Below are 45840 nucleotides of genomic sequence, written 5' to 3'. Positions count from 1 at the left end.
GGTTAACAGCAACATGCGCAACGGATTTCATCGGGAATGTCAAATAATTCAGCGATTTCAGCGCATCACCGATTCAGTATCGCACCCATGATGGATTGGACGGCGCTCTGAAAAAACAAAAGCCCGGCAATGGGTTAAGCCGGGCTTCATTCGTCATGTAATACTTATGTGGTCACTCGGGGGTGCTGATCGGTTCCCCTAATCTGATCGGCTCGTGGTGGCGTCTCGTCGACTCGACGCGCTCGATAATTCCAAGAAGCAGATTGCGCCGCATCCTCATATCTGCCGTCGTTTCGCGCAACTCCTCGCGCACTGAATGATAGAGATCCAGCAGCAACGATGAATTTGCAGGGAAGCGTTTGCGGTATCCCTGAATCTTCTGTTCGGCGGCTGCTTCAAATTTTGCAATCGTCTCGGTAAGGTCTGCGATGCTCTCGCGCACAAAAGCCTCTGCCGTCGCGGGGTCGTTTAGGTCGGCTGGGTCCATCATCTTCTCCCTTGAAGCCGTTCGCGCTTCGCTGCTTTTACGGCCTTTCGCACTTCTCGCTTTATCCGTCGCCAGTTGCGACCATTGAAGCGCTGCCTTGCCTCATAAGAAATTTGCACGCCTCTGTAGAGTTGCCCCCAATCAACTCCTGGCAAGTCCATGCGGATCAGGTAGCGATGCGGCGCTTGCATGTCTAAAATAGCGTCATCCAAAATCGGGTTCTGCTTATTCAGGATTTCAGCGACAATACTTTCCGCCGCGCTCCCGGATGCGTCGATTAAGGATGGATAGGTTTGCGATTCCTTCACTTTATCGCCTCCCTTGAAGCTGTTCTTCTGCCTCTGGCAACTCTCGCAATTCGGGGTCGTCTATGGTCAATGTAACTCCGCACCGACACGTTATCCTGGTCGGTATTACCTTCGGCCTAGATGTGATCTTGTGCTCTGTGCCGCACCTATCGCAATAGTAGATAACTGGCATTTAGCGCCTCCCTTGAAGCTGGTCTTCTGCTGGCAGAGCCGGGAACGTAGTCGTGCGCCGATACTCGTGTGCGCTCTCGGTCTGGTTTCCGTGCTCATCAAAGTAGCGGATAAGTTCGCCGCGCAATTCTTCCGCCCTGCCTCTCGGTCGGCCGCCGAACGCGCAAACGATCAAGATCCAAAGCGACTGTAAGACGAGGGATCGAAAGAATTTTTCTTCGCTCATTGCTTCATCGCCTCCCTTGAAGCTGACAACATTAGTCTATCGCAGGGTACTCGTTTTCGGGTGCCCACACGTTGATTATTGCTTTGTTCGTTGGCGCGATGATCATGACATTGCGCACTGAAAGGGCGGCTTTGTCCTCATCTAGAACTATGTAGTCGTCTGGTCGGGGCAAAGCAGACAGTTCACCCTCCCATATCTTGCGTACTTCCGGCGTGCCGCGCACGTTGCCGTGAATTTCAACCTTCACTTTACCGTCTCCCCTGCAACTGATCGTTTTCCTTCTGCGCCGCTGCTCGGCGGGCGTCAATCCATGCCGCCAAGTCCTGAAGGTGAACGCCGCGCGCGGCCTTCTGGCTCGTCTCGATCCGCACAATCGGCAAATCGATCTCGCCAGCGGTCGCCTTATATGAAAGCTTCGCGGGCGTCAGGTGGCTGAAGTAGTCGCGGCAAACGTCGTCAAGCGGAATGACCGCCTTGCCTTCATATTGAGCCATCAAAAGGAATGCTGTGTTCATGGCATCACCAAAGGTCGATTTCATAGATGCGCTTTTCGACGGCTTGCATTTCGACGGGGGTCAGTTCGAACTTCTCCCCGTCGAGGTAGGCGGTAAGCTCGTCGATCTCGCCGCCCTCTGCCGGGTAGCAATTCTCTGCGGGGCCGTAGGTCTGGGCCGGGTAGTATGGCGTCAGAGAATATTCGACTTCGACCTCGATCTGCTCGCCGTCGCGCTCGATGGTGCAAGTGGTGCCGTACATTGTGCATTGCCTCCTGGTGTCAGTAGGGCCTGAGTTCAGCGGTCGGGATGCGCGGCAGCAATTTGAACGCGGCGGCGCGTGCTGAATCATGTTTGAGATTGAAAGCCGCTCGGGCTTCGGAAATCTGCCGGGCCGCGAGCACGGCGCGAATGTGGGCCATGAATGGTGCCCATTTCTTCGCGCTCGCCTTTAGGCGCTTGTGCGTTCGGCCTCGGCTCTTGCCCTGCGGATCGATCCAGTTCGAATAAAAAACGTGATCGAGTTGGTCGCGGCTGAACCAGATGTGATAGCGGCGGTTGGCTTTCACATCGCGCCAAGTAATGAAGACCTTGCCGCCGGTGGCGGATTTGACCTCGATGGTTGGGAATTTCTTTTTCATGTTGCGGCTCTGTGTTGCGATTTCCACAACACATAACATCAGAGCGCAATAGTCGTCAATGGGGGCAAATAAAAAGCCCGGCAATGGTTCGCCGGGCTCGGTCGTCAATCGGGTATCTCGTCGTCGTATTCGCGGCTGAGCGGGTCATAGCGGCGGGGTTGGGTCATTATCCCTTCTGCTTCCGGCGCTGGCTTCTTCTTGGTCGCGTCGAGTGCGTCGTCGATGATCCGCATAAGCTCTGCGTATTCAACGCCGCCGATATATTCGCCGATGTGCGCTCCTCGGTACAGCTTAAGTTTCCCCTTCGCGTACAGCAGGGCCGACGCCAGCTTCATTTCGAGTTCGGTCATTGCTGCCCATTTCGCTGATTCCAAAGCCCGACAACGCGTTCCGCCGTGCCATCATCCGTCGCGCAATTGCAGCCTCTACACATTACGAAGGAATTGCCTGGGCTTCCGGTCACAAGAACGGGGTCCGAATATAAAGGCTCACAGAACGGGCATGGCTTAAGTGGCTCGCTCATCGTGATGTCGCCTTCTTCGTCTTCGGAGCGGCGTTGTAGAGCGCAATCGCTTTTTGCCTGTCGTAGCCGTCATAGATATGCGCCTCGTCGACGACGACGACGCAACGGCCGATTGGCGCGATCAGGAACCGGGCGCTGCGCGACGTGTCGCTTGCAAGCTGATCAAGCTGCTTGCGCCAGTTTTCAATGTCGTCCTCGGTCAATTTCAACGTGGCGAATAGGTCTGTAGTCGGTGTGATGCTGGTCATTTTTAAATCAGGCTCCCTGCCATAAGTTTTTGATTTTCGGCCTCTGCCCGCTGGTCAAGCCAATGCTGGGCGCTGAACTTCGTCGGCTCGTCCAGGTCGCTTTCGTTGATGATCCATCGCAGATAGCTCGTCGGGACTGCCGGATCGTCGTAACGAAGTCCCTTGTGCTTCTTGCCGAACGTGATCCGCGATTTAAGCGGCGGCTCGTCGCTCCACGCGAACATTTGCGCGTAGCTAGGTGAAAGCAGCGCGAGTTGCACGAATACTGCGGCGGTCACGTAGCAGTCGGAAAGCGCGCGGTGCGGGGCGATGCTCTCCCGCGCCATGCCGAAGGGCTCGACAAGCCCGAAGTAATAGCGAAGGAACTGGTTGCTGTGGCTCGGCAGATCCGGAAGCACGCGAAGCGCAACCTTATAAGTGCAGATCCAACGCTGCGATCTAAGCCAAGGCTTTAAAAATGCGCGCTCGAAGTCCGCATTATGAGCGACGAAAACAAGCTCTGCGTCGTCGTGCTCGGTAAACGGAACTAGCGCCTGATCGATGGGCGGAGCGCCTATCAGATCCTTGTCGACGATGTGATGAGCAGCCGACGCCTCGGGAGGCATCGGCTTCGAGATAGCGGCGAACGTCGACAACGGGTTCCTTACGCAGAACAGGCCGTCGACTTTCTTCAGGTCGACGGATGCAATCTCGCAGATCTCATCTGCGCTTGGATCGGTCCCGGTCGTTTCGGTGTCGATGATGCGGACTGTCATCACGACACCTCCACATCAATATCGCGCACGTAAATCGGGATAACACCGAACAGAAACCATCCTTCGCGGGTCACGTAATAATGGTCAGATTTTCCGGTGATCCCATGCCGAGATTTCAATTTGCGGCTCATCTTCCAGATGCGCTTCGAGATCATGCCGCGACCTCCGAGTTGAGCTCGCGGTCGATTGCTCGGCGCGCGTCGCGCTCGGTCCGGCCGGTGAAGGCAATAGAAACGTCGTCGTTGATGTCGATGCGGCCTGGACCTGCGCCGTAATAGGCGCTGTCCGGATCTCCGATGTGCCTAACAATCTCATCGCGATACTTGGCGATGTACTCGTTCAGCGCTTCCCGCGTTTTGCGGGCCGTGTAGCCGACGATGCGGCTATTGCCGCCGATGACTAGCTGGACTTCGTAGCGAGTGCGGCGAAGCTCCATCTGCTCGAGAGTGCGGGGCAGAATGTCCATGATCAATGCTCCACTTCGTCATGGACCCGAACGATGTCGGCTCCGTCCCAGTCGAGAAGGCGCGGCGTCTCGCTCGTCACTTTTGCGGCTTTGATCTCGAAGACGTGGGCGGTTGCGCGCTCGCGCGCGTCGAGATCCCAAGCCTGTGCCCAAAGGTCCAACGCGGTTTGCTTGCTGGGCGCGATTGCGAACTGGTCGAAATTGTCCACGCTGATAGCGCAGGCGATGAAGTACAGACGCATTTGATGTGCTCTCCGTTGCGATGGCCGCAACATTCACACATCGATCCACACCGCGTCAATAGCCCGTTGCGATATTCGCAACGATGATGTACGTCTAGCGCATCAAGCGGGGCGGGTGTTGTGATCGAAAGAGCATCAAAAAAATCTTCACAGCACAAGATATTGCGGTCTGCCAGTAACCTTAATGGCCGCGACCCACAACATGATGTGTTTTGCGTTGCGATTGGCGGATGGGCCTCAATCGCATTGCCAACCGTTGACGGCCATGCTGTCGACCCGAGCACGGCTCGGCGCAATTCGGGCCGGGACTAATTATGGAAAAATACACGTTCGCAGATTGGCAGTCGGGCAAGTTGCCGCCGAAAGGCTGGGATTGCGCCGACGCGGTGGCTGATGGCTGGGGCAAGGTCGAGCTAGACACTTACATGCGCGAAACGGCCATGCCGGTCGACGAGTGGCGGGCGTGGCGCGCTGAGCAATTCCCTGGCGACTTTGAGAAGCCTGCCGCGCGGCCGTCGACCGTAACCCCTGCCGCGCCTCCTGCTCCTGCCGGGAAGTCTTCGCAAGATATCATCCAGCAGCTTAAGCAGACGCAGCAGGAGAAGCCGGAAGAAGCGACGGTTACGAATATCCATACGGGCGCGAGTTACCCTGCAAGCGAGTTCTGGGCCGATACGTTCGTGAAGACAGACAAGGGCGCAATAAAGCCCGGCGCTACGTTCAACTGGGCGCTGCTTCTCGAAAACCAAAAGGAAATGAAAGGCGTGCTCGGATATGACGAGTTCGCCGGGCGCGTCTCTATCGTTCGTCGGCCGCCGTGGGACAAGGAGCCGGGCGACTGGTCGACGCGTGGCGTCAACGATGTCGACATATCGCGCATCGTGGAATGGCTCGAACAACGGCAGATGACGCCGAAGTTCTCCAACGTCGTCCCGGTGATCGAGCGCGTCGCGCGCGGTCAGTCGTTCCATCCGGTGAAGGATTATCTCGCGGCGCTTCCTGCATGGGATGGCGTGCCGCGTTTAGACGGATGGCTCGAGACTTACGCTGGTGTCGAGGCAACGCCGCTGAATAGGGCGTTCGCGCGCAAGGTGCTTTGCGCCGCTGTTCGCCGCGTGCGCCTGCCGGGCTGCAAATTCGATCACGTCCTGGTGCTGAACGGGCCGGAAAATCTCGGCAAGTCCCGGCTGATCCGCGCGCTCAGTCCCGACGCGCGCTGGTTTGGTGATCAGCTTCGCATCGGATCGGACGCGAAGACGGTAATCGAACAGTCTTCCGGCAAGTGGCTGATCGAGATGGCTGAGATGATCGGCGCGGGCCGTCGCGAGGTCGAGACGATTAAGCACTTCGTGACAACGCAGTCGGATCGCGCGCGCAAGGCGTATGCGCGGACGGAAACGGAAGTGCAGCGGCAATTCATCCTGTTCGGCACGTCGAACGAGAAGCGGTTCCTGACCTCTCTGACGGGCAATCGGCGGTTCTGGGTCGTTGAGGCCGGTAAGGCCGATGTCGACGGCTTGTCCGCTGTTCGTGATCAGCTTTGGAGTGAAACGGTCGCCGCTGAGCCGGACGAAAACCTGTACCTTGAAGGCGAGCTTTACGAAGCGAACAACGCGGCCAATACAACGAAGACGGATTTCGGCGCGTGGGGCGATCTGCTCGACGGCGTTATTCCGGACGGGCAGATCAAGCTGCCGGTACGTGAGGCGTGGAAGCTGATCGGGCTTGATGAGGGCAGCTTGCATAAGATCAGCGACCTACAGCGGCGCTCGTTGCAGAAGGCGCTGGCCGGGCTTGGCTTTGATCCTGATGTTAAGAACCTGCGGCGGCGCGGGGCGCAGGTGAAAGCCTACGTTCGCGGCGAACCGAAATTTGCGAAGTGGTGGCCGCATGAGGCGGGCGATGATCCACCGCCAGCCGAGACGCTTACGACAGATTGGTGAGATGGAGCCCGCGAGAGCGGGCTTTTTCTTTGGTCGCTTTTCGTCGGCTGCTACCAGCTACGCCCTGCTACCAGCTAATTTTGAGCCGGTAGCAGAGCCGGTAGCAGCGGCAAGTTCCTGATTTTGCTGCTCTTTTCTCTCTTCTGCTACCAGCTACCAGCTATATAGGGTAAACATATGTGAAAAGTGGGATAGAGATAAGCATATACATCATACATGAGAATATAAATGTTGGCGAAAGTGAGCCGGTAGCAGCAAAGCCGACCGGAATAAGCCAATAAAATCAGAGTGTTGGACTGCTACCGGGTCAGAGTTGAAAGCCAGTAGCAGTCGGTAGCGGACTAAAATCAAAGAGCACTGCCGGTATTGTGGTGCGATGTGATGCGCCGTGCGTGCATGACGCCAACCATCGCCGCGTAAACATGGCGGCATGTCAGAGCTAACGGCAAAGCAAGCGCTGTTCGTGCGCGAATACCTGATCGACCTGAACGCAACTCAGGCCGCGATACGTGCTGGCTATTCTCCGAAGACTGCATCCCGCATCGCTCACGAGCTACTTGAAAAAACTCAAGTCCGTGAGGCAATCGACGCGGCCAAGATTGAACGCGCTGAGAAGACCGGCCTAAGCGCGGAACGCGTGTTGCTCGAAATTCAGCGCATGGCGTTCTATGACCCGGCTGACCTGATCGAGATCGCGCGTCCAATTGAAGATAGCGACTTGGACGGCATCGACTGCGGCGCGATTATCGAAGTCGACGGCAAGCGAATGGTTCTCGATGGCATCAGCGAGCCGCGAGACATCAAGAAGCTTCCCGAAGACGTGCGGCGCGCAATCGTTGGCTGGGGCTATGACCGCAACCAGAATTTCGTGCTGAAGCTCGCGGACAAGTCGAAAGCGCTCAATCAGCTTGCGCGGCATCTGAGCCTCTACAACGACAAATTGGAAGTGAACGGCGTCGATGCTCTCGCGGAGCGATTGGCGCGTGCAGCAAAGCGCGAGGGCAAATGATCACCTGGGAAGTGATGGATCGAACGGCGATGATCCTTGGCTATGTGATGATGCTCGGGCTGATCGTCCTGGTCGTCATGGTCGCGTATGTGCTCGTCGACGAGGCCAGCCGCGCATATCTCCAAGTGCGCCGCATCGAGCGCGTGTCGCTCGGCAAGGGCAAGCGCGTGAGTGCTAGGCTATTCTGGGGCCGGTGGCGCTCGGAATACATGGCGAGCTATACGCGGCTGATAATCCGGGGCGTCGCTCTTCCTCACGATCCGCGCAAGCCGATCCGGCGCGACTGGTGACGCAATGGCTAGTGCTCAGCGCAAGGTCGGCATCGGACACAACCAAGATCCGAACGACGAGATCATTGATTTAGCCGCTTCCTGCCAGTTCGATCCTGACCGCTGGTCTAAGGTCGCATGGGATTGGGGGCACGGCGATCTCGAAAAGCATCCTGGGCCGCGTGAGTGGCAGAGCGATATAAACCGCGTCATTCGCGATCACTTGGCCGATCCAGAGACGCGGTATCAGCCGCTACAGATCGCGGTCGCGTCTGGTCACGGCATCGGCAAATCTGCCGAAATGGGCATGCTCTCAAATTGGGCGATGTCCTGCTGGGCAAATGCCAAGGTCGTTATTACCGCCAACACCGAAACGCAGATGCGGACGAAGACAAGTCCGGAAGTCGGCGGCTGGTTCAAGCGCTCGATTACCGGACATTGGTTCGACATCAACTCGCAATCGATCAAGTCGAGAGATCCCGTCGCCACGGATAGCTGGCGCATGGACTTCGTGACGTGGAGCGAACACAACACGGAAGCGTTCGCCGGTCTGCACAATCAAGGCAAGATAATCCTGCTCCTGTTCGATGAGGCGAGCGGTATCGCGCCGAAGGTTTGGGAAGTCGCTGAAGGCGCGATGACGGACGAAGACACCGTGATCATCTGGGTCGCGTTCGGCAATCCGACGCAGAACAGCGGCCGGTTCCGTGAGTGCTTCAGGCGTTTCCGAGATTTCTGGGTCACGCGGAACATCGATAGCCGGACTGTCCCAGGCACAAACAAGAAGTTCTTCGAACGCCTCCTGAAGCAATACGGCGAGGATAGCGACGTTTTCAAATACCGCGTGCGAGGCCTCTTTCCGGAGCAGTCGGCTATGCAGTTCATTTCTACAGCGGATGCAGACGCCGCTCGCAATCGTCATTTGCGGCGTGAGCAATACAGTTTCGCCCCGGTCATTATTGGCGTCGATCCGGCATGGACGGGTGACGACAGCCTAGAGATCTACATGCGGCAGGGCTTGTATTCGAAGCATCTGCGCTCAATCCCGCGGAACGATAACGACATTCAAATGGCGAACCTGATCGCGAGCCTGGAAGATGAATATCAGGCCGACGCGGTGTTCATCGACGCGGGCTATGGCACAGGCATCAAGAGCGCTGGCGATGTCATGGGCCGCTCGTGGCGTCTGATTTGGTTCTCAGGCAAGGCTATCGATCCCGGCTATCTGAATAAGCGCGCCGAAATGTGGGGGCTCATGAAGCTCTGGCTGAAGCAGGGCGGCGCAATCGATCCGAAAGATACGGAGCTTTATGACGATATTGTCGGGCCGGAAACCGTTCCTCGCACGGATGGCAAGATCCAACTCGAAAGCAAGGAAGACATGAAAGAGCGCCTTCTGCCGTCGCCAAACAAGGGCGATGCGCTGGCGCTCACGTTTGCCGAGCCGGTCGCGAAGAAGGTTCGCTTGCAAGAGAAGACGACAGCCAACGGCGAAAGCTATCACTCGGTCACGACCGATTACGACCCTCTCGAGTGAAGGCGACAACCGTTCGCGTGATTTGGTGCGCTCCTAATCCGGAGTGCAGCAATGAGCGAACTAGAACGCCTCACAATCGCGAAGAATGCCGCCGCTAACGGGCGCGCGCTTTGCGTCCTTTTGTTTGCCGCCTGCATCGCGGTCTATCTGATCGAACATAACGCTCTCTATGTGAAGCTCGCCGTTCTGTCCGCGCTTCCTTTCGCCGTGTCCTACGTCGCTGAGGCGACGCAATCGCGCTTAGGCGCATTCGTTTCGCTGTTCATCAGCACGTTCTGCGTCGCCATCGTAACCCTCCATCTCTTAGCCGTTTAAACGAAAGGTGCCGCTATGTGCATTCTTCCGCAGTCTTCATCTACGCCAAAGCTCCAAGAGCCGACGCAATACGCTCAGCAGCGCTCTCCTGATGGCGATGCCGCTCGCTCGGCGTCGTCCAGACGGACGCTCGATCGGATGCGAGCCGGAACGCAGACGGTTCTTACGTCTGGCTCTGGCGTCACGTCGGTAGGCGATACCGGCAAAAAGACGTTGCTCGGGCAGTAACGCATGCGTTTCCGGCTGTTCGACAAGGCAAGCAATAAGCAGGTCCACGAGGGCGTAATGCCTCGTAACCCCGCGCCTCCGGTGATCATCTGGGGCGCGCGGGCCTTTCTTCTCTCAGGCGAGCGCACGGAAGCGAAAACTGACGGCGGCCACGTCGTCGGCAATTACGTGGAAGTCGACGCGTTTCAGATTGGTGGCTTCAGATGAGCGCGAACGCTCCGAGCAACGAGACGCAAATCGCCTATCACCGCAGGCGTTGCGAAGAACTGAAGCAGATCCGCCAGCCGTGGGAAAGCGACTGGCAAGAGCTTGCGAACAATGTCGATCCGACGCGGTATCGCGCGCAATTGCGTGCTGAACGCGCCGCTTCGCGCAAGAAGATTATCGACGGGACGGGAACGCTCGCCTATCGCACGCTGAAATCAGGCATGCATTCGGGCCTGACATCGCCAGCCCGGCCTTGGTTCAAGCTCGCGGCCGAAGATCCGGAACTGCGAGACTTTGCGCCGGTCAAGCAATACCTGTCTCTGACCGAGGAACGCATGCGCAAGGTGTTCTCGGCATCGAACCTCTATACCTCGTTCCATACAGGATACGGCGATCTAGGCCTGTTCGGTCAGTCGTGCGGCATCCTCGTCGAAGACGACGAAAAAGTAATTCGCATGATCCAGCTTTTGCATGGGACGTTCTGGATCGCGCGCGATGAAAAGGGCCGTGCGACGACGCTCTATCGCAATTTCCGCTGGTCGGTTCAGCGGATCGTCGGGCGCTTCGGGCTGAAGAACGTCAGCAATCGCATCCGCGAGAAGTATGATTCCGGCCGATACGATGAGACTTTCGTTATCTGGCAGGCAATCGAGCCGCGTCTAAACCGCAATCCGGACAGCGCGGCTAAGTGGGATATGCCTTATCTCTCGAACTATTGGGAGGAAGGCGGCGACGGCGACAAGCTTCTTGAAGAAAGCGGCTTCGAAGAAAACCCGATTATCGCGCCGCCGTGGGAACTATCGGGAGATGATCACTACGCGACGTCGCCGGGGCAAGATGCCATCGGTGACGTGAAGATGCTGCAAAAAGAGCAGTCGCGGAAGCTCGAAGGCATAGACAAGCAAGTCCGGCCGCCGATGACGGGACCGACGAGCATGCGAAACAACCCGGCTTCGCTTCTGCCGGGCTCGATTACCTACGTCGACGCCCAAAGCGCCAACGTCGGCTACCGCCCTGCAATGCAGGTTGATTTGCGCCTGGGCGAGCTTCGCGAGGACATCAACGAGACGCAGAGGCGCGTAGATCGCACGTTTTACGCTGATCTGTTCCTGATGCTGGCGAACATGGAAGGCATTCAGCCGCGCAATCAATTCGAGATCGCGGAGCGCAAGGAAGAAAAGCTGCTGGCGCTCGGGCCGGTGCTCGAAAACATTTACAACGGACAACTCGAGCCGATTATCGAGCGCTCCTATGCGATCATGAACAGGCGCGAAATGCTGCCGCCGCCGCCTCCTGATCTGCAAAAGAAAAACCTCGGCATCGAATATACGTCGATGCTGGCGCAAGCTCAGAAGGCCGTCGCGACTGGAAGCATCGAGCGCGGTGTTGCGTTCGTCGGTCAGTTGTCTGCTGTGAAGCCTGACGTTCTCGACAAGATCGACGCGGACGAAGCTGTAGACGTGTACTTCGATTATATCGGCGTGCCGCCGTCTATCGTTGTGCCTGACGATGAAGTTGCGAAGACCCGCCAAGCGCGCGCGCAGAAGCAGCAGGCGGCAGAAAGCGCGGCGATGGCGGCCACAATGGCACCCGCTGCAAAGCAGGGCGCGGAAGCCGCGTCGGTGCTCGCTGATGCTCAGAATAACGCTGGCGGCGGCGCGCTGCTGCAAAAGCTGGGGATTGGCTGATGCGCGAGGATTTAACAGAACAACTTTCGCCCGCGCAAATCATCGAACGCGCGGAGATGTCGAAGGCGTTTCGCGATGTCTTCGCGTTGGCCGGTGGCAAGCGCGTTCTGTTCTGGATGCTCGAACAGTGCGCGATCTACACGGACGCTTACACAGGCGAAAACAATTCGACGAATTACGCGCTCGGGCTGCAATCGGCCGGCCGAAAGCTGATCGCAAAGCTCGATGAGATCGACCCGCAGTTCTATCCCGAATTGCTGCTGGCGATGAAGGAAATTCGGGAAGCGGACAAGGCAGCGGCGAAGTCGCTTGCTGAGAAATTGGAGCCTGAAGACGATGCAGACATTGCTTAGAAGCGTATTCTTTCCCGCGTTTTTCTTCGCGCCTGATGATGAAGGCGCTGGCGGCAATACGCCTCCGAGCGATCCAGGCACGATCCTGTTCCCCAACGAGAAGCCTGCCGATCCGGCTGCGCCCGTTGATCCTGCGAAGCCTGCGGAAGCTACGCCTGCCGGTGATAAAGCGCCGACCGATTGGAAGGAATACGTCGCAGATCCGAGCAAGAGCGATGCGGAGAGCGCTGCGGCGAAGGCTGAGCACGACAAGACGAAACCGGCAGAAGACAAGGACAAAAAGAGCGCCGATCCGCTCGATCAGGTGCCTGAAGACGGCAAATATAACCTGACGATGCCGGACGGCGTAGAGGTCGACAAGGCATTGCTCGACAAGCTCAGTCCACGTCTCAAAGCCAAAGGCTACACGCACCGCGAAGCTCAAGAGCTAACGAACGATTACATCGAAACGCGGCGCGCAGAGATCGAGCAAGAGGCGAAGCAGTGGGGCGAAACGATCCAAGGCTGGGCCGATAGCGCGAAGGCTGACAAGGAAATCGGCGGCGACAAGTGGGACGCGACTGTCGCGTCAGCTACGCGCGCCGTCAACAAGCTCGGGACGCCAGCACTGAAGGAATATTTGAACGCCAGTGGAGGCGGCAACCATCCTGAGCTTATCCGTTTCATGTCGAAGGCCGGGGCGATGATCCGCGAGGATTCCCCGCCGAGTGGTGGCGCGGGCGGTTCCGGCAAACCTGCCGATCCTGCACACGTCCTGTTTCCTAGTGACGCTCCGAAAGGCTAAACATGGCTACTATTGGCAAATCTTTCCCTAACCTCATCGACGCCTTTAAGGGGTCCGCTGAGGGAACGGTTGCTGAAATTCTCAATCAGCAAAATTCTATCCTAGACGACGCAATCGCGACCGAGTGCAACATGCAGGCGCAGCATCGCCACATGATCCGCACAGGTTTGCCGACTGTCGGCTGGGGCCGTCTTTACAAAGGCGTTCCGCAGTCAAAGGCGACGATGCAGCAGGTCGACGATACGACCGGCTTCCTCGAAGCTGGCTCGCAAATCGATACGCGCTTGCTCAAGCTTGCGCCCGATCCTGCAAAGGCGCGTCTCGTCGATAGCGCTCCGTATCTCGAAGCCATGAATCAGGAAATGGCAACGGGTCTGTTCTATCACGACACGGCGACGACGCCTGACAAGTTCAAGGGTCTATCGGCTCGTTACTCCGTGCGCGGCGGTCCTGGCGCGGGCGAGCAGGTTATCCATGGCGGCGGCTCCGGAAGCGACAACACGTCGATCTGGTTCGTTACCTGGGGCGATCATGCAACCTCGTTGCTCTATCCCAAGGGCATGAAGGCGGGCATCTCGATTGAGGACAAGGGCGAGCAGCGCGTTACCGATAGCGCGGGCAATCCCTACTACGTCAAGGAGACGCTGTTTAACTGGCATATCGGCATGTTCGTGAAAGACTGGCGCTATAACGCCCGTATCGCGAACATCGACGTTTCCGAAATGCTGGCGGGCACTGTCGATCTGTGGGCGCTGCTCCGCAAGGGGTACTACCGCTTGCAGTCGCGCCGTCGCGACGCTCAGTCGAGCCGGATCGCGATCTACATGAACCGCGACGTTCTCGAAATCCTTGACGCTCAGTCGAGCGACCGCGCGCTTCTTGCTGCAAACGCGAACTATACGGGTCTGTCGCAGGCCGTTGTCGAAGGCAAGGAAGTCAAGACGTATCGCGGTATTCCGATCCGCGAGACGGACGCGCTTCTGAATACCGAGGCGCTTGTTCCGGCATACGCATAATCCGGCTGGCCCGCTGTAACAGGCGGGCCATCCATTAACGGGGGCCGGATAGGCCGAAACGAAAGGCTTTAAAATGATCTTCGACAATCAGTCTCTTTTGTCTGATGCGCAGGCAATTACGGCGTCGGCTGCATCTACGAATGTTATCGACCTGGGCGCTACGGGGCGCGTCTACGGCGCTGCCGTGAACCTCGCTCGCGACATCGGCAAGGGGTGCTCGATCCCGTTGCTTATCCAGGTGATCGAAGCGTTCACCGCTTCTGGCTCTGCGACTTTGCAGTTTTCTCTCGAAGTCGACGATAACGAAAGTTTCTCGTCTGCAAAGACTGTTTGGCAGAGCCGTGCAATCGGCAAGGCCGAACTTGTGCAGGGCTTCATCGTCGTTCCGGAATACATCACGCGCGGCACGGACGAGCGCTATGCGCGTCTGTACTACACAGTCGCGACGGGTCCGATGACGGCGGGCAAGGTAACGGCGGGCGTAACGATGGGGAACCAGTCCAATGGCTAAAGTCGTTGCAAAAGTACGTGGCTATTTCGGCGGCGAGATCAGAGAGCCGGGGTCGATCTTCGACGTTCCGGACGATCTGAAGAATCCGCCGAAGTGGACGCGTCCATATTCTTTCGGCGGCAAGGGCGACCACGATGGCGACGGCAAAACGGGCGGATCGAAACCGGCAGAAGTGACGGCCGATCAGTCCAAACCTGCCGGGCCTGTTGTCGTTCCTGCCGATTGGCGGGATGGGAAAGCCGCAGATCGCAAAGCGCTTGCGAAAGCGATCACTGGCGAGAACGTCGCCAACGCGACGGAAGCTGACCGCATTATCGCGGCCTATGTCGAGGCAAGCGAGAGCGAGCGCGGGCCGTTCGCTGATGCTCCTGCGCCGGTAACGGTGACGGGCAACGGCGTGGCCGAAGCTATCGGCGGCGTTCAGCCCGATTGGATCGCGCCGGGCTCTACCGGCGAGACTGGCGACGACATTTAAACGGAAGGGCGTTCGCGCCCTTCTTCTCTCATAAACCAAGCAGAGCAGGTGCCGCATGGCTTCGATCTTCAATGAGCAACGTGTGCTCGGCGTCAGGGTCGTAACCAGCGGCACCATTCTATTCAACAACCGGCCTGTGATTGGAATTGTCGAGGCCGACGCTGATGTTCTTTTCGTCGGCAATGAGCGCGTGCTTGGTGTCGACGTGCTCGATGCAGACGCCGCGCTCCACAATGACCAGCAAGTCTTAGGCGTCGTCGTGATCGATGACGGCAGCAAACTCTACAACAATTTGCCAGTTCTGCCGGTGGCGGTTCTAAGCGGGTCGTTGGTGGATCAGGAAGAAGAGGCAGGGGAATGAAACTCGTCAGCTTGGGGCAAAAGTACGACGAACCTTCCAGCAAGCCGGAAGGCTCTACGAGCGATGAATACTTTCCGTCGCTCTATTTCGATGAAAAGCAAATCGACGCAATGGGCATCGATACGGTGCGCGTCGGGACACTCATGACGATGACGGCAACCGTTCGCGTGTCAAGCATGAGCGAAAGCAAGGGCGGCCGCAGTATGTCCCTCGAAATCATCGAAGCGGGCATGGAGCCGAAAGCAAAGGACAAGGACGCCGCAAGCGTCCTGTTTCCGAACGAAGGAAATTAAACGCTCATGGCCTCGGTCGTTTCGATCTGCAATCTCGCCCTGTCGAATATCGGCAAGCAAAACATTCAGAGCCTAGACGAGCCGGGCGCTGAAGCGCGCGCTTGCAAGCAGTTCTACGAGCACGCGCGAGATACGCTTTTGCAGGTCTATCCCTGGCGGTTTGCGGGCAAAACGGAATCGCTCGCTGAATTGGCGAACGACAAGCCCGGCCGATGGGCGCACGCCTACAAGCGGCCCGTCGATTGCCTCAAGGTTCGATGGGTTCGGCCGGAATATTCGACTATCGATCCCGGCCCGAAGACGCTGCAAGAAGAACTTGCATATCCTCACGATGCCGAGGGCACGACGATCTATTGCGATCTGTCGCCCGCGTTTCTCCGGTACACTGTAAAGCTCGCTGATCCGACGCGCTTTTCTCCGTTGTTTATCGATGCGCTTAGCTGGCATCTCGCGACGCGAATTGCGATGCCGCTGACACGAGATCCGAAAATACGTGCCGACTGCTATCAGCTAGCGCAAGCGATGCAGGCGACGGCGGCAGAGGCCGACGCAAACGAGGTTCGCGAGACATCGGACCACGAAAGCGAGCTTGTCGCGGAGCGCGGATAAATGGCTGATCTTCGCGCCTATCAGCCGTCATTTACTGCCGGTGAGCTATCGCCCGCGCTCGGCGCGCGTGTCGATCTGGCTAAGTATTCGTCTGGCCTCCGATCAGCGGTCAATATCTTCGTGCATCCGCACGGCGGCGCGTCGAACCGGGCCGGTACTGAGTTCGTCACCGAGATCAAGAACAGCACCAAGTTCGCGCGAAAAATTCCGTTCGAGTTCAACACCGAACAGACTTACCGGCTTGAGTTTGGCGACAAGTGTTTCAGGGTCATTCGCGACGGCGGCGTGATCCTGAAATCTGGCGCTCCTTACGAAGTCGTCACGCCTTATGCGCATACCGACATCTGGGATCTGAATCATATTCAGGATGCTGACGTTATGTATCTCTGCCATCCGGATTATCCGGTGCAGAAGATCGCGCGGCTTGCAGACGACAATTGGACGATTACGCCGGTGACGTTCGCGCCGAAGATCACAGCGCCGACCGGCCTCGCCGTATCTGAGCACTTCCAACGCAAGAGCGGGAGCAACACGAACGCGTCGTTCCGAGTTACCGCTGTTAATGCGAGCGGCGCGGAAAGCGCGGGCTCGACGACGGTCAGTCGTATATTGCAAACGGAAAAGGAAGACGGGCGGCAGACTAAATTTACCTGGAACGCAGTCGCTGGCGCGGTTCTCTATCGGCTCTATCGAGTCAACGGAGATTACCAAGGGCTTCTGGTCGAAGTGACGACGACAGAGGCGACCATTGAACAGATGCAAATCAACGGCGTCGATCCGCAAATCCCGGCTGCGGCCGATAGCGGCGCGCCGTCTACTCCGACCGGCCTTGCAATTACAGTCGTTTACGGCAAGCCAATGAAGTATGTCATTTCGGCCGTAGACGGTGATACCGGCGAGGAAAGTCTGCCAAGCAGTCCGGTAACGGCGGTCAATGACCTATCATTGAACAACAATAAAAACGTGCTGACGTGGACCGCTCGCGCGGGTGCGTCGGCTTATATCATCTACAAGGAAAGCAACGGGATTTACGGCTACATCGGCCGATCAGAAACAACGCTTTTCACCGACAATAACATAGTCGCTGACATGGCCGATGGGCCGCAGACGGGCCGCAATCCGTTCGTAGGTGCTGGCAATTATCCGCGCGTTGCGACATTCATCGAGCAGCGGCTTGGCTTCTTCTCGACAAAGAAAGATCCGCAGGCGGGGTTCCTATCGCAGTCTGCGAATTACGAGAATTTCGGCTACTCGAGCCCGGCGAAGGCATCGGACGCGGTTACGTTCCGCATCCGCTCCCGGCAGGTCAACGAGATCCGCGGCGCGATTGCCCTGGGCGGCTTGATGCTTCTGACGTCGGGGGCTGAGTGGGTCGTAAGCGGCGGGTCTAACTCGGACGCGATCACGCCGTCTGCGATTAAAATTGATCCGCAGGGTTATCGCGGTTCGTCTCGCGTGCAGCCTGTCGTCGTCGGAAACACTGTGCTGTTCTCGCAGGCGACTGGCGGCGTCGTTCGAGATTTCAGTTACGACTTCGCGTCGAATGGATACGACGGCAAAGATCTGACAATCCTTGCCCGGCATCTGTTTGAAGATCAGACGATCAAAGCGTGGGGTTACGCGCAAGCTCCATATTCGATTGTCTGGGTCGTGTTGGAAAACGGCAAGCTTTGCTCGCTGACGTATCTAAAAGAACATGACGTTTGGGCATGGACGCGCCACGAAAGCGGCCCGAATGGAGCGGCGATTTTTGAGGACGTGACTGTCGCGCGTGAGGGGATCGAAGACGTTCCTTATTTCATCGTCAAGCGCACGATTGACGGCACGGAGAAGCGCTATATCGAGCGGCTTCATTCGCGCGCGTTCAAGAAGATCGAAGATGCTTTCTTCGTCGACTGCGGCCTGACATACGAAGGCGCGCCCGCGAAGATCATAACGGGCCTCGATCACTTGAAGGGGCAGGCTGTCGTCGCGCTGGCTGATGGCAACGTGGTGCGCAATCTCGTCGTCGGCAACGTGACGGGCGGCGTCGGCGTGGTGCTGCCGAATGCGGCGAAGAAAGTTCACGTCGGCCTTCCAATGGTCGCGACGCTCGAAACGCTTAACCTCGATCTTGGGCAGGTGCCTGGGCTTGGCACAGTGCAGGGTCGGCAGAAGTCTGTTTCTGAAGTCACGCTTCGCGTTGAGAAGACGCGCGGAATTTTCGTCGGGCCTTATGACGGTGATCGTAACAGCGAGCACTTAGTCGAATATAAGCAGCGATCAACCGAGGCGTGGGACGAAGCAATCGCGCTCTATACCGGCGACATCAAGATAACGCCGCCGTGGGATTGGAACGACAACGGGCGCGTGTTCGTCAAGCAATTCGATCCGCTTCCTATGACAATTCTCGCGATCATGCCTGACGTGACGGTCGGCAAATGAAGTCCCGGACGCAGATCGTTCGGGCGCGGCCAGAGCATATTCGCAGCATCGCGCGGCGGATGCGCGAGGCCGATAGGCTCGAGGTCGACGCGGCATCAGGAAAGACGCCGGGGCAAGCCCTGGCGTTCTCGCTTCGCAAGTCGTCGGTCGCCTGGACGTGGCTGATTGACGGCCGTCCAGAGGTGATGTTCGGCGTTGGCGATTTAAACATTCTTGCCGGGGTCGGCGCGCCCTGGTTGCTCGGGACCGATGTCGTTCTTTCTCATCAGATGGAGTTTCTTCGCCGGTCGCGTGAATGGAGAAACCAACTGTTAGAGAGATATTCGAAGCTGACGAATTTCGTCGATGTTCGCAACGAGGTGTCGGTTCGCTGGCTGCGGTGGCTGGGGTTTACGCTTTCTGAGCCGATCACATATCGCGGCCACGACTTTTATATTTTCGAATTGAGGTCGACCGATGTGCGACATAACGATGGCTCTTATGCTCGGCTCAACGCTCATGGGCGCGGCCGGTCAGGTTCAGCAGGCGCAAGCGACAGCGAAGGCCGAGCGCTTCAACGCGCAAGTGCAGAACATGAACGCGAAGATTGCCGATCAGCGGGCGAAAGACGCGATTGAGCGCGGGCAGATCGAAGAACAGAAAAAGCGCCAAGAGGTCGCACGGATACAGGGCGCTCAGACTGCGGCTATGGCCGCGAACGGCGTCGATCTGACATTCGGTTCTCCGCTCGATACGCTGGTCGATACGGCGGTGCTGGGCGAGCTTGACGCGCTGACGATCCGCACAAACTCCTATCGTGAAGCCTACGAGCACAAAGTCGACGCTTCGAATAAGCGAGCAGGCGCGCAACTAAGCAATATGAGCGCTAGCTCGGCATCGAGCGGCGGCTATCTGAGCGCTATGGGGACGATCTTGGGCGGCGGGGCGAAGGCTTACGGGCAATACAAGTCGTCAGTCGGCACGATTTCTTAAGGGGGCGTCGCGTGGTCAAGGTTCCGGAATATCAGCAGACCGTCTCTCTGCGGCCCAACTTCCAGCAGGGCATTGACGTGCGCGCGTCGGCGGATGACTTCGGCGCTGCCGCAGGGCGAGGCATGCAAGGGCTCGCGCAAGGCATGGGTCAGGCGGCCGATGCAATGGCGCAAATGCAAGCGCTCGATGACGCAAACCGCGCGAAAGACGCGGATAACGCCTATTCGAACTGGCTGCGCGAAAAAATGTACGGCGAAGGCGGATACATGACGCTCGAAGGCCGGAACGCTGTCGACGCGCGCGCCGCGTTCGAAAAGGAAGCCGACGAGAAGCGCAAGGAATTTGGCAAGCCTCTGACGGGCGGGGCGGCGCGGAGCTATTCGGACGCCTCGCAGTCCCGGTTGCAGTCGGTCCTTCAGCAGTCGGTTGTTCATAGTGCGCAAGCGCGCAAAAGCTGGTTCAACGAAACATCGACGGCGCGAATTGAGACGTTTGCCAATGACGCGTTGGAGAACGCCAACAATCCGGCGCTGATCAATAAAAACATCGCGGCCGGTATTCTCGAACTTCGAGAACAGGGCGCGATGCACGGCTGGGACGCCGCGACGATGAGCCTCAAAGAGAAGGACTTCGCGTCGGGTGTTCACAAGAACATCGCGACGCGGATTGCGCTTGCCGATCCGCTGGCCGCTAAAACGTACATCGACGATCATGCTGCGGCGCTGACTGCGGTCGACAAGGCCAATCTCGACAAGGCGCTCGAAGCTCCAATTCTTGCGGAGAAGGCAAGCCGCAACGTCGCGAGCATTGTCGCCGGTATCCCGTCGCAGACATACGACGAGGCTCCCGGTCCAACGCGCGAGCGCGCCGCGCGCATGGGCCTCGAAGATCCCGCGCCTAAGCCCGCTCAGAGCGATGCCGTACCGGCGCGCGTGCATGCCAATGAGATCGCGTCGAAGTTTATCGGCCTGAACGAGCGAACGGACGCGGGCGCGATCTCGAGCTTTATCAAACGCTCTGCCGGTCTAAACGTCGATCCGCGCGTGACGCCCTGGTGTGCGGCCTTCGTCAATGGCGTGCTCGGCGCGTCTGGTGTTGAGGGAACGGGCAAATTGAATGCGCGGTCATTCCTCAATTTCGGAATGCCGACTGACCAGCCTAAGCCGGGCGATATCGTCGTCATGTCGCGCGGAGATCCGAACGGATGGGAAGGACACGTCGGCTTTTTCCAAGGCTTCGACCGCAACGGCAAAGTCATGGTCCTGGGCGGCAATCAGGGCAATCGTGTAAGCGTGGCGTCGTTCGATCCCGGCAAAGTTCTCGGGTTCCGCACTGCCGGGACCGTGAACGAGCAGACGGCCGCGCTGCCGAACTATGGGCCGAAAGGCTTGGCGGACATCAACGCGCAATTGATGGCGATCAAAAATCCGAAGGAACGGAAGGAAACGCAAGAGGCTTTGAGCAGCTATTACACGCTGCAAAAGAAGCAGATCGATGCACAGCGCGAACAGGTGCAGTCTTGGGCCGAAGGCGAGCTTATGAAAAATCCGGGCTTGGAACTGTCCAAGATCCCTCTCGACTATCAGCAAGCGCTCGGGGCCTCGGGCATGACGACGCTTATGAGCTATCAGGAAAAGCTTCGCACGCACGGCGAGCCGAAGACGGACGACCGCACGCTTTACGATTTGCAAACGGAGTACGCCAGCGATCCGGAAGGCTTCGCGAATGTCGATCTGTTCCAGTACCGCGACAAGCTCTCCAATTCCGATTGGGAGAAGGTGCGGGGCTGGCGTCAAGATGCGCTATCGGACAAGCGGAAGGCGCGCGAAAACGGCACTAACCTGTCGGCTGCGTTCTCGCAGGCGCAAACGCAGCTTGAGGCTGTCGGCATTTCGACGTCTGGCAAGAAGGGCACGGAAAAAGAGAATGCGGCAAAGCAGGTCGTAAAGTTCCAGAACGCACTGGCCGACGAAATGGAGACGTTCAAGCGCACCAATAACAACCGGGCTCCGACGCAGATCGAAGTCCAGTCGATGATCAACAAGCTTCTCTTGCCTGTCGTGATCAAAACGCCCGGCATGCTGTGGGGAACCAACGAGAAGCCGGGCCTAGCGTTCCAGTTGGCTGACCGTCCAGACGATTCCACGGCCGAGATTGCTATCAAGTATGACGACATCCCGATTGATCTCAGGCGCGGGATTGCGGGCGATCTTGAACGCGAACTAGGCCGGAAACCGAGCAAGGCAGAGGTCGAGCAGCGTTACGAGGACTTCGTTCTTAGCCGCTGATCTGTCCCGCAACCATCGCCCGCTAGAACGGTGCGAGGCTTTTGCGCGGGATGATTTATGGACACGCTTGCAGACTACGAAACCTGGAAAGCTAAGCAGCAGCAGAGCAACGTGGGGGCCGCGAACGTCGTGCTCTCCACGACGGACGGCAAGCCTGACGAGGTTGCGGGACATATAAATCTCGCGAACGAGTTCGCAAAAATCAGCGGCTCGCCGGTTCCGCCGCTGGCTATGGTGCAAGAGTTTAGCAGCGTTTTCCAAGCGGAAATCGCACGGCAGAAAAACTCGACGATCCTCTCGAGTTCGCCGCGTCTGACCCAATGGCTGCGCAACCCTGAGAATGCCGCCGTTGCGAAAGACGATCTTTCAAATCTGTCGTGGTGGGAAACGCCGTTCGTAGCTGCGAAGAATGCCATATCGCGCGGCGTCGACCGCGTGCCGATGGCTTACAATCAGCTAATGGCGAACGCCGCGACGGAGCGCTATCAGGATCAGCAGCAGTCGTTTGGCGACATCCTGGCGAGTGAGACTGACGTTCGCGATAAGAACGGCAATCTGATTTACAAACGCGTTCCAGATCCAATCGACTTGTTCAAGGCCGGTTCTCGCTACGCCACGTCGCGGTTTTCCGAATTTGCCGCTGGGCCTGACGCGGCGAAGAATACCGCCGCCTATTATCAGCAGCAAGTCGGGCTGATCAATAAGCGCATTGCTGAGATCCCGATGTCGCCTGCCGGTGCGCGTGGGCGCGAGATCTGGACGGAAGTCAAGCCGTCCGGCGACGTGTGGGCAGATTTCGGCTCCTACATGCAGGCGATTGCCAAAGACCCTAAAGCATTTGCAGCGTTTGCCGCTGAGACGGCGGCCGAAAGTCTTCCCTCCCTCGCTGCGGCAACGGCCGTCACGATTGGAACGGGAAACCCTATTGCCGGTGCCGTCACTTTGGGCGCGACTTCGGCTGCGACGGAAATGGGAACTGCGCCGGCCGATTTGTTCAAGGAACATGGCCTTGATATTTCGAAGCCTGAAGACGCGCTTGCGGCGATCTCAAACCCAGAACTGATGAAAGCGGCCGTCGACCGTGGCAACGTGCGAGGCGTAATTGTCGGCATGATGGACGGCCTGTCGGGTGGCGTAGCTGGCAAGACGCTGGCGGAAAGTCCTGTGGGCAACATGGTCCTGCAATCGCTGACGCAGGCGGTAATGGGTGCCTCTGGCGAAGCTGGCGGGCAATACTTCTCCGGTCAGCAGATGAGCCTAGGCGATATCCTGATGGAAGGTATTGCAGAATTTGCAACAGCTCCCATCGAAGTCGTCGGCGTCGGCCGCGAAAAGTTTCTCGATGCACAGGCCAAGGCCAAATCAGCCGAGGCGCGCAAGGCGCTGTTCGAGCAGCTTTCCGGACAAGCGCAATCGTCGGCGCTGCGCAATCGCTTGCCTGAGAAGTTCCGCCAGTTTGTTGCTGAAGCGACGAAAGACGGGCCGGTCGAGAACGTATTCATTCCGGCGAAAAAGTTCACCGAATACTTCCAGTCGATGAACCTTGACCCGTTCGATCTCGTCGACAGTTTGGAAGGCGTCACGCGCGAAGACCTACAGGCGGCGCTTGACGGCGGCCAAGATCTGCAAATCCCGACTGCAACGTATGCGGCGCAAATTGCCGGTTCAGAGCATGACGCGTTCCTGATCGACAACATGCGGTTCGATCCGAACGAAAAGACGTTTGGGGAGGCGGCAGAGTTCAACGCAAAGGTCAGCGATGCGCTCGAAGAAGCATGGCAGCTTGCTGAAGATCTCCGCTTGAGGAACGAGGAACTTCGGTCGTTCGAGCAAGAGATATACGATACGATGGTGTCGCGGCTTCGCTTGGCCGGGCGGTCGACCGATGTCGCCACGACTGAAGCAATGCTTTATCCCGCGTTTTACCGCGTGATGGCGCTGCGCTCGGGGCTGACGACAGAAGAATTTATGCAGCAGTATCCGCTGCCGCAAATCAAAGGTTCCATTCCGGAAGGAATGCAGTTTCGCAATGTTGACGCGCTGACGCGAACGCTGGCCGAAGCGCGCGCGGCAAGGACGCTCAGCGACAAGCGGCAGACGTTGCTCGAGTTCATTTCCGATTACGGCGGCATCAATGACGCGGGTGGCGAACTTGCGGCGCGCGATGCCACGGTCGTTAATCGCGGCAAGGGCAAAAAGTCGTTGCGGCTTGCGCGCAAGGGCTTCGTCGCCGGTCAGTCGTCAATGCTCGGGTCTGGCGACGGAAAGCGGTTCGGGGCCGACGACGTAGCGCTCGCTGCGATAGAGCGCGGCTACATGGCCGACAATCCGGCAGTACAGGAATATCTGCGCGCGGTCGAAGAAGGTCGACAGACGCCGGATATTACGGCGGCGCTGTGGGATGCTATCGACGCGGAATTGTCCGGAAGCGCTCAGTATTCAGCGCATGATGCGATTGACCCCGCGATTGAACGCGCAAGGGATCTGAGCGGCATCGAAGAGCATCTTGCAGAAGTCGGCGTGTCGCTAGACGACGATGATGCGACGATCCGCAAAGCCTTGGAGAAGGCCGGTGCGTCGTCGTTCAATCAGTTTGCCGGGATCAGCGCGAAGACGGTCGAACTTGAGGCATTGAGCAAGGCCGTTCTCATGCGCGCCGCTGGGGCGACGCGAGATGAGATCTATGACGAAACCGGGTTCTTCGTCGGGCCTGACGGTCAGTGGCGGTTCGAAATAAGCGACGCTGACGCTACAATCAAACAAAACGCGCTGACTAAAACAAAGTCCGGCTGGCGATTCGACGGCACGCTTGGCGAGCTTCTCGATCATTCGAAGCTGTTCGATGCCTATACGATTTTCAAAGGCATTCCCGTAAAATTCAAAATCAACCCGAACGCGGAAGCGGGGGGGCTATGGGACGGGAACAGCATTGAGGTCCAGGGTAAGACCCTCGTCCACGCGCGTTCTATTCTGCTGCATGAGATTGCGCACGTGATCCAAGATCAGGAAGGATTTGCGCACGGCGGCAATCTCGAAATGGGCGAACTGTATGAAGGCGTGACGGTCGAAGAAATAAAGCGCGAGATCAGTCAATACGTCGCTGAGTGGGAAGCCATAGCGAAAAAGCTTGACGGCTCTCCGAGCGCGGAAGAGCGCGTTAAGCTCGAAGCTCGAATTGATCAATTGGAGCCAAAAATCCGCGCCGCGCATGCGGATCTGATCTATGCGGCTAAGTACGAATATTATAGGCGCATCGCTGGCGAGGCCGAAGCGCGCAACATTCAGACGCGTGATCGCATGCAGCGCGCCGATGATATGCGCCAACGCTATGCGGCAGAAGCACTTGGCAAGCCGCCTGAGAAGGGCACTATCCCGCCGCCTTGGAATACGGCCGACGTTCCCGACAACAAGGTTATTGTCGTTCGCTCAACCCAGCACGGCGGGGCATTTAAAGCGCTGCAAGTTACGCCAGATCAGGCGCGCCGCATCGATATGTCTGTGGAGCTTCCATCTGATCCGCTATTCTCTGAGGCCGTTGCAAACACGGCAGGCGCGTCAATCACCGATGACGGCTTGCTGATCGATTTGGTTCGCTACCAGAAGCCGGAACAGATCGGAGCAACGTCCGTCCGAACGGGCGTCTTCTATCTCCCTGTCGGCTCAAAGAATGCGAAGTATTATCGCGGCAAGGGTTCGGTTGGCGGTGCTTACGGCGGGCCGGTAGAGACGCGCGGTGAAACGATCCTAAAGCGCCCGCTGTTTGTGAAGGGCGCGACGGGCGGCAAGGCTCCCGAGGCTGCATGGAATGCGCTCAAGGGCAAGGGCGCGATGAAGGAACTTGACCGCGCCGTTATGGCCGTCGTCACGTCGAAGCATATGCTTCGCGAGCCTGGGCTGTTCGAGGAAAATGTTTCGAACTTCCTTGAAGAACATGGCGCAGATCCAACGCTGGCTTATGAGATCATCGCGAACAGTAAGCAGGGCAATCAGCTTCGATACGCCCTGCAAGAGAACGTGATTGCTCATGCAGTACGCGAGGCTGGCTATGACAGCGTTGTCGGCTATAGCAAGGGCAAGGCCGGTGCGTCGGTGTCCGAAGTCTTCGACGTGCGAGAGATCGACTATCCGACGCCGGGCGAGACTGCCACGCTGCACCCGAAATTCGAGGGCCGCTCATACAATCAGGGCGCTCGCGGCTCGATCCAATTCCCTTCTGCCGGTGTCAGCAGTGGCGAGTCGATCATTCGCCTGTTCGAGACGGCGAACCTGTCGACCGTCGTCCATGAAAGCGGCCATTTCTTCTTGACCGTGTTGGAGGATCTTGCGGCGCGCGGTGAGCCGCACGCGGCTGCGGAGATCAAGGCCGTGCGTGAGTGGTGGCGCGAGAACGCCGACGCTGTGGCGAAAGACGCAACGCGGTCGACCGATGGCGTTACAGTGACCGTAGAAGACGTGACGGCATGGCTGGACAACGGTACGACCGGCGACGCGGTAAAGGATCGCGCGCTTGTCGTCGGCGGCCAAGAGCAGTTTGCGCGCGGGTTTGAAGCCTATCTGATGGAGGGCCGCGCGCCGAATGAGGAATTGCGCTCTGCCTTCGAGAAGTTCCGGGCTTGGCTCGTGTCGATTTATCAGCGGTTGGCGGGACTGAACGTCAAGCCTTCGGATCAGATCCGGGGCGTATTCGATCGGATGATTGCGACGGATGAGGAAATCGCCAAGGCGCAAGGGAACATAGGCGGCTCGACGCCTGTCTTCGCGACGGCTGAGCAGCTTGGGCTTACGGCGGCCGAGTACGCCAATCTGATGAAGCTACGCCAGCAGGCCGAGGATAGCGCCAAAGCTCGCCTGCTACGCGAAATTATGGAGCCGATTAAACGGCAAAAAGAGGAATGGTTCAAAAAGGAGCGCGAGAAGGTCAAGGCGCAAGTTACCAAGGAGGTCAACGCTTACCCGTATTTCCGCGCGATTGAATGGATGGGCAATAAGCGCTGGCTTGGCGACGGCCAGGATCAAGACCTGCCAGACATGAGGCTGTCGAAAGAAATCCTTGTCGCTCGTTACGGCTCGGGCGTTCTCAAAACTTTGCCACGCGGCAAGCAAACGATCTACACGGTCGACGGCGGCATTGATCCCGACGAAGCGGCTGGATGGTTTGGCTTCGATAGCGGCGATGAAATGATTCAGGCGATGGAGCGCGCGCCAAAACGCACGGAGGCAATCGAGGCCGAGACGGATCGCATTATGCGTGATCGTCACGGCGACGTGCTGAACGACGGCTCGCTCGAAGCGGAAGCGGTGGACGCGGTTCACGTCGACAAGCGCGGCCAATGGATCGCAGCAGAACTTAAAGCTGTTTCCGAGGTCGCGGAACGCGAGCCCGCATTGACTGCGAAAGAAGCGCGAGCATCCGCGCGCCTGACGATTGCCCGCATGCGCGTGCGAGACGCGACGGCTTCGGGCCGTTTCCTTGCGGCTGAACGCGCGGCGGCTGAAGAAGCCGAACGTCTCGCCGCACAACTGGCGCGAAACAGCATTTGGCTCAAGAACGCGAACCGGCGTATCGAGGCGAAGGCGCGCGCGGTGGCGAAGGGCGAGGCGTCGCCCGACGCTCTGGCGAAGGCAATCGAGGATCGTAACGCCAAGCTCGAAAGCCGCGACCAAACCGTCCAGCGCACAGAGCGCCGGTTCGGTGCGGACGGCGGCCAGTTCATTGCGACGACGCCGGTAGAGACGCATACGGCCGGTTACAACGAGCTCGTCGCGAACCTGATCGACGCAAAGCGGCGGCAGTTGATCAATCACGCGCTCTACACGGAATCGCGCAAGGTAGCCGAAGAAGTCGAGAAGGCTGAAAACTACGTCAAGCGTTTGAACAGCAAGTCGACGCGCGAGCGTATCGCTGGCGCTGGTCGGCGCGAAAACGCGACTATCGATTACCTGGGCGCTATCGACGAAATTCTCGAACGGTACGACTTCCGCAAGATCAGCGGCGCGGCCGAACAGCGGCGCGGCACTCTCAATGCTTTCATTGAGGCGATGAAGGCGGCGGGGCGTGAGAACGAAATTTCTATTCCCGAAAGCGTGCTCTCTGACGCGGCGCGCAAGCCTTACAAAACTCTGCCGGTCGAACAGCTTCGCGGCGTGATCGATAGCCTGAAAAACCTCGAGCACGTAGCGACGCGATGGGACAAGCTGATCGATGCGCAGAATGAACGCGCGCTCGATGAGGTCGTGACTGAGATTGCGGAAGCCTTCGAGGCAAACGTAAAGAAGCGTCCGCCTGGGCGCGTCAAGACGAAGGCCGAAGCTATTCGCCACGGTGCCCGGCAGTTCCTTGACCTAGTGCTAAACGCGACGACGCTCCTGCGGGAAATCGACGGGTTCAAGGATGCCGGGACTGCGTACCGCAATATCAAGGCACCAATCGACGCCGCGATGAGCCGTCTAATCGTGCGCAAGGAAAAGGCGGCGACGGCGCTCGAAGGGCTTTACTCGGTCTATTCGAAGGCCGAACGGCGGGAAATGGCCGTGCGTCGACACATGCCTGAAATCGGGTTTGCGCTCTCGAAGTGGGAACGGATCGCTGTCGCGCTCAATACCGGCAACGAAGGCAACATGCAGCGGCTTACCGATCCGAAGGTGCGCGGATCGTTTACAGAGGCGCAAGTCGCTGCGATCCTGGCGACGCTCGACGAGCGCGATGCTGACTTCGTGCAATCGGTGTGGGATTACGTTGGGTCGTTCTGGAATGACATAGCGGCACGCGAGAGGCGGACGACGGGCGTAGAGCCGAAACGGGTGGAAGGCTCGCCGGTCACAATCGGCGGCAAGACGCTCGCGGGCGGCTATTATCCGATCAAATACGACCCGCGTCTTTCGTCGCTGGCTCGGGATGATCAGACGCAAGAAATTGCGCAGTCATTGCAGGCTGGCCGCTTCGGCAAAGCGCAGACGCGCAACGGGCATTTGAAGGAACGCGCGCAGTCGTCGGGGCGCGACGTTGAGCTTGATATGTCCGTGCTTCATAGGCACGTCAATCAAGTGATCTACGATCTGGAATTGAGCGAGCCGGTCGCCAATTCCTGGCGCATTCTGCAAGATGGCCGCATCCGTGACGCGTTCACAGAGACGGGCAAACAGGCAGACTTCGATGCTCTTGAGCTTTGGCTCAAGGACGTTGCGGAGGGCGAGTTACGGTCTGGTGATTTTGTCGGCCGCGCGGCGCGTTCTCTGAAGTCGAACTTTACGGCGGCAAAGCTCGCATTCAACCTCGTGACCGTCGCGTCTCAGATTTCGGGCCTGTCGCAGACAATGGTCGTGCTCGGCAAGCGCGACTTCGTGCGCGGGCTCCAAGCATCACTGCGGCCGGGCGCTATCGCTGACATCACGGCAAAGTCGGCGTTCATGAGCACGCGCGCCACGACGTTCAATAAGGACATCAACGATTTCTACAACGATCCGAAGATGGGGCCGGTCGCGTCGCGGTGGGGCGATATTAAATCGGAATGGATCGGGCCGCTGTCGTTCTGGCTGATGACTAAAGTTCAGTGGTACACGGTCGACATTCCGTCCTGGCTTGCCGGGTATCAGCAGGGGTTGCGCCGCTTCGGTAACGATGAGGCGAAAGCAATCGCTCATGCGGACGACGTTGTGAAAAGGGCGCAAGCTTCTGGCCTGTTCTCTGACCGCTCGGCTATCGAGCGCGGCTCTGTCACTCGCACGGCGCGGCAGAATGATGTCGTGCGGCTGTTTACGGCGCTCGGCTCCTATATGTTCGCCAAGTTCAACGTCGCCTACGAGCGGACCGGCAAGGCATCGCGGACGCTACAGCAGGAAGGCGTAAGCGCCAGATCGGCCGTCGAGGTAATGTCATGGACGGTCGACATGGTTTTCCTGTTCACGCTTGAGGCCGTCATAATGGCCGCGATCCGTGGTCAGCTTCCTGGCGGCGATGACGGCGAAGACGATAAAAAGGACGGCTGGGCGAAGTTCCTCGCGAAGCAAACCGGCCTGAGCGTCATGGGCACGATACCGTTCGTTCGCGATGGCGCGAGCGCCTTGCAGGGCTTCGATGGTGGCGGCGCATATGGCGGCATCATTGGCGATGCGGGCAAGGGGGCAATCGGTCTGTTCAATGTTCTGACCGCGCCGCTCTCGGAAGATGGACTTGCCGGGATCAAGCCGAAAGACATCAAAGGCATCATCAACGCGACGGGCTTGGCGACGGGGCTCCCGGCAACGCAGGTCAATCGCGGGGTCGATGCTCTGATGCGCAGCAACGAAGGCGAAGACGTTTCGCCTCTCGAATATATCCTCGGCCGCAGAGGGAAATAACCATCTGTGCATATGGTGGCCTCAAACAGCGGGGCCACCATACAATGACCGTTTCAAGCGACACTAATAAATCCGGGCCGTACTTCGGGAACGGCGTCACGAAGCTGCACGATTTTGATTTCAAGATCTTCGACGAAGCGCACATTAAGGTGATACGCACCGAGGGCGGCGTTGAAACGGTGCTGACGCTCGGGACAGACTACACGGTCAGCGGTGTGGGAGACGATGAAGGCGGTAAGGTCGAGACGACTGTCGCGCCGACGAGCGGCCAATCGATCACGATCATTCTCGATGTCCCATTCGTTCAGGACATAGATCTTGAAAACCAAGGGGCCTATTACGCTGAAACGGTCGAGCGCGGTCTTGATCTCGCCGTCAAGCGCGATCAGCAGCTTGCCGAGCAAATCTCTCGCTCTGTCAAAATTCCAGTGTCGGCAGATCCAAGCGAGCTTGACGCATTGGTCGGGGATATTTTGCGGCTCTCTGGCAGCGCGGACAATATCGACGCGGTTGCCGGGGCCATCGGCAACATGCAGGCCGTTGTCGACAATATGGACGACATTATCGCCGCTCCGGGCGAGGCGGCGGCTGCGGCTTCTAGCGCCGCATCTGCGGCGAGCAGCAAGGATGATGCCGCTGCGGGAAGGGCAGGCGCGGAAGCCGCGAAGTCCGGCGCGGAAGGTGCGAGAGACGACGCGCGTGCGGCAGCAGTCGAAGCGCAAGCCGTTGTTGCGCGAGCAGAGGCCGTCTACGACGCTCCCGCCGTGTTTCGCGCCTCTGACTATCTCAGCGCTTCTGACTTGGATTACGCACAAAAATATAACTACCAAAGCCAGAACGAGACAGCCGTTACCGCCGCTCTCCGCACGATGATTGACGACGCGATCACATGGATGCAGGGCGGCAACTTCCGCGTGGCCGTTGTCGATTTCGGCAACGCTTCGTATGCGGTCAACGACGAGCTTATTAGTCCTACATCATATGCGAAGATCTGGGCACAGACAGGGCTCGGCCAGCAGAAGATGCTTGTTTTTAGGGGCGGCGGCGGCGCTTACGGCGCGCACATTCACTGCCGGAACTTTGTTTCGTCTACTATCACGCGCTCGGCTGGCCCGTTGAGTGGCGTCGTTGGTCCGCGTGCACTTCTTCCTATACATTTGCCGTATGGTTGGCGAATGCTCACGAAGTTTTCAAACCTCACGTTTTTCGGTGAACGTAAGTTCACTGATCCTATCGGCCTCTACGGGTGGAACCTCCTGGAAGCCGATATGGAAGGAATCGACTTCGATAGCTTTTTCAACGCAGGCATCTGGGTTGAAGGTTGCTTTAACTCTCGTTGGAACGATGTGACGGTTCAGTCTTGCGGCGCGCAACAAACGCAAGGCAACATTATCAACGGTTCGAAGTCCGGCTATCATTCCAGAACGGCGACATTCACGGTTACCGATAACGGAAACGGCACAGCCACACTCACGGCTAGCGAGAGTTTTTGGCTTGCGGAACACGCGACCAACCAAGAATACTTTGTTGTCAACAATGCCCGAACGCTCGCAAGCAATAACAATCCGCAACCGAGTCTGTTCAAGATCACTTCTGTTACGTCTGCGACGGTCGCCATTGGTACGCCAGTGACGGCCGGAACTATTCGCGCGGGTTCTGGTAATCCGGGTTCGTTCTTGATCCTTCGCGGCACTATCGCTGCTAACAGCGCTTCGCTCGCGCTGAACTATCCTTTGTCTACAGACATCGGAGTTGGCGATTATCTTGGGGTCTATAAGGGCGGATCGAAGACCTTTACGTCTAACGATCTTCTTGTGTCGCGCATCACTGCCGTAAGTACGGACCGGCTGACTATCACGCTCAGTCATCAAGCGCGCCTCTCGGCAACGAATGTTCCTATTATCGTACGCCCTGCGATGTTTCTGGGACAGACTGAAGACTTGCTAACAGTCTCCGGACAAGGCGCAAACTGCAATGACCTCAGTCTTGTAAACTGTCGTGTAGAAAACTCTCACGGCTATTCGGACAGCGTTACCGGCGCAGTTCAGCTTGTCGGACAGAATTGGAGCAATACTGTCAACTTTATCGGCTCTAAGATTCACGGCGCCGGTCCGACATCTCCTAACTTCGGACAGTCAGGCTTCGTTATGCTTCTCGATAACTGTAGCTCTGCCACCTTCAATGCGTGCACCACTGTCTTTGGCTACGACGTCGTTGGCAATGGCGCTATTGCTATCACTGGCGAGTTCAACCGAATAGACTTTATCGGCTGCGTCTATGGTTCGTGGCAGATGCCCGCTGAAGCATGTACCTTCTTCATTGACCCGAAGACGAACACAGTCGGCAGTACGCAGATTAACGTAGTCGGTGGCCGCTTCGACGCTGCAAATCTCAATCGCTACCCAGGCACGGGCCAAGCGGTCTATCGCTACGGAGCGAATGGCGTTGACGGTATGATCACAATGGCCGGTCGTATCGCTGCCTACCAGACAGCCGACATGGATTATGCGTCGCCGCCGCAAGCAAGGGTTAGTAGGGCGACAGGTGTTCCACTTCGGCTAATCAACGATACGAACACTGCCTCAAGACAGGGCTTGCGGCTTGAAGGCGTTAGGCCGCAAGCGAACGCGACCAACTTCGATACTGTCTATCAGTCGTTCTACTTGACGGATACCGCAGGCGCGCAACGAGAGTTCGCACGTATTCGCGGCGTCGCCTCAAGTGTCAGCAGTTCGACTCCGCAGGGTCAGCTTGCGTTAGCTCTATCTGTAGGCGGGACCGTCACCGACAAGATTTTCCTTTCTGACGTTGCGCTGTTCCCTAGTTCGTCAGGCGGCGCGGCGCTAGGTATTTCGACGCTCCCGTTCTCGTCACTGTACCTGCTCACGAGTTTGCTGGTTAACAACGTCAAGGTTGTTGGCGCTAGAGACACAGGCTGGTCAGCGTGGACGGGAACGGGATCGAAGGCATCGAAGGACGTTAGCACTGCCACAACGGCAGAATGTGCGGCGGCTATTAAGGCGATCATTGACGCGTTGACGACGCACGGCCTTATCGGGACTTAAGGCGGCCGCTCGGGGTGGGATTGGTTGGCCGCTTAGTATGAGCGGTCAACTTTATCCGGGTTATATCCCGCATCAAATGAAGGCGGGATAACATGGCAGCGAAACGCGCAACGTCAGCGGACAACATGAGAGCCGAATTGGATAAGATTCATGGGCGCGTTAACAAGCTCAATGATCGTGTTGTCGTCCTTGAAACGCAACGACCGCACGTCGAAGCGGCGCTTGATCGCATCGAGAAGTCAGTCGAGCGCCTTAACGGCCATGCCGTCAAAGCTATGTGGATCATTCTTGCACTGTTCATAACGGCGCTCTGGCGCGTCGCAACTACGACCGGGGTTCCTGGCGGTTAGCGCGGCAACCCTTGCCGGGATAGTCCAGTGTCCGGAGGTGCCCATGACCAATATTATTCTTCGGATCGGGCTGCGATACGTCGCGGCTTTTCTCATGGCGCGAGGTCTGCTGTCGCCAGACATCGGAACAACTCTCGCGGCTGATGACGACGTTATTCAAATGATCGAAGTTGCTCTTGGAAGCTTGGTCGGCGTCGCGGCCGAAGTGTGGCTTTATGCTGAACGAAAATTCGGGTGGGAACGATGACTTGGCTTCTATCACTGCTGACGGGCGGGCTCGTCGAAAAGCTGGTTGCGCCGCTTGAGCGTGCCTATCAGGCGAAGATTGCAGCGCAGACGAACAAGGACAAGCTGGCCGCAGATCAGGCCGTCAAATTTTTCGAGGGGCAAATCTCGCTTGCGACGATTGCCGCTCAAAGCGATAAATGGTGGTCGACGCGCGAATTGATCGGCAAGTGCGCGCTGCTCTACGTGGCGAAAATCGTGGTGTGGGACACGGTGCTAGCCTTGGGCTCGACGCCTGATCCTGGCCCGCAAGTGAGCGGCATCGTTATGATGGTGATTGGCTTCTACTTCGGCAGCAAGGCGGCAACTGACATCGCCGCTCGTCTGCTGGGTGCCGTCGTCTCGAAGCGCTAGCTTGCGCTCTCGAAAACTACTCCGCATGGGGCGCACATGATCTGCAAAGATCCCTTGCCCCATGCGTTTGCCTCGCATTTTGGGCAGGTGAATTTTACGCGCTTGCCAGACAAAGGCGGAGCGGCTTCCTCGGTTTCGCCAGCATCCTCGCCGCTTTCGCCGTCCTCATTTCTGCGGGGAACGCGTGGTGTCATTATCGGAAAGCGTGCCGTGCAGTCGTACCAGCAGAGCTTAAATCCTCCGTCTATGAGTGCTTGCGCCTCGGCCTCGAACTGTCCGCCGACAATACGATAATGGTCCATGCTTTGGCCAACGGCTTTCCCGCCGGGCGCTCCGGTCGTTGATGGCATTAGCCCAACGGCCTGCATCTTCTGCGACCATTCCTTATTGTGGTAGCTAGTTCGCGATGGCGTGCCAAAATGCTGTTGCCACAAATGGCACATTTCATGGACGAGAACTTCAAGCGCCTCGATGTCGTCTTTGCGGACGAAGAAAATCGGGCTCATCGCGATCTCGTCTGTCTTACGATCTTCCTCTGCGCGGTGAATGAACCGCCCTGGCGAGTAATACCCCATGACCCGAGGTCCCTTGCGCTGTAGAGTTATGAGGCAGGGAGGAAGCTCGCCTCCGAACAGCGTCGTGTTGAAGTGATCGTAAGCGGCTTGTAGGTCGCTGTACGTTTCTTGCGTAGGCGTGCGCTGTTCGGATGGCATGTCGTTCTCGTTTGTAATGTACATTACAGTTTGTGCGGCCGTGCCGCGCTTAAGAGGCTTGCTGCTCGCGTATTAGCATCACGCAGGCCGCGAGATAGTTGATCGATCCCAGCAGTTCGAAGACCGCAGCGTTGCGATGGCCTCGCGCAACCATGCCCATTGCTTCCTGGGCTTTCTTCGCGGCTTGCCCGGCAGCAAAGCCGGGGCCGTACATGCGCCCAAGCTCCATGATCGGCTGGCGGTCAAATGGGCGGCCGTTGGCGTGGCGCTCCTTGCCTTTGCCGCGCGACGCCTGCGCGTGTGCATCCGCGAGCACGCGGACTAGACTGTCATATGTCGCGTCGTCGTTCTGGGCCGGTGCCTGCGTTTCTACGCTCTGGATCGGTTCCTGCGTTTCGACGTAGCTGATGCTGCCGGGCCTCGTGGGAGCATCGACCCATTTCCCAACGCGAGCGTAAGGCTCCCGAACGAAGCGCTGCTCGCGAACGAGGTCGTGCGGCGGCTCTGTGGGAGTGTCCGGATTGACCCACTCTCGAACGAGGTCGCACGGGCTCGGGTGTGGCCCAACACCCGCGCGGCCGTCGAAAAAGTAGGCACGCTCTTCTCCATCCTTCCAGAACCACGTCGCGTCTTTGTTCCGCTGCATCGGGCCGACGCAATTGCCTTCCCGATTGAGATACCATTTGCCTGCTTCGATACGCATTTTCGTTTCCTCCTGCGATGATTGCGCTGATGCCGGGCGGCGTTAGATGTCGTCGCCCGGGTAGTCCGCTCTGGTTTCGAGGATTTCGCCCGTCTCAAGGTCGAAGCCGGTTTGCTCTGCGGGCTCGCGCTCGGGATCGAGTTCAAGCGGCTGCTGGACGGGCTGAACGGCTCTAAGTGCCGCCGCTGCGCCGCCGCGCGTCTTCGGGCCTGCCGGTGCCTTCGTCGTCGTCGGCGGCGTCGTCTCGACGGCTTCGCCATCGATAGTCACGGCGTCGTCGGGACGTTCGGCCGCTTGGTGCAATTTCTCATTGCTCGACGGCAGATATTTCGAGAGGCGGCGGAATACGGTCTTGCGCGCCATTTCTTCCCAATCCGTACCCCAAGGCGTCGACTTGATCTTACCGGCCTGAAAGGCTTTCCAACCATCAGAGCGGTCGCGAATGCGATTGATCGCTGCGACTGACATAACCTCGTGAACGATGCCGCCTTCCTTCAATTCGGCCATCGCATAGACGACGCGCGGCTCGCCGCGTTCGGCGTCGTGGTCGATCTCGTGCGTGATCGGCTCGAGCAGGTTCGTCGGCCGGTGCCTGAAGACATCGCCCTGCCGCACAACTTCGACAACGATCCCTTTAAGCTCGCCGCTCTGATACGCGAGCTTGAGCAAGCCGCGTATCATCGGGCGGTACTGAGCTTCGCCGTTGTAGTCGATGACAAGCGCGGCCTCGCGCCCGTCCAGAATAAGCCCGTCTGCTGCGGCCTTTGTGCAGGCTGCAAGCAACGACTGTGGGTTCCTCACGCGGTCGATGTTGCGCGTGAGTGCGATTGCTGTCTGGGCCGTTCGCACGAAGCGGTCGGCCGTAATATGGCCCGGCAACGCCTTGCTAAATTCCGGGGCCATTTTCACGAGGGCATTGCGAAGTGTAGCTTGACGCTGGTCAGCGGTTGCAAGCGCGGTTGAATTGCTCATTGTCGATCTCCACGAGGACGTTGATTGCTCGGTCTTTGAGACGGGCGGGCGCGTCGGCCGCGACCTTTTCGAGAAATTTTTTTGCTATGGTTAGGTCCGATTTTCCGGACCGGCGAAAGAAGTGTGCGGCCTCCCAATAAAGCCGCGTCTGGACGGAGAGCTTCACGCTGAAAGCTCCGTATCGAGTGCTGACGGGGCTTCAGTCAGGCGGTAGGCCCAACGCTTGAAATCAAGCTCTTGGACGCCTTGGCCGTAGGCGGGCCATGAGTTCGAGCGCTGGCACACAGCGTAAGTTTCGAGCGAGCGGCGAATGATGGCGCGGCCTTCCTCGACGATTGCCGGGGGTAGCTCGTAGATCCCGAACGCGTAGGGGCTCGTTTTCTCCCATGCGAGAAACACAAATCCGTCGACGTTCTGCCCGAGCGCACGCCAGCCGTCTGAATAGAATGCTTCCTGCGCGTGGTAGCCGTAGTTGGTGACGCTCTTAGCGAACGCGTCGGGGTGTGCGCTGACGGTCGATTTAACGTCGACCATGACGCTGAGGTCGGGGCGGTAAAGATCCGGGCGGCAACGGCAGAGCAGGCCGGTTTCCTCGTCGACCCAATAGCCAGACGTTTCGATGGTCGCGTTTTCGTTGGTGACGATGCCGCTGACGAATGCGTCAGCATGCACGGCGTCGCGAATAGCGAGAGCGCTGTCGTAATCGCCAGATGTCAGCAGCAGCTTTCCGTCGATGCCGCAGACTTCGGCAAGGTCTTTCCACTTGTTGCCGCGACGGTCTTCGGGACCGCGCACGACTTTCTTCTCGAACAGGTTCGGCTCAAGAATGGCAAGGTGACAAGCTTCGCCAATGTCGAAAGCCGTCGATTCCTTGCGCTCTCCGAACTTGAAATGAGCCGGTGACTTGGTGTGTATCGTCCAAAGGCCGGACTTGGAAATGCCTGGGCCTGAATGATACGCCTCGTTGGGGATGCCCGCATAAATGCCGGGCTTAATGTCGTCCTTGACTTTTTGGGCTGATGCCATGCGATGCGCCTTTCGTTGCGGTGCGTTGCGATAAGAGCAACACTACGGGCAACAGAGCGCACGCGTCAAGGCGGCCGATGCGATTTTAAAAATAAATCACATCGCCCGTTGACGGAAACACATCGTTAATGCTTTTATCGCAACGATTAGCCGGTGCAGCGGCTTTGCGGTGGGCCGCTTGAGAAGTCCCAATAAACCCGCGAATCCCTCTAGGAACTGCACGCTTTTTAATTTGCTCGGCAGCGGGGCGCGCCAGCAAGAGAAGGCCGGTAACTCAGTTGCGGGAGTTACCGGCCTTCCGTGTTTTATGGAATGATCGTCAGAATTGGCGTCGCTGTTTGCAGGTCAAATTCCTTGACCTTGCCGTCAATCGTGACGACGCGCGCCTCGCCGGTCTTCCTGGCGCGCTCGATCTTGGCGAGGATTTGATCGCCCGCGAAGTTCCGGCAGATAGACAACGCACCTATCGAAGTAGGCTCAACGTCATCGGTGTGGCTGAACAATACAAGCGCATCATCCATGACGGTCAACGGTCCAGTCAGCGCACGAATCTGCGCAGCGAGAACACGCGGGACCGCATCAATCGCAGACTGCGCTCGCTCGATCACTGAATGCGGCAACGGTCGCGGCTCCGGTAGGCGCTCGATTTGGCCGTGCTCATTGATCGTTGCGACGAGCAGTATCGGCGTGAACTCGCCGTCGATGGTTACGCCCGCATGTTTCAAAACTTCGCTGACTGGTGCGCCGATAAATTGAGCGATGGCGGCGGCTTCATCCCTCTGCATTCGTCTTTGACCTGTCAGCATGCGCGACACGGCGGATGGGTCCATGCCATGCTCGCGAGCGAACGCCCTATAAGACGTTCCCTTCTGAGCGAACCGTGTGCGAAACCACTCGCTGTCGACGTGCGCTGTATCTGACATCGGCCTATACGCGACTCCCTATGATGCGCCTTCATGTTGCATTTATCGCAACAACTTGCAAGTGGCATATACCCCCCTTTAATAAATGCGGCGCGTTGCGCTCGATGCTTGACGATGCGAGAAGCGCAACGTATGTTGCGAATATCGCACTACTTTGAATGGTCAAGCTCGTGAAACACCCCCTAGAAAACTCAACGCCGTGGCGACGCGTTTTTCATAAATTTGGCTTGTCGCAGTCGGCATTTGCCAGAGAGATTGACAGGCATAGATCCAAGGTTAGTCGCGCCCTTAAGGACGAAGAAGGACTAATTAACGGTCGTGACCAGAAACATCTGCTTGCGGTTGCCAAAAAGCTAAAGGTCGTACTGACATCGCGCGATCTGACGCCGGGGGGCAAATGACCTCCGCGCCGCGTCTGACTCTACAACAGCAGGCCGAGTTCGTTGAGGCCCTTGTGATGCGTTGTCATCCCTACAATGGAGGCAACGCGGGTCCGGCATTGCTATCGCTCGAACTCGTCGACGTCGAAATTATGCGCGAGCTTGCGGCACGGCTCAAGCGCATGGCTCCGCATGAACCTGACATCAAGCGCATGGTGGTCGGCCGATGATCACGCTGCGCCCTGATCAGGATGACGTTCGCGCGAAGCTCCGCGTTGCACTGCGCGAGAACGCGTCGGTGCTGACCTATGCGCCGACTGGCTTCGGTAAGACCGTTCTCGCGGGCGCATTGATCAAGAGCATTTTCGAGGCGAAGAAGCGCGTAATCTTCTGCGTCCATCGCGTCGACCTGATCACGCAAACAGCGAAGACGTTCTATAAATTCGGCATCCCGTTTTCTTACATCGCTGCCGGGCATCATCTAAATCCTCATCATCGCGTCTTCATCGCCTCTATCGCGACACTGAAAAATCGCCTCGGGAAAATTCCCGCTGGTTACGTCATGGTCGATGAAGCCCACCTGAGCATGGCAAGCGGATGGGCGAAAGTCGCGCTGCACTACAAGGCCGAAGGCGCGAAGCTTATCGGCCTGACGGGATCTCCGGAGCGCTTAGACGGCAAGCCGCTGGGCGACGTGTGGGATACGATGGTCATGGGGCCGTCTGTCCGGTGGCTGATCGAGAACGGCCACCTGTCGCGTTACCGTGCGTTCTCTCCTGCCGGGCTCGATCTGAGCGGCTTACGCACGCGAGGCGGCGAATACGTCTCGTCGGATCTCGATAGCCTCATGTCAGGCAAGGGCGTTCTCGCAAACGCCGTGAAGCATTGGAAAAGCAAGGCGCTCGGCAAGCGCACTATTGCATTCTCGCCGTCCATCGAAAGCGCCGAACGTCTGGCCGCTGAGTTTCGCGCCGCTGGTGTGATGGCCGTTGCGCTCGATGGCGAGACGCCGCAAGCGGATCGACGCGCCGCGTTCATCGGCTTCGCTGACCGGCAGATAGACATCATCGTCAATTGCCAACTCTTCTGCGAGGGCTTCGACCTCGCGGCGCAAGTCGACCGGCCGGTGACGATTGAATGCGTGCTTGATAACTCGCCAACGCAATCGCTCGCGCGGCATTTGCAGAAGCACGGTCGCGGACTTCGCCAGGATGGGACCGGCGTCCCTCATATCCTGATCGATATGGTCGGCGGCTTTGCCAAGCCGAACCTGGGCCTGCCCGACGAAGAACGCGAATGGTCGCTCGAAGGGCGCAAGCAGAAGAAGCGCGAAGCTGAATTGCTCGTCTGCCCGTCATGCTTCGCCGCGCATCAGCCTGCCGCGAAGTGTCCGGAGTGCGGCCACGTCTACGAGAAGAAGCGTGCCACGGTCGGCCCGCGTGAGATCGAAGAAGTCGACGGCGAATTGCAAGAGGTCGACGTTGAAGCGATCCGCCGCGAACGCAAGCGCGAACAGGCGGAAGCGAAGACGCTAGACGCTCTGGTCGCGCTCGCAACTGCGCGCGGATACAAGCGGCCGGAAGCATGGGCCGCTCACATTTACACGGCGCGACAAGCTAAGGGGGGCAGGGTCGGCGTATGAAAATACCAAACCAGATCTTGAAGGAAGAAGCGCGGCGCTTGTTGGATTACCGCGACGGCATGCTGTACTGGCAGCATTCTGCATCTGGACAGAGAAACGGCGGGCGCGCGATCACTTGGCGCAAGTCGCAAGAGGGTCGCAAGAAACCTTTCGTGCGTCTCGGCGGCAGTTTTTTCTCCGCTCACTATCTCGTCTGGAACTGGCACCACGGTATCACGCGGAATATGATCCGGTTTGCTGACGGAAATTCGGATAATTTTAGGATTGAAAATCTGGTCGAGGCGCGCGCGGAAATTCTTGCGACCCTCTTGCGACCTGTAAAACATTCCTGCCCATGCTGCGAACAAAGCGTTCCGCAGCCGACTGTCGACATCATCGCGCACGCTGCAGGTTTGTCGCCGCTGCAAGAGTCAATCTTGCGCGCGGTATGGTCTGGGAAGGGCCGCGCGGTGCAGCCCGAAACAATCTTTAACGAGATGTACGCGGACGATCCGGACGGCGGTCCGAGCGCGTCAAAAATGTATGCGGCTTTCAAGGTGGCGCTCTGCCATCTGAGGGAGAAGTTAGTTGGAACTGGCGTATCGATTGAAAATGTAGGCTATCGCCAAGGCTATCGCTTGGTGATGAACGAAACAGGGGGACTAAATGGCGGGTTATCTCAACAAGGTGCAGATCATCGGGAACGTGGGGCAAGACCCTGACTTTCGCGATGTGAGCACAAGCCAGCGCGTTGCGAATTTTTCAATCGCAACCACGGAAAGCTGGAAGGATAAGGCAACCGGCGAGAAAAAAGAGCGGACGGAATGGCATCGCGTCACGGTCTGGAACGACGCTCTCGTGAAGGTCATCGAGAAGTACGTCAAGAAGGGCAGCAGGATTTACGTCGAGGGCGCGCTGCAAACGCGCAAGTGGAAGGATAAGCAGGATATCGAGCGCTCTACGACGGAAGTCGTTTTGTCCGGCTTCAACGGCAGCCTGATCCTGCTGGGCGATAACGGCGGCGGGCGCGGCATGTCCGATCCGAACCAAAACGCCAGCAGGCCGCAAGCTCCGCAAGATCCGGCTCAGGTCGGCATCGACGACGAAATTCCGTTCTGAGGTGGCGCATATGATTCTGTCCGCTCAAACAATCAGGGCGCTGCGTCCTGTCGAGCCGTTCGTCGAGCGTAGCGTCGTGCGTGGTCGTAGCTACGGCTTGTCTGTCGCTGGCTACGATATTCGTATCTGCGAAACCCTGTACCTTGCGCCGGGTGCCTTCTCGCTCGCTTCGAGCATTGAGCACTTTGACATGCCGGCCGATGTGCTTGCGCTGGTCAAAGATAAAAGTTCTTGGGCGCGGAAAGGGCTTTCCGTTTTCAATACGGTGATCGAGCCGGGTTGGAAGGGATACTTGACGCTCGAACTTAAGAACCAAGGGGATCAGGTTTTGCGCATCGATAGCGGCGACCCTATCGCGCAAATTCTGTTCTATCGCTTGGACGCTCCGAGCGAAGCGCCTTACTCTGGCAAGTACCAGAACCAAGAAGCCGGGCCGCAAGGCGCGCGGCTTGAAGGCGAGGCATGACGTGACAGAAGGCGATCTTATGCGCCGACTGCAAGCCCGCGCGTCGCAACTCGGCGCGCGGCTTTTCCGTCAGCAGGTCGGCATGGCTTGGATTGGCCGCGTCGAGCAGGGCTATCCCGGTCGGCTCGTTACGCTCGGCTCGGGTGACGTTGTGATACGCAAGGCGCGGCCCTTCCGTGCTGGCGTCGAAGGAATGTCGGACCTCGGCGGGTGGGTGCCGGTCGTTATCACTCCCGATATGGTCGGGTCGACGGTCGCCGTTTACGCGCAAGTCGAAGTGAAGACGGACAAGGGCCGGGCGTCTCCTGAGCAAGTCGCGTGGATCGATGCTGTATCGAAGGCGGGCGGGCGAGCAGGCATCGCCCGCAACGATGAAGACTTGGCGGGAATATTGGCATGATCTCAGACACCGATCTGATCCGGCGCGAAGTCTCGCTTGCGGAAACAGCGGAGCGCTTCGGCGTTCCGCTGGTGAAGGACGGCGACGAGTGGGTTGCGCCGTGCCCGTTCCACGAAGAGGATACGCCTTCGTTTACGATCTTCCACGGACGGGATCGCGTGCAGCGGATGCACTGCTTCGGCTGTGGCGCGAAGGGCGACGTTCTCGATTTTGTCCGGCAGATTAAACGGGTCGATCTCCCTGGCGCGATCAGCATTCTGAAGGGCGAGGCGGCGGGGCCGAACATCGCGCCGCGTCACGTCGAAGTGCGAGACGTGTATGCCGGTATCGTGCCCGTCGATCCGGTCGACGAGATCGAGCCGGGCAAGCGAGTGACGCTCTACAATCCAAAGCGCGCTGGCACTGAGCGCGAAGTCGGGTCGTTCGTGCCGTCGATGATATTCCCGTATCGTCGCGAAGACGGTTCGCTATTCGGCTACGTGTTGCGCCATGATCTGCCGGACGGCAAAAAAGAAACGCCGATGGTAATGTGGGTTCGCTTGCCGAACGGACGCGAAGGGTGGTGCCGCTTTCCGTTCCCAAAGCCGCGCCCACTGTACGGGCTCGAAGCGATGGGCGACGGGCAAGTGATCGTTGCGGAGGGCGAGAAGTGCCGCGATGCTCTGGTGAAGGCGACGGGCCGCGCTGTCGTGTCGTGGGCTGGCGGCACAGAGGGCGCAAAGCATACGGATTGGACGCCGCTAAAGGGTCGTAGCGTTATCGTTTGGCCTGATTCTGATGCGCCGGGCCGGGGCACAGGGGACGGCATCGCAAGCTTATTGCTTGAGCAGGGCTGCAATGTCCGCGTTATGGGCCGCAAAAAATAAACGAGCCGCAGCATGGATCATTCCGCGCTGCGGCCCACTTACCGGTTTGCCTTGATTACATAGGCCATCAATGACACCCCCCTTTGAGGCGAAGCCTATGCCGCTCTGCACGGACGATCAAAACCATGTTTCACCTATCCACCCTGGCCGGATAGGTTGAGAGAAGCCGCCTCAAGGGTGTTCTCTGTCTCAACTATCGCGGGGCAATGGTTGTCGCGGTTTCATCATGGAGAACCGCACAATGACAATCCGTCTCGATCTGCCAAGCATGCGCGCGCTATTTCCGAAAGCTCCGGAAGCGGTGCTTAAGGATTTCATCGACAAGCAGGATTCGATACTTGGTCCGGCTGGCATCAACCACACGCGCAACCGGCTGAAGTTTTTCTTCGCGAACATCGAGCACGAGGTCGACGGGTTCACGATCAAGAACCTGACGGAGAATATCAATTACACGGCGGCGCGCATGGCCGCAGTTTGGCCGAACCGTTTCGAGAACGCGGACGCTGTGCGTGCGAAGTACGGCACTAAAAGCGGCTGGCAGAAGCGCGCCTTCGACGACATCTATGGCAACCGGATGGGCAACCGTCCCGGCTCCGACGATGGCTCTCGCTTCATCGGGCGCGGTGGGCCGCAGATCACTGGGCGCGACGGTTACGCGAAAGTCGGCGCACTGGCTAAGCTGCCGCTTGAAGACAAGCCCGAGATTGCCGCGAAGTACGACAATCAGGCGGCAGTGTCGGCGGCGTTCTGGACGTGGAAGAAGATGAACGCCAAAGCCGATACCGGCGACTTCATCGGCTGCGTGCGGCTATGGAACGGCGGCACAAACGGGCTTGCTGATCGACGCGCGCGCATGGCCGGTAACGAGGCCATCATTAATCGCCTGCCGGGCTCGCCGCCAACGTCGACACCCGGCAAGGACGTGATCGACGCGGCGACGGAGAAGGAACGCAGAGCAATCGCCGCTGGCGGCGGTGGTTGCGTCGTGGGCGGGGCCGCTGAGGGCGTGAAGCAAACCGGCGTCGCCTCAGAAAGCAGCCTGCCGAAGTTCGTCACTTATCCGCTCATTGCGACCGGCGTCTGCATCGTTCTCGTCGCTGCGGTGCTGATCATCAAGAAGCGCAAGGACATTTTCAAGAACTGGTACTGACGGCGAGCGGGCTGGAAACGACATCGAGCCATTTCCAGCCCGCATATTTATCTCCCGCCTGCCGCATGTGAGTGTAGCGCTGAAGCGTTTGCCATGAGCGGTGCCCTGATACGGCGGCGGCGCGCGGAATAGACGTTCCGATCTCGAACAGTCTGGACACTCCGTCGTGCCGTAGGTCGTGAAAGTGCAAGTCTTCGATCCCCAACAATTGGCACGTGCGGGTGAAGTTCGCGCTGATCGATCTGGCTGAGTAGGGAAAAATCCGCTCTCCCTTTTTCGGCATGGCTTGAATGATGCGCAGCGCGGGCTCAGGAAGATCGCACCAAACATTATTTCCGATCTTCTCGCCCGGGTTTTTCATGTCTCGCACCATGACGCGCGAGCCCGGCACGTCCAAATCCTCCCAACGGATGCGGGTCAATTCCTCCTGCCGCCGCGTCGAGAACAGCGCGAACGCGCACACGTAGTGCATAGGGCATGAACGCGGGCGGCGACGGTGGCGCTCCTGGTAATGCGTCAGCAGCGTCTCGAGTTCGTCGAGCGTCGGGCGGCGGTCGCGTTCTTGTGACTTGCCGGTGTATCCGAGCCGCTTGCCTACGGTGAAGGCGTCCTTCATCGCCTGGGCGTCTAAACGGTATCCCCAAGCCGGGCCTGCTATCGCGAAGACTGCCGCCAAGTGGCTGAGATAGTTCGCGACGGTTTGAGGCTTCCTGCCTTTCGCGAGTTCCTTCGATAGCGCGACAATATCTGACGACTGGATCAGGTGGCATTCCTTCGCGGCGATGCTGTAGGACTTGATTGCCTTAAGAACCTGGGCCTTCGTGCGGCCGATCTCCTTGGCGCTGTCGGTCGTGTATTTGTCGATGGCATCCGCCAGCGTGACCTTTGACGCGTTCGCGCGCTCGATCTCGCCGGGACGCGCAAGCTCGCCTTCGCGCTTCTCAATCCAGGCAACAGCGGCGGCGCGTCGCTCGAATGTCTTGCTCTCCCGGTGTATGACGGTCCCGGCACGCTTCAGAATGATCTTCGCCATGAACGCAGTCGTGCCATTACTGCGGGGGCGAACTAGGATGGTTCCCATTGCGGTATTACAAAGCTCCCTCGGTATTACCTTGTAATATTACCGGATTAGAAACGGGGTGCAATGATGTGAAAACAGCATCAAAGAGCACGGTTAACAGCAACATGCGCAACGGATTTCATCGGGAATGTCAAATAATTCAGCGATTTCAGCGCATCACCGATTCAGTATCGCACCCATGATGGA

General features: G+C 58.3%; 52 protein-coding genes. 32 read left to right on the top strand and 20 right to left on the bottom strand.

Going from position 1 to position 45840, the window contains the following annotated elements; genetic code table 11:
• Positions 1 to 172 precede the first annotated feature (172 nt).
• The 13 genes from G359_RS00260 to G359_RS00210 all read right to left on the bottom strand — a co-directional run bounded on the left by G359_RS00260 (position 173) and on the right by G359_RS00210 (position 4561).
• Positions 173 to 487 carry a hypothetical protein gene (locus G359_RS00260; RefSeq protein ID WP_045834490.1) on the bottom strand — a complete coding sequence of 105 codons (315 nt, stop codon included), beginning with the start codon at positions 485 to 487 and terminating at the stop codon, positions 173 to 175.
• Entirely contained in the window at positions 487 to 795 is a 309-nt protein-coding gene (locus G359_RS20265) for a phage major capsid protein (RefSeq protein WP_156150629.1), read from the bottom strand. The genes G359_RS00260 and G359_RS20265 overlap by 1 nt, the downstream gene beginning before the upstream one ends.
• 428 nt (positions 796 to 1223) lie before the next feature.
• Entirely contained in the window at positions 1224 to 1439 is a 216-nt protein-coding gene (locus tag G359_RS00250) for a hypothetical protein (protein WP_045834488.1), read from the bottom strand.
• A gap of 1 nt (position 1440) precedes the next feature.
• Entirely contained in the window at positions 1441 to 1731 is a 291-nt protein-coding gene (locus G359_RS00245) for a pyocin activator PrtN family protein (protein WP_245279877.1), read from the bottom strand.
• Entirely contained in the window at positions 1712 to 1948 is a 237-nt protein-coding gene (locus G359_RS00240) for a hypothetical protein (RefSeq protein ID WP_045834486.1), read from the bottom strand. Before G359_RS00240 ends, G359_RS00245 begins: the two co-directional genes overlap by 20 nt.
• 19 nt (positions 1949 to 1967) lie before the next feature.
• Positions 1968 to 2327, bottom strand: a complete 360-nt coding sequence (locus tag G359_RS00235; protein ID WP_156150628.1) for a hypothetical protein — start codon at positions 2325 to 2327, stop codon at positions 1968 to 1970.
• A gap of 104 nt (positions 2328 to 2431) precedes the next feature.
• A complete protein-coding gene (locus G359_RS00230; RefSeq protein ID WP_045834484.1) occupies positions 2432 to 2677 on the bottom strand; it encodes a hypothetical protein in 246 nt (81 codons plus the stop codon).
• Positions 2674 to 2850: a Lar family restriction alleviation protein gene (locus G359_RS21070; protein WP_371198981.1), complete on the bottom strand. Its 177-nt coding sequence runs from the start codon at positions 2848 to 2850 to the stop codon at positions 2674 to 2676. Before G359_RS21070 ends, G359_RS00230 begins: the two co-directional genes overlap by 4 nt.
• On the bottom strand, positions 2847 to 3098 hold the full coding sequence (locus G359_RS00225; protein ID WP_045834483.1) for a hypothetical protein: 252 nt from the start codon (positions 3096 to 3098) through the stop codon (positions 2847 to 2849). The genes G359_RS21070 and G359_RS00225 overlap by 4 nt, the downstream gene beginning before the upstream one ends.
• 2 nt (positions 3099 to 3100) lie before the next feature.
• A complete protein-coding gene (locus tag G359_RS00220) occupies positions 3101 to 3853 on the bottom strand; it encodes an exonuclease domain-containing protein (RefSeq protein ID WP_045834482.1) in 753 nt (250 codons plus the stop codon).
• Positions 3853 to 4008: a hypothetical protein gene (locus G359_RS20260; RefSeq protein WP_156150627.1), complete on the bottom strand. Its 156-nt coding sequence runs from the start codon at positions 4006 to 4008 to the stop codon at positions 3853 to 3855. Before G359_RS20260 ends, G359_RS00220 begins: the two co-directional genes overlap by 1 nt.
• Entirely contained in the window at positions 4005 to 4319 is a 315-nt protein-coding gene (locus G359_RS00215) for a hypothetical protein (RefSeq protein WP_045834481.1), read from the bottom strand. Before G359_RS00215 ends, G359_RS20260 begins: the two co-directional genes overlap by 4 nt.
• Before the next feature lie 2 nt (positions 4320 to 4321).
• Entirely contained in the window at positions 4322 to 4561 is a 240-nt protein-coding gene (locus G359_RS00210; protein WP_045834480.1) for a hypothetical protein, read from the bottom strand.
• A 314-nt stretch (positions 4562 to 4875) separates the two neighbouring features.
• Between G359_RS00210 and G359_RS19530 the strand changes: the two genes are divergently transcribed.
• The 20 genes from G359_RS19530 (at position 4876) to G359_RS00105 (ending at position 30180) form a co-directional block, all read left to right on the top strand.
• Positions 4876 to 6504 carry a VapE domain-containing protein gene (locus G359_RS19530; protein WP_052699120.1) on the top strand — a complete coding sequence of 543 codons (1629 nt, stop codon included), beginning with the start codon at positions 4876 to 4878 and terminating at the stop codon, positions 6502 to 6504.
• Positions 6505 to 6934: 430 nt separating this feature from the next.
• On the top strand, positions 6935 to 7513 hold the full coding sequence (locus G359_RS00200; protein ID WP_045834479.1) for a terminase small subunit: 579 nt from the start codon (positions 6935 to 6937) through the stop codon (positions 7511 to 7513).
• The gene (locus G359_RS00195; protein ID WP_045834478.1) at positions 7510 to 7803 is read left to right on the top strand and encodes a hypothetical protein; all 294 of its coding nucleotides are present in this window, start codon (positions 7510 to 7512) and stop codon (positions 7801 to 7803) included. Before G359_RS00200 ends, G359_RS00195 begins: the two co-directional genes overlap by 4 nt.
• Positions 7804 to 7807: 4 nt before the next feature.
• A complete protein-coding gene (locus G359_RS00190; RefSeq protein WP_045834477.1) occupies positions 7808 to 9319 on the top strand; it encodes a hypothetical protein in 1512 nt (503 codons plus the stop codon).
• A gap of 51 nt (positions 9320 to 9370) precedes the next feature.
• The gene (locus G359_RS00185; protein WP_045834476.1) at positions 9371 to 9634 is read left to right on the top strand and encodes a hypothetical protein; all 264 of its coding nucleotides are present in this window, start codon (positions 9371 to 9373) and stop codon (positions 9632 to 9634) included.
• Positions 9635 to 9919: 285 nt separating this feature from the next.
• Positions 9920 to 10069, top strand: coding sequence for a hypothetical protein (locus tag G359_RS00175; RefSeq protein WP_156150626.1), 150 nt, complete (start codon positions 9920 to 9922; stop codon positions 10067 to 10069).
• Positions 10066 to 11757 carry a portal protein gene (locus G359_RS00170; protein ID WP_045834473.1) on the top strand — a complete coding sequence of 564 codons (1692 nt, stop codon included), beginning with the start codon at positions 10066 to 10068 and terminating at the stop codon, positions 11755 to 11757. The genes G359_RS00175 and G359_RS00170 overlap by 4 nt, the downstream gene beginning before the upstream one ends.
• Positions 11757 to 12110, top strand: coding sequence for a hypothetical protein (locus tag G359_RS00165; RefSeq protein ID WP_045834472.1), 354 nt, complete (start codon positions 11757 to 11759; stop codon positions 12108 to 12110). The genes G359_RS00170 and G359_RS00165 overlap by 1 nt, the downstream gene beginning before the upstream one ends.
• Positions 12094 to 12894, top strand: a complete 801-nt coding sequence (locus G359_RS19525; RefSeq protein ID WP_052699119.1) for a hypothetical protein — start codon at positions 12094 to 12096, stop codon at positions 12892 to 12894. Before G359_RS00165 ends, G359_RS19525 begins: the two co-directional genes overlap by 17 nt.
• Positions 12895 to 12896: 2 nt before the next feature.
• The gene (locus tag G359_RS00155; protein WP_045834471.1) at positions 12897 to 13910 is read left to right on the top strand and encodes a major capsid protein; all 1014 of its coding nucleotides are present in this window, start codon (positions 12897 to 12899) and stop codon (positions 13908 to 13910) included.
• Positions 13911 to 13983: 73 nt separating this feature from the next.
• Positions 13984 to 14421, top strand: a complete 438-nt coding sequence (locus G359_RS00150) for a Bbp16 family capsid cement protein (RefSeq protein ID WP_045834470.1) — start codon at positions 13984 to 13986, stop codon at positions 14419 to 14421.
• Entirely contained in the window at positions 14414 to 14896 is a 483-nt protein-coding gene (locus tag G359_RS00145; RefSeq protein WP_045834469.1) for a hypothetical protein, read from the top strand. Before G359_RS00150 ends, G359_RS00145 begins: the two co-directional genes overlap by 8 nt.
• A gap of 55 nt (positions 14897 to 14951) precedes the next feature.
• Entirely contained in the window at positions 14952 to 15257 is a 306-nt protein-coding gene (locus tag G359_RS00140) for a hypothetical protein (RefSeq protein ID WP_045834468.1), read from the top strand.
• Complete coding sequence (locus G359_RS00135) at positions 15254 to 15550, top strand: hypothetical protein (protein WP_045834467.1); 297 nt, start codon at positions 15254 to 15256, stop codon at positions 15548 to 15550. The genes G359_RS00140 and G359_RS00135 overlap by 4 nt, the downstream gene beginning before the upstream one ends.
• A gap of 6 nt (positions 15551 to 15556) precedes the next feature.
• The gene (locus G359_RS00130; RefSeq protein WP_045834466.1) at positions 15557 to 16159 is read left to right on the top strand and encodes a phage connector family protein; all 603 of its coding nucleotides are present in this window, start codon (positions 15557 to 15559) and stop codon (positions 16157 to 16159) included.
• Complete coding sequence (locus G359_RS20685; RefSeq protein ID WP_052699118.1) at positions 16160 to 18583, top strand: phage tail protein; 2424 nt, start codon at positions 16160 to 16162, stop codon at positions 18581 to 18583.
• The gene (locus tag G359_RS20850; RefSeq protein ID WP_082072741.1) at positions 18580 to 19200 is read left to right on the top strand and encodes a phage protein Gp13 family protein; all 621 of its coding nucleotides are present in this window, start codon (positions 18580 to 18582) and stop codon (positions 19198 to 19200) included. Before G359_RS20685 ends, G359_RS20850 begins: the two co-directional genes overlap by 4 nt.
• Positions 19082 to 19555, top strand: a complete 474-nt coding sequence (locus G359_RS00115) for a virion core protein, T7 gp14 family (RefSeq protein ID WP_245279876.1) — start codon at positions 19082 to 19084, stop codon at positions 19553 to 19555. Before G359_RS20850 ends, G359_RS00115 begins: the two co-directional genes overlap by 119 nt.
• Positions 19556 to 19566: 11 nt before the next feature.
• Entirely contained in the window at positions 19567 to 21843 is a 2277-nt protein-coding gene (locus G359_RS19515) for a TIGR02594 family protein (protein ID WP_052699117.1), read from the top strand.
• A gap of 57 nt (positions 21844 to 21900) precedes the next feature.
• Positions 21901 to 30180, top strand: a complete 8280-nt coding sequence (locus G359_RS00105) for an LPD23 domain-containing protein (RefSeq protein WP_045834464.1) — start codon at positions 21901 to 21903, stop codon at positions 30178 to 30180.
• 53 nt (positions 30181 to 30233) lie between these two features.
• On the opposite strand, the gene G359_RS20255 is transcribed toward G359_RS00105, so the two are convergent.
• A complete protein-coding gene (locus tag G359_RS20255; RefSeq protein WP_156150625.1) occupies positions 30234 to 30584 on the bottom strand; it encodes a hypothetical protein in 351 nt (116 codons plus the stop codon).
• A 24-nt stretch (positions 30585 to 30608) separates the two neighbouring features.
• Here G359_RS20255 and G359_RS19510 point away from each other — a divergent pair, with 24 nt between their 5' ends.
• From G359_RS19510 to G359_RS19505, 4 genes are all read left to right on the top strand, one after another.
• Positions 30609 to 33245 carry a hypothetical protein gene (locus G359_RS19510; protein ID WP_156150624.1) on the top strand — a complete coding sequence of 879 codons (2637 nt, stop codon included), beginning with the start codon at positions 30609 to 30611 and terminating at the stop codon, positions 33243 to 33245.
• A gap of 92 nt (positions 33246 to 33337) precedes the next feature.
• Positions 33338 to 33595 carry a hypothetical protein gene (locus G359_RS00095; protein WP_245279875.1) on the top strand — a complete coding sequence of 86 codons (258 nt, stop codon included), beginning with the start codon at positions 33338 to 33340 and terminating at the stop codon, positions 33593 to 33595.
• A 43-nt stretch (positions 33596 to 33638) separates the two neighbouring features.
• Complete coding sequence (locus tag G359_RS00090; protein WP_045834463.1) at positions 33639 to 33842, top strand: hypothetical protein; 204 nt, start codon at positions 33639 to 33641, stop codon at positions 33840 to 33842.
• Positions 33839 to 34234: a hypothetical protein gene (locus tag G359_RS19505; protein ID WP_052699115.1), complete on the top strand. Its 396-nt coding sequence runs from the start codon at positions 33839 to 33841 to the stop codon at positions 34232 to 34234. The genes G359_RS00090 and G359_RS19505 overlap by 4 nt, the downstream gene beginning before the upstream one ends.
• Here G359_RS19505 and G359_RS00080 read toward each other — a convergent pair.
• From G359_RS00080 to G359_RS00055, 5 genes are all read right to left on the bottom strand, one after another.
• Positions 34231 to 34947 carry a SprT-like domain-containing protein gene (locus G359_RS00080; protein ID WP_082072742.1) on the bottom strand — a complete coding sequence of 239 codons (717 nt, stop codon included), beginning with the start codon at positions 34945 to 34947 and terminating at the stop codon, positions 34231 to 34233. The two genes, G359_RS19505 and G359_RS00080, sit on opposite strands and share 4 nt — an antisense overlap.
• Positions 34948 to 34996: 49 nt before the next feature.
• Positions 34997 to 35650 carry a hypothetical protein gene (locus G359_RS19500; RefSeq protein ID WP_052699114.1) on the bottom strand — a complete coding sequence of 218 codons (654 nt, stop codon included), beginning with the start codon at positions 35648 to 35650 and terminating at the stop codon, positions 34997 to 34999.
• Between the two features lie 42 nt (positions 35651 to 35692).
• Positions 35693 to 36622 (bottom strand): recombinase RecT, encoded by a 930-nt coding sequence (locus tag G359_RS00070; RefSeq protein ID WP_082072739.1) that lies wholly within the window; start codon positions 36620 to 36622, stop codon positions 35693 to 35695.
• Between the two features lie 162 nt (positions 36623 to 36784).
• Entirely contained in the window at positions 36785 to 37648 is an 864-nt protein-coding gene (locus G359_RS19495; protein WP_052699112.1) for a PD-(D/E)XK nuclease-like domain-containing protein, read from the bottom strand.
• 305 nt (positions 37649 to 37953) lie between these two features.
• On the bottom strand, positions 37954 to 38571 hold the full coding sequence (locus G359_RS00055; RefSeq protein ID WP_045834460.1) for a helix-turn-helix domain-containing protein: 618 nt from the start codon (positions 38569 to 38571) through the stop codon (positions 37954 to 37956).
• A gap of 397 nt (positions 38572 to 38968) precedes the next feature.
• On the opposite strand from G359_RS00055, the gene G359_RS00045 reads away from it, so the two are divergent.
• From G359_RS00045 to G359_RS00010, 8 genes are all read left to right on the top strand, one after another.
• Positions 38969 to 39181, top strand: a complete 213-nt coding sequence (locus G359_RS00045) for a hypothetical protein (RefSeq protein ID WP_045834458.1) — start codon at positions 38969 to 38971, stop codon at positions 39179 to 39181.
• Positions 39178 to 40593 carry a DEAD/DEAH box helicase gene (locus G359_RS00040; protein ID WP_052699111.1) on the top strand — a complete coding sequence of 472 codons (1416 nt, stop codon included), beginning with the start codon at positions 39178 to 39180 and terminating at the stop codon, positions 40591 to 40593. The genes G359_RS00045 and G359_RS00040 overlap by 4 nt, the downstream gene beginning before the upstream one ends.
• The gene (locus G359_RS20680; protein WP_197077510.1) at positions 40590 to 41294 is read left to right on the top strand and encodes an HNH endonuclease; all 705 of its coding nucleotides are present in this window, start codon (positions 40590 to 40592) and stop codon (positions 41292 to 41294) included. Before G359_RS00040 ends, G359_RS20680 begins: the two co-directional genes overlap by 4 nt.
• Positions 41239 to 41691, top strand: coding sequence for a single-stranded DNA-binding protein (ssb, locus tag G359_RS00030; protein ID WP_045834457.1), 453 nt, complete (start codon positions 41239 to 41241; stop codon positions 41689 to 41691). Before G359_RS20680 ends, ssb begins: the two co-directional genes overlap by 56 nt.
• A gap of 10 nt (positions 41692 to 41701) precedes the next feature.
• Positions 41702 to 42157, top strand: coding sequence for a dCTP deaminase (gene dcd / locus G359_RS00025; RefSeq protein ID WP_045834456.1), 456 nt, complete (start codon positions 41702 to 41704; stop codon positions 42155 to 42157).
• A 19-nt stretch (positions 42158 to 42176) separates the two neighbouring features.
• Positions 42177 to 42557, top strand: a complete 381-nt coding sequence (locus G359_RS19490; RefSeq protein WP_156150623.1) for a VRR-NUC domain-containing protein — start codon at positions 42177 to 42179, stop codon at positions 42555 to 42557.
• Complete coding sequence (locus G359_RS00015; RefSeq protein ID WP_052699109.1) at positions 42554 to 43423, top strand: CHC2 zinc finger domain-containing protein; 870 nt, start codon at positions 42554 to 42556, stop codon at positions 43421 to 43423. The genes G359_RS19490 and G359_RS00015 overlap by 4 nt, the downstream gene beginning before the upstream one ends.
• 241 nt (positions 43424 to 43664) lie before the next feature.
• Positions 43665 to 44573: a glycoside hydrolase family 19 protein gene (locus G359_RS00010; protein ID WP_156150622.1), complete on the top strand. Its 909-nt coding sequence runs from the start codon at positions 43665 to 43667 to the stop codon at positions 44571 to 44573.
• Here the strand turns inward: G359_RS00010 and G359_RS00005 are convergent.
• Positions 44557 to 45654 carry a site-specific integrase gene (locus tag G359_RS00005; protein WP_045834455.1) on the bottom strand — a complete coding sequence of 366 codons (1098 nt, stop codon included), beginning with the start codon at positions 45652 to 45654 and terminating at the stop codon, positions 44557 to 44559. The genes G359_RS00010 and G359_RS00005 overlap by 17 nt on opposite strands.
• Between the last annotated feature and the right edge of the window lie 186 nt (positions 45655 to 45840).

Origin of the sequence: Hyphomicrobium sp. 99, assembly GCF_000384335.2 — a bacterium.
Lineage (GTDB): Bacteria > Pseudomonadota > Alphaproteobacteria > Rhizobiales > Hyphomicrobiaceae > Hyphomicrobium_B.
The sequence above is the reverse complement of the archived record's forward strand: the minus strand, read 5'-3'. Positions and strand labels throughout refer to the sequence as shown.

Bases quoted from the DNA above. Each gene is read 5' to 3' on its own strand.
- G359_RS20850 (WP_082072741.1), top strand. From the start codon at position 18,580: ATGAAGTCCCGGACGCAGATCGTTCGGGCGCGGCCAGAGCATATTCGC.
- G359_RS00135 (WP_045834467.1), top strand. From the start codon at position 15,254: ATGAAACTCGTCAGCTTGGGGCAAAAGTACGACGAACCTTCCAGCAAG.
- G359_RS00005 (WP_045834455.1), bottom strand. From the start codon at position 45,654: ATGGGAACCATCCTAGTTCGCCCCCGCAGTAATGGCACGACTGCGTTC.
- G359_RS00080 (WP_082072742.1), bottom strand. From the start codon at position 34,947: ATGCCATCCGAACAGCGCACGCCTACGCAAGAAACGTACAGCGACCTA.
- G359_RS00090 (WP_045834463.1), top strand. From the start codon at position 33,639: ATGACCAATATTATTCTTCGGATCGGGCTGCGATACGTCGCGGCTTTT.
- G359_RS00215 (WP_045834481.1), bottom strand. From the start codon at position 4,319: ATGGACATTCTGCCCCGCACTCTCGAGCAGATGGAGCTTCGCCGCACT.
- G359_RS19490 (WP_156150623.1), top strand. From the start codon at position 42,177: ATGCGCCGACTGCAAGCCCGCGCGTCGCAACTCGGCGCGCGGCTTTTC.
- G359_RS00105 (WP_045834464.1), top strand. From the start codon at position 21,901: ATGGACACGCTTGCAGACTACGAAACCTGGAAAGCTAAGCAGCAGCAG.
- G359_RS00095 (WP_245279875.1), top strand. From the start codon at position 33,338: ATGGCAGCGAAACGCGCAACGTCAGCGGACAACATGAGAGCCGAATTG.
- G359_RS00045 (WP_045834458.1), top strand. From the start codon at position 38,969: ATGACCTCCGCGCCGCGTCTGACTCTACAACAGCAGGCCGAGTTCGTT.
- G359_RS00055 (WP_045834460.1), bottom strand. From the start codon at position 38,571: ATGTCAGATACAGCGCACGTCGACAGCGAGTGGTTTCGCACACGGTTC.
- G359_RS00240 (WP_045834486.1), bottom strand. From the start codon at position 1,948: ATGTACGGCACCACTTGCACCATCGAGCGCGACGGCGAGCAGATCGAG.
- G359_RS00070 (WP_082072739.1), bottom strand. From the start codon at position 36,622: ATGAGCAATTCAACCGCGCTTGCAACCGCTGACCAGCGTCAAGCTACA.
- G359_RS00220 (WP_045834482.1), bottom strand. From the start codon at position 3,853: ATGACAGTCCGCATCATCGACACCGAAACGACCGGGACCGATCCAAGC.
- G359_RS20680 (WP_197077510.1), top strand. From the start codon at position 40,590: ATGAAAATACCAAACCAGATCTTGAAGGAAGAAGCGCGGCGCTTGTTG.
- G359_RS00150 (WP_045834470.1), top strand. From the start codon at position 13,984: ATGATCTTCGACAATCAGTCTCTTTTGTCTGATGCGCAGGCAATTACG.
- G359_RS00130 (WP_045834466.1), top strand. From the start codon at position 15,557: ATGGCCTCGGTCGTTTCGATCTGCAATCTCGCCCTGTCGAATATCGGC.
- G359_RS00200 (WP_045834479.1), top strand. From the start codon at position 6,935: ATGTCAGAGCTAACGGCAAAGCAAGCGCTGTTCGTGCGCGAATACCTG.
- ssb (WP_045834457.1), top strand. From the start codon at position 41,239: ATGGCGGGTTATCTCAACAAGGTGCAGATCATCGGGAACGTGGGGCAA.
- G359_RS20685 (WP_052699118.1), top strand. From the start codon at position 16,160: ATGGCTGATCTTCGCGCCTATCAGCCGTCATTTACTGCCGGTGAGCTA.
- dcd (WP_045834456.1), top strand. From the start codon at position 41,702: ATGATTCTGTCCGCTCAAACAATCAGGGCGCTGCGTCCTGTCGAGCCG.
- G359_RS00235 (WP_156150628.1), bottom strand. From the start codon at position 2,327: ATGAAAAAGAAATTCCCAACCATCGAGGTCAAATCCGCCACCGGCGGC.
- G359_RS00190 (WP_045834477.1), top strand. From the start codon at position 7,808: ATGGCTAGTGCTCAGCGCAAGGTCGGCATCGGACACAACCAAGATCCG.
- G359_RS00140 (WP_045834468.1), top strand. From the start codon at position 14,952: ATGGCTTCGATCTTCAATGAGCAACGTGTGCTCGGCGTCAGGGTCGTA.
- G359_RS00155 (WP_045834471.1), top strand. From the start codon at position 12,897: ATGGCTACTATTGGCAAATCTTTCCCTAACCTCATCGACGCCTTTAAG.
- G359_RS00185 (WP_045834476.1), top strand. From the start codon at position 9,371: ATGAGCGAACTAGAACGCCTCACAATCGCGAAGAATGCCGCCGCTAAC.
- G359_RS00040 (WP_052699111.1), top strand. From the start codon at position 39,178: ATGATCACGCTGCGCCCTGATCAGGATGACGTTCGCGCGAAGCTCCGC.
- G359_RS19500 (WP_052699114.1), bottom strand. From the start codon at position 35,650: ATGCGTATCGAAGCAGGCAAATGGTATCTCAATCGGGAAGGCAATTGC.
- G359_RS19505 (WP_052699115.1), top strand. From the start codon at position 33,839: ATGACTTGGCTTCTATCACTGCTGACGGGCGGGCTCGTCGAAAAGCTG.
- G359_RS00245 (WP_245279877.1), bottom strand. From the start codon at position 1,731: ATGAAATCGACCTTTGGTGATGCCATGAACACAGCATTCCTTTTGATG.
- G359_RS19530 (WP_052699120.1), top strand. From the start codon at position 4,876: ATGGAAAAATACACGTTCGCAGATTGGCAGTCGGGCAAGTTGCCGCCG.
- G359_RS00010 (WP_156150622.1), top strand. From the start codon at position 43,665: ATGACAATCCGTCTCGATCTGCCAAGCATGCGCGCGCTATTTCCGAAA.
- G359_RS21070 (WP_371198981.1), bottom strand. From the start codon at position 2,850: ATGAGCGAGCCACTTAAGCCATGCCCGTTCTGTGAGCCTTTATATTCG.
- G359_RS19495 (WP_052699112.1), bottom strand. From the start codon at position 37,648: ATGGCATCAGCCCAAAAAGTCAAGGACGACATTAAGCCCGGCATTTAT.
- G359_RS00015 (WP_052699109.1), top strand. From the start codon at position 42,554: ATGATCTCAGACACCGATCTGATCCGGCGCGAAGTCTCGCTTGCGGAA.
- G359_RS00225 (WP_045834483.1), bottom strand. From the start codon at position 3,098: ATGACCAGCATCACACCGACTACAGACCTATTCGCCACGTTGAAATTG.
- G359_RS00170 (WP_045834473.1), top strand. From the start codon at position 10,066: ATGAGCGCGAACGCTCCGAGCAACGAGACGCAAATCGCCTATCACCGC.
- G359_RS00230 (WP_045834484.1), bottom strand. From the start codon at position 2,677: ATGACCGAACTCGAAATGAAGCTGGCGTCGGCCCTGCTGTACGCGAAG.
- G359_RS00115 (WP_245279876.1), top strand. From the start codon at position 19,082: ATGGGCGCGGCCGGTCAGGTTCAGCAGGCGCAAGCGACAGCGAAGGCC.
- G359_RS00195 (WP_045834478.1), top strand. From the start codon at position 7,510: ATGATCACCTGGGAAGTGATGGATCGAACGGCGATGATCCTTGGCTAT.
- G359_RS00260 (WP_045834490.1), bottom strand. From the start codon at position 487: ATGGACCCAGCCGACCTAAACGACCCCGCGACGGCAGAGGCTTTTGTG.
- G359_RS00165 (WP_045834472.1), top strand. From the start codon at position 11,757: ATGCGCGAGGATTTAACAGAACAACTTTCGCCCGCGCAAATCATCGAA.
- G359_RS20260 (WP_156150627.1), bottom strand. From the start codon at position 4,008: ATGATCTCGAAGCGCATCTGGAAGATGAGCCGCAAATTGAAATCTCGG.
- G359_RS19525 (WP_052699119.1), top strand. From the start codon at position 12,094: ATGCAGACATTGCTTAGAAGCGTATTCTTTCCCGCGTTTTTCTTCGCG.
- G359_RS00175 (WP_156150626.1), top strand. From the start codon at position 9,920: ATGCCTCGTAACCCCGCGCCTCCGGTGATCATCTGGGGCGCGCGGGCC.
- G359_RS00210 (WP_045834480.1), bottom strand. From the start codon at position 4,561: ATGCGTCTGTACTTCATCGCCTGCGCTATCAGCGTGGACAATTTCGAC.
- G359_RS00145 (WP_045834469.1), top strand. From the start codon at position 14,414: ATGGCTAAAGTCGTTGCAAAAGTACGTGGCTATTTCGGCGGCGAGATC.